The organism is Edaphocola aurantiacus (genome assembly GCF_019797745.1).
Taxonomy (GTDB): domain Bacteria; phylum Bacteroidota; class Bacteroidia; order Chitinophagales; family Chitinophagaceae; genus Edaphocola; species Edaphocola aurantiacus.
Map to the genome: position 1 here is coordinate 304599 of NZ_VOSI01000001.1, position 57671 is coordinate 362269.

Genomic DNA, 57671 nt, shown 5'->3' on the forward strand with positions numbered 1-57671 from the left:
TGCAGGTTATGCATAACATCTTCCAGATTGATGTGCTGTCCCTGCCCTTCCATCTCCATAAAGCGTCTCTTAACCCTTACGGCAATATCGGCAGTCATAAAGATTTTTAACTCTGCATGCGGGAATACTACGGTACCGATATCACGGCCATCCATTACGATTCCTTTCTTCTTACCCATCTGCTGCTGCTGCTTTACGGCAAATACCCGCACCGCTTTTATGGCAGCCACTTCGCTTACTTTCTGAGCAATAGTCATCTCACGGATATATTGTTCTACATGCTCATCATTCAGCACAATATCAGACTTCTCCGTAAGTGGATTGAACTCAAAATGCAGGTGAATATTTTCCAGAGCAGTGGCCACGCTGGTCTCATTATCGAGATGCACATTATTCCGGATAAAATATAGCGTAATTGCCCTGTACATGGCACCGGTATCAATGAAATTATAATTCAATTTCTTCGCCAAAGCCTTTGCCATAGTACTTTTCCCGCAGGAAGAAAAGCCATCGATCGCTATAATAATTTTCTTACTCATTTCTTTTAGGAATACTTTACAAAGATAGCAAGTAATAATGTATTACTTTTGAAAACCTAAAAAAATGCTGTTGTATGCGATTAAGCCTGGGCTTCAGCCCCTGTCCCAACGATACGTTTATATTTGATGATATGGTCAATAAAGACCATCCCGGATCTGATCTGCAATTTGATTTTGAGATGGAGGATGTCGAGACCCTGAATCAATGGGCGCTGGAAGGTAAATTAGATATTACCAAGATCAGTTACAGTGCATTCCTGCACCTGACCGATACATACCAGTTGCTGGATAGTGGTTCTGCACTGGGCAGAGGTGTTGGCCCCTTACTGATTACTACTAAAGAAAAATACGCATCTATTACCGATGTGCAGGCATTTATGCAGCAGGCAAAAATTGCCATTCCCGGTAAGTATACTACAGCCAATCTCTTACTGAGCCTGGCCTTTCCCGAAGCAAAGAACAAAACAGAAGTACTCTTCAGCAATATCGAAGCTGAAGTGCTGAACGGCACTTATGATGCAGGCCTCATTATTCATGAAAGTCGCTTTACCTATGCCGACCGCGGACTGGAGAAGCTGATGGATTGCGGCGAATGGTGGGAGCAGACAACAGGCGCTGCTATCCCTCTGGGCGGGATCATCATAAAAAAAGATCTGCCGGAAACCGTTAAGCAAGAAGTACAGCAAATGATTTCAGACAGCGTGGCCAAAAGCTGGGAGCGCTATCCCGAACTCTCTGCGTTTGTACAGGACAATGCACAGGAGATGGAAGAAGAGGTTATGCGCAAACATATCAACCTGTACGTAAACCAGTACACCACCTCTTTAGACACCGAAGGTGCTGCTGCAATAGAAACATTATTCAAAAGAGCATTTGAGGCCGGTATTATTCCCAGCCTGCCGCAACAATACATGATTTAAAACAATAAGCATCCGCTATGAGCGGATGCTTATTGTTTAGGCATATCTAACCAGAAATTACTTCGCGTTCTTCGTCACGATCTTAATCACTCCGTTACGGGCTTTGTCTCCGTATTGCTCCACAGATGCCGCATCTTTCAATACCTGAACAGATACGATTGTTGTAGGATCAATATCAGACAATGCTGCATTTTCTTTGATGACATCATCAATAATGATCAACGCCTTTACTTCCTTTTGCTGGTCATTGGTTACGGTAACCTGCACTTCTTTTCCGGATGTTCCCGGCATTACGGTGATCTGCTGTGCAGTTACCTTTGCCCCACCCTGCTCCATAGCTACATCTGACGCTTTGATCGCAATGTTTACCGTTTCCGGCTGGGCATGCTTCTGTGCGGCACCAGTTTCTAAAAGCATATGCTTGGTCACCTGTACTTTACCATCTGTACCGGCTTTTACGGTAACCGTATTTTCCGGTTTTATAATTTTACCGGAATGATCGGCTTGTTGTTCCGGTGCTGCTTGCTGCGTTTGTTTAATCACAATTTTCTGCTGTTGGGCAAAGCCTGCAGAACTGATCAGGGCTGTAGCCCCAAGCAAGGGCAAAGCCAGCAGATAAGAAAGTTTAAAACCGGATTGGGTTTGATTTTTATTCATCATATTGAGTCTGTTTTTCAGATTAGTAAAAAGAAAGGCATTGGTTAAATGTATATACCGGTTATGGGTAGCGGTATGTAACAGGCTATACTGGTATTGTGTTCTGTCCATTACGGTTGTAATCATTACCTCGTCTGTAAGGTACTCCAGGTTTTGTGTTACCGCTTGTCTCAATAATGGCATCCAGGGGTTATACCAGAAAATGATCTGCACCAGCTCTGTCAGCAGCATATCGATGGAATGCCCGCAACGGATATGTACCTGCTCATGCAGCAATACCGCGTCCAGCTGTTCTGTATTTAAAGTAGACGGATTGAGGTAGATATTGCCCATAAATGCAAATGGGGCAACAGGCAGCGACACCTCGCGGAATACAATACCCCTATGGCTGGTGGCTGTACTCAAAGCATGTATCCGGTAGATACCATACAGCCGGATCAGTAATCGAACGCAGCCCCAGGCCATACCTGTAAAAAGAAGTACAGACAAGCCTGCAGCAATCAAACTCAGGCTACTAAGGGGTTGTGTAGCAAATGCATCCGGTATAAGGGGTGTGCTATCTTGGTCTGTTACATATAGCACAATCGCCGGTCTTTCAAAAAAGGGCAGGCGCAAAAATGGTATGCTCACAGATAAGCACAGACCGATAAACAAGAGCCAGCGGTTAAACCGGTAAAAAGTATAGCGGCCGTATACGGTATGGTAAAGGATGACCAGTAATACCAGGCAGGTATTGGCGACCATAAGAGATATGAATAAAGGCTGACTCATATTATTTCGTTTTACCCTGTTCGATCAATGCAATAATCTCTTTCAGTTCCTCGGCAGATAGTTTGTTATCCTCCACAAAAAAGTTCACCAGTGCTTTGTAAGAGTTCTGAAAATAATCCTGGACGATATTGCCCATATGTACTTTCTTGTATTCCGGTTCAGGGATCAGCGGTTCATACCTCCAGGCATTGGCATACTTCACTGCCTGCACATACCCTTTACGCTCAAGGTTTTTAACGGTAGAGGCCAGGGTTGTATAAGGAATCTCATTTTGCGACATTGCCTGCTGAATGTCTTTTATAAAACCTCCATTCAATTTCCAGATGGCCAGCATGGCCTCCTCTTCTGGTATCGTCAGCTTTTCCATGTCTACATATTTTTCGTAAATCTACGAATATTTCGTAATTAAACAAAAATATGCACAAATAAAAAAGCAGCCATCTTTCGGTGGCTGCTTTTTTCACTTATAATAGTTTAGCACTCTGGCAGGGCAAGGCTGATATTCGTAGCCAGGCCGCCATCGGCAGTTTCTTTATATTTAGTATTCATATCTAGTGCGGTTTCCCACATGGTTTTCACCACCGCATCAAGAGAGACTCTTGCATTGTCCGGATTGCTCTGGAGGGCCAGTTGAGACGCTGTAATCGCCTTAATTGCCCCCATGGTATTGCGTTCGATACAAGGCACCTGCACCAGGCCACCTACAGGATCGCAGGTCAGTCCCAGGTGATGTTCCATTGCAATCTCCGCTGCCATCATACACTGTCGTGGACTACCACCCAGCATTTCGGTCAATGCCGCTGCGGCCATCGCAGAAGACACTCCGATCTCAGCCTGGCAGCCGCCCATTGCGGCAGAAATGGTCGCTCCTTTCTTGAAGATAGAGCCGATCTCACTGGCGCAAAGCAGGAAATGGTAAATTTTATCAGCATCATTGCCTCCACAAAATGCAATATAATACATCAGCACTGCGGGTATAACACCGGCAGCACCATTAGTCGGAGCGGTTACCACACGGCTGAACGAAGCATTCTCTTCATTTACCGCCAGGGCAAAACAGCTTACCCAATCCAGGATATACTGGAAGGAAGCCGGCTTCGCCTGAATCGCCTGCAACCATTCTTCATAATTATTATAAGTACTGCCCTGTAACAAGCGGGCATTCAGCTTAGCCGCTCTTCTGCTTACATTCAGCCCTCCGGGCAGTTTACCATCAATATGGCAACCACGGTATATACAGGACTTCATTGTTTCCCATATCTTCAGTACACCATCACGGGTCTCCCGTTCAGGTCTCCAGGCCAGTTCGTTCTCATGTACAATCTCGGAAATACTCAAACCGGTCTTAATACACCAGTGCAGCAGGTCCTGCGATTTTTCAATGATAAACGGCAACTCCACTTCAGAAGCCAGATTGCTATTTACACCTTCCTGCACTACGAAGCCGCCACCGATAGAATAATAGGTCTCGGCAACCTGCGTACCGTCATTCAGGGTACATAAAAAAGTAAGGGCATTAGGATGGAAAGGCAGGCTCTCATTCATCAGGAAGACAACATGCTCCTTAGGCTGGAAAGGAACTTCCTGTACACCACCCAGATTCATGATACCACGATCAGCAATCTGATCAATGGTAGGATAGATCTGGTTTACATCGAAGGTTACCGGATCGGCACCACATAAACCAAGTATTACAGCGACATCTGTTCCATGCCCCACCCCAGTTTTAGCAAGTGAACCATATAACATTACACTTACGGCACTTACTGACGAAAGCCCATAACGCTGCTGAAGAGTATCCAGAAATTGTAATGCGGCTCTCCAGGGTCCAAGGGTATGTGACGAACTCGGCCCTACGCCGATCTTAAACATGTCAAAAACAGATATATTCTCTCTAGTACTCAAGCAGATAATTTTAGCGATCCAAAATTAAAACAATGATCTCACAAAACAATTTTATTTATTTTATCTATGAACAGTGATCTTAATGGTCTGATATAGTTTAATTTATATAGTATATACAAGCTATACAGCACAGCGATTATATACCAAACGGTTAATGTAAAGAAGAAAATGCATTAATAAAATAATATTTTCTCATATAAATACTAAATACTACCTTTGCAGCCTGAATTTATCAAATAAATTTTTTTAATCTAAACTGTTATGGCAGATTTACGCTTACAGCGCAACTTTGGTATTGCCGCACACATTGATGCTGGTAAAACCACTACTACAGAACGTATCTTATATTACACTGGTGTAAACCACAAAATTGGTGAAGTACACGAAGGTGGTGCTACCATGGACTGGATGGCACAAGAACAAGAGCGTGGTATCACCATTACTTCAGCTGCAACTACTTGTTTCTGGAAATTCCCTACTGTACAGGGCCAACCTGTTCCTGATTCAAAACAATATAAATTCAATATCATTGATACTCCGGGTCACGTTGACTTTACTGTTGAGGTAGAGCGTTCTATGCGTGTACTGGATGGTCTGGTTGCTTTATTCTCTGCAGTTGATGGCGTTGAGCCTCAGTCTGAAACAGTATGGCGTCAGGCAAACCGTTACCGTGTACCACGTGTTGGTTTCGTAAACAAAATGGACCGTATCGGTGCTGACTTCCTGATGGTTGTACAGCAAATTAAAGATATGCTGGGTGCAAAAGCAGTTCCACTGCAATTGCCAATCGGTGCTGAAGATAACTTCAAAGGTGTGGTTGACCTGGTTACAATGAAATCTATCATCTGGGATGATAACACTCAAGGTATGACTTATACTGAAGGTGACGTTCCTGCTGATATGCAAGAAGAAGCAGAACTGTGGAGAGCTCAGCTGGTTGAAGCGGTTGCTGAATATGATGACCAACTGATGGAGAAATTCTTCGAAGATCCTAACTCAATTTCTGAGGCTGAGATCCACGAAGCGATCCGTAAAGCGACTATTGACCTGAGCATTATTCCAATGCTGTGTGGTTCTTCTTACAAAAACAAAGGTGTTCAGAAAATGCTGGATTGCGTAATCCGCTACCTGCCTTCACCAATGGATATCGAAGCGATCGAAGGTACTAACCCTGACAATCCTGAAGAAAAATTATACCGTAAACCAGATGCAAAAGAACCATTTGCTGCACTGGCGTTCAAGATCATGACCGATCCATTCGTAGGTCGTCTGGCGTTCTTCCGTGCATACTCTGGTCACCTGGATGCAGGTTCTTATGTACTGAACGTACGTTCCGGTAAAAACGAGCGTATTTCCCGTATCATGCAAATGCACGCTAACAAGCAAAACCCTATCGACTTCATCGAAGCTGGTGATATCGGAGCTGCTGTTGGTTTTAAAGATATCAAAACCGGAGATACTCTGTGTGATGAGAAACACCCTATCGTTCTGGAAAACATGTTTATTCCTGAGCCGGTAATCTCTATCGCTGTTGAGCCTAAAACTCAGGCTGACGTTGATAAAATGGGTATGGCGATCGCTAAACTGATCGAAGAAGATCCTACTTTACGCGTTAAATCTGACGAAGATACAGGTCAGACTGTATTAAGCGGCATGGGTGAGTTACACCTGGAAATCATCGTTGACCGTATGAAACGCGAGTTCAAAGTTGAAGTTAACCAAGGTGCTCCTCAGGTTGCTTATAAAGAAGCATTCACACTGCAAATCAGCCACCGTGAGGTGTTCAAAAAACAATCTGGTGGTCGTGGTAAATTCGCGGATATCCAGTTTGAAATCGGACCTGCTGAAGAAGCATTCCTGGCTGAAGGTAAAGGTACTTTCCAGTTCGTAAATGATATCTTCGGTGGATCTATCCCTAAAGAATTCATCCCTGCTATCCAGAAAGGTTTCGAATCTTGTATGGGTGCTGGTGTTCTGGCAGGTTTCCCTGTAGAGCATATGCGTGTAAGAATATTTGATGGTTCTTTCCACCAGGTCGATTCTGACTCTATGTCATTCGAATTATGTGCGAAACAAGGTTACCGTGAAGCTGGTCGTCAGGCTAAGCCAATCATCCTGGAACCAATCATGAAAGTAGAAGTTCTGACTCCAGACCAATACATGGGTGATGTTACAGGTGACTTAAACCGTCGTCGCGCTATGCTGGAAGGTATGGATAGCCGTAACAACTTACAAGTAATCAAAGCAAAAGTTCCATTGAGCGAAATGTTTGGTTATGTAACTCAATTACGTTCCCTGTCTTCTGGTCGTGCATCTTCTACAATGGAGTTCAGCCACTACGCTCAGGCTCCTAGAAACGTTGAGGAAGAAGTAATCGCAAAAGCAAAAGGACGTAAATCTGAAGATTAATATCCTTAATGTAATAATAAAAATAGCGATCCGCTTTCGGATCGCTATTTTTTTATGCACTCATTTTGAGTAGCCGGTAATTTTATTGTGCCAGTTCCAGTACAGAAGCGGCATTATGTACCAGCTCCCCATCTGTGATCACCCCCGTTCCCAAAGCAATAACCGATACATTTTTATCGTAGAACCATTCTGCATTATGCAAGGTAGCCAGCTTTACCGTACCTATGATATAGTTGCGGGCAGTGCTTTTAAACACCTGGTCAATAGCTACAAAATGTTCCTTCTCTATAGTATCCCAGGATTCAAAACTAACATATACCTGAAGGTATACCTCATTGCTCAGCTCATTCTTAATACCCAGAGCAGTCTTCTTATACTCATACTTATAATCGTAGCGCAGTGCTGCAATATCACTCAGTACAGCAGAAGAAGTCGGATAACGGCCGGCACCTTTCCCGTACAGGAATTGCTCATCGGCCAGCTTACTTCCTATGAGTACACCATTAAACTCATTGCGTACACTGAACAGTCGGTTCTCCTGGTCTACAAATGTGGGTAAGATAAATGCAGCGACTTTTCCGGCCTCAACCTGTATAGATTGTGCAATCAACTTGATATTAAAACCTTTTTCCTGCGCATACTGAATATCCCTTTCATGAATCTGGGTAATGCCACTGTAGAGGATATCTTCCGGAATCTCATTAATACCATAAGCATGTTTCAGTATAATCGTCAGCTTATTCACGGCATCTATACCTTCCACATCCAGGGTAGGATCACTCTCTGCAAAACCCAGTTCCTGTGCTTGTTTCAGAGCCGTTTCATAAGGCAGTTGCTCCTCCTTCATCTTCGTCAGGATGTAATTGGTAGAGCCATTTACAATACCCGAAACAGAAGATAAGAGGTCATTATCATAATACTCCTCAAGGTTACGAATCACAGGTACACTGCCGCAAACAGCCGCTTCGTACAGGAAGGATACACCAAACTCATCGCGAAGACCGATCAGTTCTTCATGGTGATTTGCAATCAGTTTTTTATTGGCCGATACTACAGATTTATGCTGGCGGAGCGCCTTGGTAACGATGCTATACGCCGCGTCTGCATCATCAATCAACTCTACAATTACATTAATCTCTTCATCATTCAGCAGTTCATCTGCATTGTCTGTAAATAAAGCTGCTGGCGCATTACGTCCTTTGTCGATATGCTTGATACAGATCTTTTTTATACTGGCATTTAAAGACTGCGTATCCTGCAGTACACGATATATACCCTCTCCTACTACACCGAATCCGAAAAGGCCTATGGTTAATTTTTTATTGCTCATTGTTGTATTAATATTAAAAAAAGTAAAGAAAAAGCGACCGTCAGGCATGTAAAATCCCTAAGGTAGTGTACTCACTACCCCGATAGCCGGTTAAGCTATACGGTCGCTGCTATATATAAGGAAGATTAAACGGCTTGTGCTGCAGTTGCTTTAGTACTCACCTGCGCTTTTACCAGGGCTTGCTCCAGGTCTTTGATCAGGTCTTCGGCTTCTTCAATGCCACAGCTGATGCGGATCAGGGAGTCTGCAACACCGGACTGCAAACGTTTTTCACGAGGAATAGATTTGTGCGTCATTTGCGGAGGAGAGCAGATCAGGCTTTTTACACCACCCAGGCTCTCTGCCAGTTTGAAATATTGTGTGTTAGTCACCAGCGCATTGGCAGCCTCTTCAGTATCCTCTTTCAGGGTGAAGGATATGACACCTCCGAATAAGCCGTTTTGTTGTCTGGCTGCAATTTCATGGTTTTTGTGACTGCTCAGACCCGGATAGTATACAGTAGCTACAGCATCATGCGATTCCAGGAAGGTAGCGACCTGCAGGGCTGTTTCACATTGACGGGTTACCCTCAGCGTCAGTGTTTCAATACCACGGATCAGCAGCCAACAATCATTCGGTCCTAAAATACCGCCTGATGCATTTTGAATAAATTTGATCTGATCCGCCAGTTCTGTATTGTTCACCACAACCAGTCCGGCTACCAGGTCAGAGTGCCCACCCAGGTATTTGGTGCCACTGTGAATGATGATGTCTGCTCCCAGCTGGAATGGTTGTTGTGCCACCGGAGAAGCGAAAGTATTGTCTACTACAACCAGTGCATTGAAGGATTTTGCAATTGCGGCAATGCGCTCAATATCGGAAACTTTTAAAGTAGGATTGGTAGGAGATTCCAGCCAGATCAGCTTTGTTTTTTCATTGATATACTGTAGTACATTATCTGCTTCGGTAGTATCTACATAATGCACTTTGATACCGAATTTGGCATATACATGCGTGAACAAGCGATAAGCCCCACCATAGATATCATCTACAGCAATGATCTCATCTCCGGCACTTAACAGCTTCAGTACCGCATCGATAGCAGCTAATCCGGTTGCGAATGCATAAGCATTTGTGCCTCCTTCGAGATGTGCTACGAGTTGCTCTAAAGCAGCGCGGGTAGGATTGTTAGAACGGGCATAGTCAAAGCCTTTGTGTACACCAGGCGCATCCTGCACGAATGTTGCTGTTTGGTAGATGGGTACAGAGATAGAGCCGGTTAATGGGTCTACTGGAAGAGAATGAATCAGTTGTGTTGTGTTGATACTCATTGTGATTTTATTTTTTTCAGGTTAAAAAATAAATCACTTATGCAGTGTACTCACAGAAGCGCATAAAATGAAAAAAGCGCTCCTGATAGTCAGAAGCGCTTTTCAATATCGTACGTTTATTGATTGCAAGAATTCTGAACTTATCTTTCCCGCATTGCTGCGAGCTGGAGTTGGCACCTTACTTCGCCCGAAGGCAAAAGCAGGTTGTCAAGGTGTCATCGGGCCATATCCCTCTACCTTTCTGAATAAGTAATTTTTTAAAGAACTGTTGCAAAGGTAATAGCAAAGATTTCAATCCACCAAATTTTTTTTCAGAAAAATATTTTCACATCAGGAAAGGAGATGGGTAGAAATGCCAAACAAAACACACATAACAATTAATAATCAATGTATTACAAGCAAATAAATAGAATATACATTTAGCAAAAAAATACTGCTGCAACTCCATTGATTGGCACCTGGGCGCAGTACACACACTTACTTTTCCTCAATAAGTATATCGAATTTCACCAGATTACGCTCAAAATGATGAATAGGCCCAAACAGAATGTGTATGAAAACAAGATCAGGCATTAATGGGCACAAAGGCATTTCCTTCAACTTATACACAGATAGCCTCATTAAGGGGCATTAAAAAAGCGCAAACCGTATGGTTTGCGCTTTACTATATCAATGTTAGATTGATTATTTTTTACCTTTTGCTGCTTCAGTTTCAGCTTGACGCAGTGCACGAGTCATCACAACAGAAGCTACCGGTTGACGGCCAGACATCATGATTTCTACATTACCTGCAGCGATATCTTCAACGCGTAAGTTACCGTTCAGTTCCAGGTTAGTCAGATCAACTTTAATACCTTCAGTCAGATCTTTAGGGAAAGCACGTACTTTTACTTTTTTCAGACGTAATTGCAGACGACCACCCGCTTTTACACCTTCAGGTTGACCTTCAAAGATGAAAGGCAGGTTTGCGATTACTTTCTTGTCTTCAACCAGCTCCAGGAAATCGATGTGGTTCAGACGGTCAGTTACTACATCAAACTGCAGATCTTTAACGATCGCTTTGTAGCTTTTACCATCAACTTTGATTTCAGCAATCTGGAATGCAGATGTGTAAATCAGAGAGCGGAAAGATAATACCGGAGCATAGAAGTGTACTTCTTCTTTACCACCGTAGATAACGCCTAATACATTACCTTGGCTACGCAGATCGCGAGCGGCTTTCTTGCCTGAGTCAGTTCTCAATTGTCCTTCGATAACAACTGTGTTCATAATTTGTTTTAACTTGTACTTTTCAGTGTTAAACGGTATTCTGGCAAACGTTTAAAGCTGAATCGTGATGAATATTAAATTTATTTTTTTGCCCCCAGGGCTTCACCAGATTTTGTTGTTAAACACGTAGTTTAGATACTTACTTAAACCAGTTTTGGTTTATGTGCAAACAAGCTTGTAATAGACTTGTTCTCAAAAGTATTTTTGATGGCTATGGCAAATAATTGCGCACTAGTCAGTACTTCAATTTTATCAGACTCTCCTTTCAGAGGCATTGTATCACATACAACCAATTTTTCCAATACAGAATTATTGATGTTTTCGTATGCTTTACCGCTTAATACAGGGTGTGTACAGAATGCACGAACACTCAAAGCACCTTTTTCCATCAGGATGGAGGCTGCTTTACACAGCGTACCTGCAGTATCACAGATATCATCGATCAGGATTACATTTTTACCTTTTACATCTCCGATTACCGTCATAGAACCAACTTCATTGGCTTTTTTACGGTATTTGTCACAGATTACCATTTCCGCACCAAAGTAGCTGGCTACTTCTCTTACACGGTTGGTACTGCCCACATCCGGAGCGGCGAAAATGAAATTGTCCAGTTTCAGGTTCTCGATATACGGGATAAAGATGGCTGAACTGTCCAGGTGATCCACCGGGATATCAAAGAAACCCTGGATCTGCGGAGCGTGTAAATCCATAGTCATTACACGGTCTGCACCTGCTTCGGTTAACAGATTAGCGATTAATTTAGAAGCGATAGATACACGCGGTCTGTCTTTACGATCCTGTCTGGCGAATCCGTAATAAGGAATTACCGCAGTGATGTAACCTGCAGAAGCACGGCGTGCAGCATCGATCATCATCAACAACTCCATTAAGTTGTCTGTAGGAGCACAGGTAGATTGTACTAAAAAAACATGATCTCCACGTACAGACTCCTTAAAAACCGGCTGAAACTCACCATCACTAAACTTCTGAATACTTACTTCACTTAGTTTCTTTCCTGCTGCTTTGGCGATAGCTTCCGCCAAATATTGGGACACGGTACCCGAAAAGATTTTTACTGATGGTTGCATTAAATCAACTTTTTAGAAAATTGAGTGCAAAGGTACATATATTTCTTAAATAAAAGCAAGAAAAATCAGGAGGGTCTGCGAAGGAACAATATGTGTATCAAATGCCCAAATAATTTCTGTTATTTTCCGGTAAAATAAATCTATTTTCAGCCTGTGATTGCGATCATCAGCGGTAAAATACTGAATGCCTGGAAAGTAAACCCCAACGTGTGGTTATTCAAACTGAAGCAGTACCTCAGCAGCTTTGGTCTGCCCCCGCTACACTGGGAGATTTTTGGTGGCAATGCCCTACTCTTAAAAGTAGCGGCACAGGATGCCCTGTGGACGGCAATTTGCATCAAAGCAATCTTCCGGCAGGTACCGGATCTGGACGTTGCCCTGTCCATCGGTCTGGGTACAGAAGAGCAAACCGGATCATCGTTGCGCAATGGCGCCGGAACAGCGTATGATTACTGCAACTGGCAGGCAGAGGAGCGTATTCCCAAACAGGCTACCTTTGCGCTGCAATCGGCCGATCCCTCCTTCGACCGCCAGTTCAATCTCCTACTGGACTTTGCACTGGTCAGTATGAACGAATGGTCGGTGCTGGAAGCTGAAATAGTTGAACTCAGCATCATCTTCCCCGAAAAAAGCCAGCAGGAAATCGCCGACTGGCTCCGCATCCGGCAATCGGCCGTGAGTCAGCGCAGGAAAAGAGCTCATTTTGACCTTTTAGTCCAGCTCAATCAATATTATAAAAACGAATTAACCACGATTACGGAAGTATATGGACCCTTATAAGCATCTGTTCGACGCTTTATTCCAAAGCAAATTTGCCATTAAGATTCAGGCACTGAAAGATCTGAAGATCATTGCAGAACGGGAACCGGAAGTCATTGTACCCTATTTCCCTCAACTCTTTACGGAAGCGAAAGAAGGTCCTGAGAAACTGAAATGGGGCGTGATGATGCTCATCAGTATGTGCGCGCATCTGGACAAAGAAGCCATCTTCGAACACCTGGGTCTTTTTGCTGCTATTGCAGACGGTCCTTCGGTAATTGCAAGAGATGCTTATGTACGTATGCTGGCGATGCTCTCTCAGGAGCAGCAATATACAGATACGACCACTGCCCTGCTGCTGGATGAGGTACTGAAAAGTCCGGTCAATCAATTGCCGAGCTATGCCGAAACCGCAACAAAACATATCCCCGCAACACACTACGCTCAACTGGCCGAGATCATCAGTATGCGCCTGCCCGATGTGGAAGATTACCCGCCTAAAGAGAAAAAGTTACAGCGTTACCTGAAACTCTTAAAGAAAGGCTAATTCAATATTACAGCAGTTTTTTGTACCTTTCCCTCAGCAAAAAAACGTATTTTTGTACACACACTAAAACAAGAAAATATATGTTATCGAAAACAATGCAAGATGCCCTGAACAGACAGGTTGCCATGGAAGCAGCATCTTCTCAAGCATATCTGGCCATGGCCAGCTGGGCCGAAATTCAACCCGGTCTGGATGGTGTTACCAACTTCTTCTATCAGCAAAGTGATGAAGAGCGTGTACACATGCTGAAACTGATTCGTTATATTAATGAACGTGGTGGATTTGCAATCGTTCCTACCCTGGAGCAGCCTAATATTACATTCCAATCCCTGCAACGTGTATTTGAAGAATTCCTGAAACATGAGATCGCTGTATCTGAAAGCATCAACGAACTGGTGGGCCTGGCCTTACAGGAAAGAGATTTTTCTACACATAACTTCCTGCAATGGTATGTAACCGAGCAACTGGAAGAAGAGGCTCTGGCACGTACCCTGAATGACAAACTGGAACTGGTGGGCGATGACAAAGGTGGTATCTACCTTTTCGACAAAGACATCCTGCTGTTCCGCAGTGCGATCAGTAAAGATAATAACGCAGCGGGCTAAGCATCGCTTCCGTAAAAAAGATCAAATCAATAAACAACAAGATGTCAGGGGTAATGCTACACTGACATCTTTTTTAGTATTTCCAACAGAGACAAAGACCGTAATGGAGCCGAATAGTATTTTTGAGAAAGCAGTAGCCTTTGTAAACCAGACCAACCAACCTATATTCCTGACCGGTAAAGCCGGAACGGGTAAGACCACCTTTTTAAGGCATATCAAGGAACACAGTCATAAACGTATGGCCGTGATCGCCCCTACAGGTGTGGCGGCTATTAATGCCGGTGGTACAACGATACACTCTTTCTTCAATCTACCCTTCGGCACTTATATCCCGACCAATAAAACGGTTTGGGGCGGTGCTTATGCCAATGTATACAACAAGAACCAACTCTTTGCAAAAGCCAAACTGACCAGTATTAAACGTGACATCATCAAGAGTCTCGATACCCTTATTATAGATGAGATCTCTATGGTACGGGCCGATACAATGGATGCTATTGATGCCCTGCTGCGCATGGTACGGTATAAGCCGGATACGCCTTTCGGCGGAGTGCAGATGATCTTTATCGGTGATATGTTTCAGTTGCCGCCTGTTGTGAAAGACGAGGAATGGGAGCAGTTGCAGGAGGTCTACAATTCGCCGTTTTTCTTCGATGCCCTGGTCATGAGGGAAGCTGAGCCGGTATATATTGAACTGAAAAAGATTTACCGCCAAAGCGATGAACTCTTTATTAAGATTCTGAACAATGTGCGCAATAATACCTGCAATGAAGAGGACCTGGAGATCCTGAATGAGCATTACGATCCTTACTTTATTCCGGATGCTCATTCGGCCTACATCACCCTGACCACGCACAATTACAAGGCAGATGAAATCAACCAGGGGGCCCTGGAGCAACTCCTCTCTGCACCTGTTGTTTTTGGCGCAAAGATCACAGGCGAATTTCCTCAGAACGCCTACCCAGTCGATGAGCAACTGGTGCTGAAAACCGGTGCCCAGATCATGTTTATCAAAAATGACAAGGGTGAAAACAGGCGCTTTTATAATGGTAAGATCGGCACCATTGAGCAGATCGATGCAGAAGCGAAGCATATAACCGTGCGCTTTCCCAATGAAGCAGATCTGCTGGTGCTGGAGGCGGAAACCTGGAAGAATATCAAATACGATTTCGACAAGGAAAACGATGAAATCAAGGAACTGGAACTGGGTACCTATACACAATACCCGATCCGGCTGGCATGGGCGGTAACCATCCATAAAAGTCAGGGGCTGACCTTTGAAAAGGCCATTATTGATGCCGGACAATCCTTCGCTCCCGGACAAGTATATGTGGCGCTCAGCCGGCTTACCCGGATCGATGGCATGGTACTGAAATCAAAAATCACTCCGGCCAGTATCAATACCGATCCCCGGATTATTGATTTTGCCCAAAACGAAAGCCCCGAAGATGCCCTGGACAACCAGTTGCGCATGAGCCAGAAAATATTTGCAGAACAGGCCATTGCACAGGCATTTGACCTGGCAGAGGCTTATGATCTCTGGCTGGATTTCACCAAGGATATGATCAGGCGTGCGATACCGGAAAAAGAAGAGGCCTCTGAATTTGCCCTAGAGATGCTGAACCTGGTTAAAGAAATGGAGCAGACCGGCAGAAGATTCGTACCCCAGATCCATCAGCTACTGAACCTGAATGATGCCAACCGTTATCAGCAATTAAATGATCGTGTACAGGCAGGTGCGACCTGGTATCTGGGCAAACTGACCATAGTACTGCAGGCCGTAAGGCAACATGCCGAAGCATACCGGGTAAAGCAGAAAACAAAAAAATACATCAGCGAGGTAAAAGCGCAGATACAGGCGCTGGAGCGCAAACAGATACAGATCGAACAGGCTGCGGCAGTGGCTATGGGGCTTTCTGTACAACTGAATATGGACACGGTAATGCAGGAAGTGCATAAAATGTTTGCCCCGGTACCGATCGATGCCGCATCTGTTACCACTGCTGATGCAGAGCCTAAACCAAAAGCAGAGAAAGGCCAGTCCAAAGCCATAAGCCTGGAACTCTTCAAAGAAGGCATGTCTATCGAAAAGATTGCCGAGACACGCAATATGAGCGTCAATACCATATTCGGGCACCTGGCCGACTGTGTTACCGATGGCACTATTGAAGCAGAACAGCTGCTAAGCAAAGACAAGCTTTCTGCTGTCCGTAAAGCCCTGGAAGACAATCCACATAAAACTTTAACAGAACTTAAAGAGATGCTGGGCGCTGATTACAGCTTTAATGATCTGAAGATCGGCAAAGCGTACGAAGCCCGTAATACGCATCAACATTGATTTCAAAAGTGCATTGTCACGGAATTGTCAGCAAAAACAAGCCTATAGAGAAAAGCTATTAAAAATGCCTCAAGACTCGCTGAAATTGAGTTAATTTTGCACAAATATTCAATTCAGGTTTAAACATGAAAAAGTCAAGTATCATTGTCTTAGTTTTGATTGCAGTTACGATTGGCGTTATTGTATCCTCATTCGGCAGTTTCAGCACTTATGAAACCTTTGCCTCTGCGGCAGAAAAGCCGGGCAACACATTTGTCGTAATGGGCACATTAGATAAAGGCCAGGCTATGGAGTATGATCCAAAGGTAGATGCCAACAAATTTGTATTCTACGCAAAAGATCAGAAAGGTAAGCCCCTGCGTGTCATCTTTAACGGCACCAAACCTCAGGACTTTGAGCGCTCAGAGCAGCTGGTCATGACCGGTTTCGTAAAAGACAACGAATTTCACTGCGAAAAAATCCAGATGAAATGTCCGTCTAAATACGAAAACGACCAGGTCGTTGTTGCCAGCAAGCCAGCCTAATTTCACTTTTTATCCCTTTAATCTTGGAACAAACATTTACAGGAGAACATTTATTGCCTGGACAGATCGGGCAGTTCTTGTTGGTATTTTCCTTTGTCGCATCTTTATTTTCTTTATTCAGTTACCTGCAGGTTACTAAATTTGAAACCTCGAAGCCGGACCTTAGTCTGAGCTGGCTGAAACTATCCCGTATGAGCTATGTGCTGCACGCCTTTGCTGTCATCGGGATTTTTATTACCCTCTTTTACATTATTCAAAACCACTTATTCGAATACCATTATGCCTGGAAGCACAGCTCTATAGGCCTTAAGGCTAAATACCTGCTGGCTTGTTTCTGGGAAGGTTCCGAAGGTAGTTTTCTGCTCTGGACCTTCTGGCATGCCGTACTCGGCTTCTTTGTACTCTGGCGCGGCAAACAGTGGGAAAGCCGTGTAATGGTCGTTGTACTGGTCGTACAGGCTATACTGTGTACCTTACAGCTGGGCATTTACTTTGGCGATACCAAGATCGGAGGCTCTGCCTTCACCCTGCTGCGCAATGAAATGCAGGATGCCCCTATCTTCCACCAGGCCAATTACATGGAGTTTATTACGGATGGTAAGGGACTGAATCCTTTACTGCAGAACTATTGGATGGTAATCCACCCTCCGGTACTGTTCCTTGGCTTTGCGCTCACTTTATTTCCATTTGCCTACGGCCTTGCTGCCTTATGGAAAGGAGAATACAAAACATGGATCAACCCAGCCTTACGCTGGACCCTGGCTACCGGTGCTATATTAGGCACAGGTATCATGATGGGTGGTGCATGGGCATATGAAAGCCTTACCTTCGGTGGCTACTGGGCATGGGATCCGGTAGAGAACGCCTCTCTGGTACCCTGGCTCATTGTGATCGCAGCATTACATACCCTGCTGATCTACAAGAGCACTGGCCGCTCTCTGAAAATAACCCTTATCTTCTTTATACTACAATATGTACTGATTTGGTATTCTACCTTCCTTACCCGTACGGGTATCTTGGGCGATACTTCTGTACACGCCTTTACCGGCGAAGGTGCTTCTATGAAATGGCACCTGCTGATCGCCATCTTTATCCTGCTGGTCTGGGGTATTGCACTGATGATCGGTCGCTGGCGCAAAATGCCGCATATCGCGGGTGAAGAAGAGACCAGCAGCCGTGAATTCTGGATGCTGATCGGTTCGATAGCATTCTTATTAAGTTCTATTCAGATTATTGCCGCTACCTCTCTCCCGGTTTGGGCGCCTTTATACAAACAGATATTCGGAACGGACATCGCTCCTCCGACTAACAGAGAAGCGTACTATAACAATATACAGGTATGGTTTGCCATCGTTATTGCCCTGCTTACCGGTGCTACTCAATTCCTGAAATTCAAGAAATCGGGTAACCTGAAAAAGTTCTGGACCGTAACCGGTATCCTGATGTTATTATCCTTGGCGATTAGCGTATGGGTGATTAACTGGCAGAAGATTGCTCATGTACAATACATGGTGTACCTGTGTGTATCTTTATACGCCCTGTTCGGCAATATTTACTACCTGTTTACTGCACAGAAAGGCAATCTGAAGAAAGCCGGTGGTTCGGTAACCCATATTGGTTTTGCGATGATGCTGCTGGGTATCTTGTTCTCTTCTTACAAGAAGGAAGTGATCTCTAAAGACATCAGCGGTAAGGTGATGAACTTCGGTAAGGAAACCTTTGAAGAAAATGCTCAGGAAAGCCGTAACAACGTTATGCTATACCGCAATACGGCATTGCCAATGGGCGATTATATGGTACGTTACCTGGGCGATAGTACGGATACTAAAAATGATCCGCCGATCACTTACTTCCGTTTACGTTTCGAAAAAACAGACCCTAAAACCGGAGCAACAACAGAGTCCTTTATGCTCTACCCGGATGCATTCATCAATGCTAAAGGTCAGGAAGGCCTGAGCTCTAACCCGGATGCACGCCATTACTGGAACAGAGATATCTTCGTATACATAACCTCTGCCCCGGATCCTAAAGGCAAAACCGATACCAGCTCTTACCATCCGCTGGAGATCAAAAAAGGAGACAGTATTTATGTAAGCAACGGATACTTTGTATTCGAAGACTTCGACCCGAATATCCGTAACAAGAATTACACCAAAACCGAAGGAGATGTACCCGTTGGCATCAACCTGCACGGCTATGATGTAAACGGCAGTGTGGGTACCATACAGCCGGTATTCTTTGTAAGAGGTAATGAGACCGGTACTGCATATGACTCTCTGAATGCACTGGGTACTTTTATTAAAGTAGATAAAATAGATCCTATCAAGGAAACCATTACCCTGGGTATCAGACAAAGAGCACAACAGGATGATTACATCGTGATGAAAGCCCTGATATTCCCGATGATATGGTTATTGTGGCTGGGTATCATTATTATGATTGTCGGCTTCTTTATCAGCCTCTGGGCTAGAAAAGGAATTAATGCCGCTTAATATATAATCGTTAACGTTTCATAAAATGGGCCGGAAGCTAAGCTTCCGGCCCATTTTATGCGTAAATTGCTGATAAATAATCATTGTATTATAATGAGCACATTTATATCAGGATTATTCAGTCTTCTGCTGTTGATGGCTCCGCCGGACAAACAGCTCCTAAATCGCTTTACAGAGCAGGCCAGTAAGGAGCATAAGTACATAGCAGTATACTTCTCTGGTTCGGACTGGTGCAGCCATTGTCACTACTTCAATAATCATGTTCTGCAAAAGGATAGTATACAGCAGTTAATAAACAACTATTATGTATACTACAATGCGGACTTTCCGCAGCGCAAAAAACTACCTCTTGAAGACAAGCAATTGAATGATGCCTGGGCCGAGGTGCTGAACCCGGAAGGAGTATTCCCCATGCTCATTATCTGCGATGAGCAATTGCAGGTAATGAGCTGCATCACCCGCGCTCATGTCATTGAAGCCGTTACGGACACATTAAAGAAATACAGCAACCGGTGATTCATATTCTTAAAATACAGAATATCAGCAGAATATTTATCAATTAATTAAGAAAGTTTAACCCTTTACTTGCAAAGTAGGGCTTCTATATTGGCACTCGTTGTCGTAGTTTTGCAGGTAACAAACATTATTTTTTATGAAAAAAATTGCATTATCCATAACTGCACTGGCATTGGTATTAGGCACAAGCGTATCTACCTATGCACAAAAAAGAGGCTTTTACAGCCAGCCTTACAAAACAAGAAACAGTGGTTCTTTCAGTAAAAGCACCGGCTTGCTTTCTATCGGCATTGGTGTACCTGATGCTTATAGCTATTACAATGTAGGCTTACCTCCGTTGTACGTAAAATACGAACACGGTGTAGCCAATGAAATCGGTATCGGTTTCTTAGGTGGCGTGGGTACCGGTTCCTACAAGTATGGTGGCGACCGTTACGGCTACGTAGAGACTACACTGGCAGCAATGGGTTACTATCACTTCAACAAACTGATTCCGGTGTCTAAACTGGACGTATATGCAGGTGTTGGTGTTGGTGTAAATATTGTAAGCGACAATTATGTTGATGCTACCGATGTAACTCCGGTGATCATAGGTAAAGCAGGTGCACGATATTACTTCAACCCTAAATTCGCTGTTTATGCGGAAGTTGGTTATGACAACCTGAGCCCGGCTAATGCGGGTATCACGTTAAGATTCTAATCCTTAAATGATAAAAAGGAAAGCGCGGAACTGAATCAGTTCCGCGCTTTCCTTTTTATTTGTTGCGTTACAAATTGCTAAAATCGGTTTTTTGTCTTTCGATAAAGTCTTTTTTCTCCAGGTATGTATCCAGTTTATCTTTAGGAATACGTAAGTGGAATTTTACTTTTTCTCCGGCATTAAAATCATCTACAAAGCTGTAGAAGTCATAGTTCCATTTGCCCAGTAACCTGCGGTCTACCTGCAGTACATTGGCCAGCACATCCATATCGATCGGTTTTTTGATTTCCACGATCGCCATTGTTTTCAATTCCTCTTCTGAGAAACGTAACAGCAATGGGTTTTTAGGTTTTGCAGGCATTGAATCTGCGGCGGCACCAGGTTTGTCAAGGCCTACATTCAACCACTTCCAGTTAAAGTTGCCAGGTAGGCTGCTTCCTACATAATTTTCCATGCGCTCCATCACCGTAGCAGTTGCAATAAAAGCCATAACGTGGTTTTGCGTTTCGGCAGGCAGGTATTTCTTAATGGCAAAGAAATCTGCTTTACCGGTCTTCTTAATTGCATCCATTACGGGTCTAGGGCCACTGTTATATGCCGCAACCACCAGTAACCAGTCCTGGAACTGATCATACAGATAGTTTACATATTTCGCAGCTGCGTTGGTCGATTTACCCCAGTCTTTACGCTCATCTACTTTCTCATTCACTACCAGACCCATAAACTGGCCGGTAGCCGGCATAAACTGCCAGGGACCTACTGCTCCTACAGGAGAGGTGGCACTGCTGTTAAAAGCAGATTCGATCACACAGAGATATTTCATCTCCAGTGGCACTTCCCTTCTGTCGAAAGTACGGTCAATGATTTTAAAGTAGCGGTTGCTTCTTTGCTTAATGGTACTGAAATGTCTTATATTATTCTGATAATAGTTCTTGACATAATTCAGTACATAATCATTATTCTTTCCAAAATAGGCGATCTCACCGGCTATAGGCACGTATTGATCTCCTTTTTCTTTACGGCTGCGCTCTGTAAGCTTATGCGGCGCATCCGCAGTTGTCGGCGTGTTTGTTTTGGTTAATGATGCGGGTGTCAGGTTGGTTGGTTGTGCTGTTTTCTCCAGGGGTTTCGGAGCAGCAGCTTTCATGGGAGATACATTTTCTGCTAGGGGTTTATTGTCTTCTTTTACCTTCTTTTGTGCAAAAGTTACACTTGGCACGTACATCATCACCGCACAAAAAATCTTTTTCCAAGGCATTTTTACTATTTTAATCGGTTAAAAAACAATTCCAGCAAGCTTATTTTTGATATAATAAACAAACCCGAATCCATACACTTCATTAGAACGAAATACATCGGCATTGTTTAATACCGATGCATTAATTCTAATACAATAATAACAATTTTTTTGTAAAAAAAATAATAAAAAATTAAAACCGGGCAAGGCTTATATTGATATAAGTCTTACCCGGTTTTACCTAAAATGTACGTACGTTATACGTTATTATTTGTTCTGATTAGCGTTAGGTGTTTCATTGATGCCGCTTTCGATCTCTTTTTTCACACCTTCTTTAGCATCGTTGAACTCTCTAATACCTCTTCCTATGCCTTTTGCCAGCTCAGGAATCTTACGGCCGCCAAATAAAATAACTACTACCAAAACGATCCACAACCATTCGCCGCCGCTTGGCATAGAAATTAATAAGGCCGGATTTAATGAAGATATTGCCATCTCGCTCGAATTTTAAAAGTATTTATAAAATAATAAAGCAAAATTAAGTGATAAATTCTGCAAATACACAAACTTTAACAAAAAATCTAACCCATTTTAGGCCTTCTGCTTCCACAAAAGACTACTGTCGCCATAACTCAGAAAACGGAAATCGTGCTCCAGTGCATAAGTATACACCTTTTCCCAATCCGGCCCGATCAGGGCAGAAACCAGCAGTAACAAAGTACTCTCCGGCTGATGAAAATTGGTTACCAGACCATCAATCATCCGGAACCGGTACCCAGGTGCGATAATGATCTGCGTCTTGGTCACCAGGCGATTACTGTTGCGCTCCTGCAGATAGTTGATGATCTGTTGCAAAGCGGCTACGGCAGTAAGATCGGTTTCGGTACTGTAAGGAATCCACTGGCTTACCGCAACCTCATCCAATGTATGCCCCTGGTGCAGCAATACGCCGATCCAGTACAGGCTTTCCAGTGTACGGCAGGAAGTTGTGCCTACAGCAATAAGCGGTTTAGCCGATTGAAGTTGTTGTAAAAGCAGTTCTATACAGCCCAGGGTTACTTCTATCCACTCTGCATGCATTTCATGCCCCTCCATCGTCTCGCTTTTTACCGGTTTAAAGGTTCCGGCGCCGACATGCAGGGTTACAAAATTTTCAACGGTTCCCTTTTGTCCCAGCCCTTCACGAATACGATCCGTAAAATGCAGGGCTGCTGTGGGTGCGGCGACACTACCCTCTTCCTTGGCAAATATGGTCTGATAGGTTTGTTCATCTTCCGGCTCTGCCTCACGGTTCAGGTAAGGCGGCAAGGGCACTTTGCCGGCCAGATGCAAAATCTCTGCAAAACTCAGCTCCGGCTGACTCCAGTATAATTTCAAGGTATAAGTTCCGGGATTCTTCTGTACCATTTCGGCAAATACCATCAGTTCCTCAGAAACCTTCAGTTCCAGCACCTGACCTTCTTTCCACTTTCCGGCGCCGCCGAGAAAACAAGTCCAGTAGACTTGCTCCCGCTCTGACATTGCAGTCTGTATATCCGGGTATCGGGCATCCGGTTCCAGGCAGAACACTTCTATCTTGCCCCCGGTTGGTTTCTGAAACAACAGGCGGGCATGTACCACTTTGGTCTGGTTAAAGACCATCATACTATCTGAAGGAATAAACTCTGGTAATTGCCCGAAACCCGTTTCGGTAATATCTCCATCCCGGTACACCAGCAGCTTAGACTGGTCTCTCTGCGCTAAGGGATATTTGGCAATTTTCTCATCCGGCAGTCCGTAACGGTATGCCACGATGTTAATATCTTTAGGGTGCATTAATTATTGATTGATAAAAAAGCAATAGACCTCTTTAGGACCGTGTACACCGGTAACCAGTGTCTTTTCAATATCTGCAGTACGGCTTGGCCCCGTATTCAGGTTGATCATAGAAGGCATATTATGTACACCATACTTATTCTGCATCAGCTTCAGGGCAATATCTACATCATCGACAATATTATGCGGATATACCACTATAATATGTACGGGAAAATAGATAGGTGCTGTGCGGCCAAAAGGTTGTTTACTGCTAAAGAGTAAACTTCCCGTACGAGCTACTGCAGCCTCACACTCTGTGATACAGGCATCGGCCTGGGTATTCCAGAGATTAAGGTCACGGACAAAATTCAATTGCTTATGTACAAGAAAGGTAAAGATATTGGCCGGGGCACATACGATCTCCTTCCATTGTTTTGCCAGTGCAAGCTCTCTTAACTGTACGCTGAAATCGTCTTCATCACTACAGTACACGAAATTTCCGCCTGATTTACTGAATTCATACGCAAAGTTCTCTTCCGGGCTGGCCTGCTCCATATGGGCATACACATTGGCCGGCGGAATATTATCTAATTCCGGGAATGGTTTACGCACACTTTCATCCTGTAGTGCAGCACGCACCCGCTTCAGGATATTTTCTTTCGCTTTTGAGGTTTTGAATACAGCCATAATCGGTGTTGAAAAGGATTATCAGTGATCAGGACCTGCAAAATTAGGGGAAATGCTGCATAAGACAGTGCATTAAAAACGGGGATGGTATTTCTGTAATGTTTGCTGTAAGAAATTACGGTCCAGGTGGGTGTATATTTCTGTTGTGGTAATGCTCTCATGCCCTAGCATTTCCTGTACGGCACGCAGATCTGCTCCGTTCTCTACCAGGTGTGTAGCAAAACTATGGCGCAAAGTATGGGGGTAGATATTTTTCTGAATACCGGCTGTGGCAGCAGCTTTTTTGATGATCAGGAAAATCATGACACGACTTAAGCCCTTTCCATGTTTGTTCAGGAACAGTATATCCTCAAATCCATTGACAATTCTGCCCTGCTTACGGATATGTTCTTTATACAGGTTAATGTACTTTACCGCCTCATCACCGATTGGCACCAGACGCTCTTTATTTCCCTTGCCAATTACGCGGATAAAGCCTGCATCAATATACAGGTTCGATATCTTCAGACCGATCAGTTCAGACACGCGCAGTCCGCAACTATACATGGTTTCGAGGATAGCACGGTTGCGCTGCCCGTCGAAGGTACTGTGATCGATATGTTCAAATAAAAGATTGATTTCCTCCAGACTCAATACATCAGGAAGCTTTCGCTGAATCTTGGGTGTCTCCAGGAAAGTAGTAGGGTCGGTACTGATCACCTGTTCTACCAACAGGAAATAAAAAAAAGATTTCAGCCCGGATACAATACGGGCCTGAGATGTAGCGGCCATGGCCACTTCATTAATAGATTCCAGGAAAGATAAAAGATGATGTAATTCTATGGCCTCAAACCTTATGTCTGGATATTTCCGATCCAGGAACTGCAATAAAAGCTGTACATCGTGTACATAAGCCTGAACGGAGTTTTGTGACAAAGACTTCTCCAGTTGCAGATAGGCTTTAAATCCGATAATGTAGTCTGCCGCCAGCATTAGTCATGCATTTTATCCATAAGGTCGGAAAGCAGCATGGCCTCCTCTTCGCTAAGGTTTCTAGACATTATAGCATGTTCCTGGTCCAGTACTTTAGGAGTGAGCATATCCAGGAATTCTTTTCCCTTTGCAGATATGGTTACCAGCGCGACGCGCTTGTCGACCTTACTCATCTCTTTTTTAATGTGTCCCTTGTCCAGCAGTTTATCTATAATACGCGTTACATTAGAGGCCTTATACAGCATACGTTGCTGTATAGAGGCTACTGTAAGCGGGGTGTTGCTACCATTGAGTATGCGTAGCACATTATACTGTGCACTGGTAATACCATGTGATTTAAACATAGGAGACATCTTCTGGTCTATCCAGATACCAGAGAAAATAACATTCAGGCAAACTTTATGGAAACTGTCCCGGATAGTCTGGGTCATCAACACTTCTTCTAACTTCATAACACTAGGCTGGCAACAATATTTTAATAAACATTAAGATATATACTAATGGCAAATGTATCACATTTTAACTTTAATAGTATAATTTTACTGTTAATGAGAAGAAAAGCTATTCCTATACTGAAGAAATACTGGCGCATACTCATTAATGCCGGCAATGGCTTTGCCAATGACCGTGCGACTAAGCTCAGTGCGGCACTGGCTTACAATACTATTTTTTCTCTGCCACCCATGCTGCTGCTGATCATTATTATCGGGGGCACATTCTACGGACAAAAGGCACTGGAAGGGCGTTTATTCTCCGAATTACAACAATACATCGGACCCAATACGGCATTCCAGATACAGGAGGTAATGTCTAAGATTAACTTTCAGAAAAACAGCGGACTGGCCACTGCCATCAGTATTGTAGTGCTGACTATTGGTGCAACCGGGATCTTTGCAGAAATACAGGATTCCCTCAATATGATCTGGGGTGTACGGGCCAAAGCCAAGAAAGGTTTTATCAAACTACTGATTACCCGTGCACTTTCCTTTACCATGATCATCGGGCTGGGATTCTTACTGCTCGTCTCTCTTGTGCTGAATGCACTACTGCTGGGTTTTGGTAAATTTATGATGAGCAAGCTTCCTTTTATACCGGTTGCCTTGCTGGACAGTGTCAATACCGGTTTTGTGTTTGTGATACTGACCTTCCTGTTTATGGTGATCTTTAAGATGCTGCCCGATGTAAAAATTCGCTGGACACAGGTGCTGCCTGGGGCCATCATTACTACCCTGCTTTTCTTCCTGGGTAAATACCTGATTGGTCTATATATCAGCAGCAGTACCATAGCGAGTTTGTACGGAGCAGCAGGTTCTGTAATTATCTTATTGCTCTGGATCTACTATTCCGCTTTAATTCTTTACTTTGGGGCCGAATTTACCCGGGCATATATGGAGGAACAGGGACTGAGGATACAGCCAACCACATATGCAGAATATAGTGACCGCCTGCTCCTCAAAGAGCACCTGGAACAACATTATAAAGATTCTTCGGGAACCAAATCATTAATCGATCAGCACAGCAGACATGAATAGTTTCAATACTATTTTCAATATACAGGTATTCGGCGCCTCGCACGGACCCTTGGTGGGGGTTACCCTTGATCATGTACCTGCAGGTATAGCCATACAGACTTCCGACTTCCTTCCTGATCTGGAGCGCAGAAAGGGAGGACAAAAAGGCGGTACACCAAGGGTTGAGGAAGATATTCCACAGATCGTGTCCGGTTATTTTAACGGGTATACGACCGGTGCCCCACTCACTATTTTATTTGAAAATAATAATACCCGATCTGAGGCGTACACCAAGCAGAGAGACGTTTACCGTCCGGGACATGCTGACTTTGTAGCACATGAGAAATTCGGCGGATTTGAAGATTACAGAGGGGGCGGCCATTTCAGTGCGCGGCTTACGACTGGTATTGTAGCCGCTGGTGTAATTGCAAAAAAAATCCTGGGCAATATTACTTTTGAAGCACTTGTTACCGAAGCTGGTGGCCTGCAGGATATTGATGCAGCACTGGAGAAAGCTATTGCGGCTAAAGACAGTATAGGCGGTATCGTATCCTGTACGATTAAGCATGTACCTGTTGGCTGGGGCGAACCCTTCTGGGATAGCATAGAGAGCCGTATGGCCCAGGCAATGTTCTCTATACCTGCTGTAAAGGGTATTGAGTTCGGTGCAGGCTTTGCTGCTGCCCGGATGATGGGCTCGGAGCATAATGATGCCTACCTGGACACAAACGGGCATACCCGCACCAATCATGCAGGGGGTATTATCGGAGGCATCTCTAATGGCAATGACCTTAGCTTCAGACTGGCTTTCAAACCGACAGCCTCTACACCAAAAGAACAACAGACTTTTAATCATGCGACTCAGCAAGTTGAACCCTTTTCTGTAAAAGGACGACATGATCTTTGTGTTGCCCTTCGTGCACCAGTGATCGTAGAAGCAATGGCAGCCCTGGTGCTGGTTGACCTGATGATGTTACATAAAGCAAGAATTTAAAAATGACTTTTCCTGAAATTGCCAAACTGGTGCGCCTGCCTAACCTGCTTATTGTATGGGGCACGCAGATGCTGACCTGGTTCTGCCTGCTGCTGCCACTATCGAGGATCACTGGCCAGCCCTTATTCCTCGATGCTGCAAATGCACTGCTGCTCAGCCTTTCCACAGTACTGATCGCTGCGGGAGGATATGTTATCAATGATTATTTCGATGTGAAGATCGATGCTATTAACCGTCCGGAGAAATCTCTGATCGGTAAGGATATAAATCCTAAAGTAGCTATACTGCTGCATAACTTTTGTAATGTAGCAGGGCTGATCATAGCTGCACTACTGGCCTACCAGTTAAAAAGTCCTGCTGCATTCGCCATTCCTTTTATCTCTACGATATTGCTCTGGTTTTACTCCACTCACTTTAAGCGGCAATATGTGATCGGTAATGTAGTCGTAGCCATACTCACTGCCATGTCTATCGCGATTTTCATTGCATATGAGCCTTTAGCACAGCGCTACTTTTCTGCTGTACTGCTAGAGACCTCCGAAGGTATTATGAAACTAAACCCGGTATGGATTTTACTGGTTTATAGTTTTTTTGCCTTTATGCTTACCTGGATCAGGGAGATCATTAAAGATATGGAGGATTTTAAGGGCGATGCGGAAGATGGTTGTGTAACCATGCCGATCAGGATAGGCTTGCAAAAAACAATCCTCTTCATCAGGATACTGACCACACTGACCCTTATCCCGGTGCTGATGGCTACTGCATACCTGTTTATGCATTCCTGGTGGATACTCGGAGCTTATGCCCTGCTGGCACTAACCTTCCCTATGATCTACCTGGGCATTAATATTGGCAAATCTCTGACTCAGAAACACTTTGCCTATTACAGTAAATACTTAAAGATTCTGATGCTTTTAGGTATCTTTACCCTCATTTTATATTACATTATTCAATAACAATTCTGCGTACATGAACCTGATTCTTGCCTCTGCCTCTCCCCGAAGAAAACAACTACTCAGCGATGCCGGTTATACTTTTGATATTGTCGTGGCACATACAGACGAGTCCTTTCCAGAAAGCTTACCTATAGATCAGGTTCCGGAATATATAGCCCGTGAAAAAGCCCTGGCCGTACAAGGTTTGTTATCAGAAAAAGCTACTGATGCCATTATTATCGCAGCAGATACAGTGGTTGTGCTGGAAGATGAAATCATAGGCAAACCTGATGATGCAGCACATGCAAAAAAGATATTGCAAAAACTGTCCGGCAAAACACACCGTGTTATTACCGGAGTATACCTGTTAAAAGGCGACGCAGCGCAGAGTTTTCATAGTATCACATCTGTAACCTTTAACCCGATTACGGATACACAGATCGATTATTATATTGAAAAGTTCAGACCATTTGACAAAGCCGGGGCCTATGCCATCCAGGAATGGATCGGTCTTATTGGGGTGTCTCATATAAACGGAGACATCTATAATGTCATCGGGCTGCCGGTCAACAAACTGGCGAGTGTGCTGAGCTCCTGGAATATTTTCGCCGTATAAATATTTGAATTGTTATTTTTGTGGCCATTGCAATTTATCATACCTGAATATCATGAATAAAAGTACCCCAGCATATATAACCGGGATAGGCATTATCAGCGCTATCGGAGACAATGTAGCCGAAAACTGTACCGCATTGACTGAAGAGCGGGCCGGCATTGCTCCGGCTACGTACCTGCAGACAATACATCCCTTTCCGGTGGGTGAAATCAGGTATTCAAATGAAGAGCTGGCGAAAATAGCGGGCGTACTCCCTACTTTTCCGCGTACAGCTTTACTGAGTATTATTGCGGCGAAAGAGGCTTTTGCACCATTCATCGGTAAAACGGAAGGCCTGAAGGCTGGAGTGATATCGGCCAATACTGTTGGCGGAATGGATCTTTCTGAAACCATGTTTGAATCGGTTGCAGAAAGAAAAGCAATGGATAAACGCAAGCTCTGGTATCATGAATGCGGCTCTATTACGGAGCTTACCGCATATGCGATCGGGTTGGAAGATGCCTGGTCTACTTCTATAAGCACCGCCTGTTCTTCTTCTGCCAATACAATTATGCTGGGAGCACAACTGATTGAGCAAGGCAAACTGGATATTGTCATTGCCGGTGGTGCCGACAGTCTTTCTAAATTTACCCTTAACGGCTTCAATTCACTGATGATACTGGACAAGGAACTGTGCCGTCCGTTTGACGAAAACCGCCAGGGACTTAATTTAGGAGAAGCTGCCGCTTATGTGGTATTGATGAGTGAACGTGCGGTGGCACAGACCGGCGCTGCAAAGAGAGCTATTCTTTCCGGTTATGCCAATGCTAATGATGCACACCATCAGACAGCATCATCCCCGGACGGTACCGGAAACCAGCTGGCTATGGCGGGTGCACTGGCACAGGCAGGATTGCAACCCGGTGATATTGATTATATCAACCTGCATGGTACAGGTACGGCAAATAATGATTCTTCAGAAGGCATTGCCATTGAAAAAGTATTTGAAGGCTATACCATTCCTGAAGCCAGCTCTACAAAGGCCTATACCGGACATACATTAGGTGCAGCCGGATCGGTTGAGGCCGTCTTTTCTGTATTAGCGATAGAAAAACAGGTAACCTGGCCGCATTTGCGCATGCAAACCCCTATCAGTAGCCTGAACTGGCAGCCCAGCACACATTGCGTAGCAAAGCCTATCCGTAATGTATTATCCAATTCATTCGGATTCGGAGGCAATTGCTCAGCCCTGGTTATTTCTAAAGCTTAGGACTTCCCTGCTGCTCTTCGGCTACGGCCTTTATTCTTTTTAATAGTTCGGTCAGACAAGCCGCGCTCGGCTCTATATTGACCTGGTGCAGGATATTCAGTTCCCTGGAATATTGGTTATATAAATCCAGATCTGCAATCATTTCGATTGCGGCACCATTGGCATCGGTATGATGTGATGAAGTATGATGTAAAAGTAGTCCCATTCGATATTATTTAGTGTGCTTTCCAATTATAACGGCAGCTCACATTATTATCGTATGAAAATGAGATTCTAAAGAAATTTTTAACAAATATGCTCTAAGCTTTTTGTGAAATGGCCGACTGGCGGCTATTTGACGATGACATAAACGTCTTCCCCGTCCTTTTTGTGGTGGTAGCTCTCACGGGCGTATTGCTCCAGGACTTCAGGATTGGTCTTCAGTTGCTGTAACTCCGTATCCATGCTGTCAGACTCCAGCGTCATGTACTCGATCTTGTTATTCAGTTCATCGAGCTCTTTCTGGCTTTCGCGGATGGTAAACAGATCATAAGGGCTAAAAAACAGCATCAACAAGGCAAACACAACGATGGCCAGCATATACTTGTTGGTAATGATTCTTAAAACCGTTTTCATCTGATATAAAATATTCGAAAAGCAAATTTCAGTAAAAAAACAATATAGCGCTACCTGTAGTTCTTTTTTGTGGATAATTAATTCCGGAAAATTGGTTTTTGAAAGATTGTCAAATAATAATACTTTTGCAAGCATATTATAACAATCTCAAAGTACTTCAATAAACATCCATTATGTTGCAGGATTATACCGCATCAAGCGAAAAAGAAACCCGCGCCGGTTTTGGCGACGGCATTTATGAGCTGGCAAAGCAAAACCCTGATGTGGTGGCGCTTACGGCTGACCTTGCCGGATCTTTAAAGCTCAACAACTTCATCAAAGACTTCCCGGAAAGATTTGTACAGTGCGGTATTGCAGAAGCGAATATGATTGGTGTTGCTGCTGGTCTGGCTACTGCAGGTAAGATTCCTTACACGACTACCTTTGCAAACTTTTCGACATCACGTGTGTACGATCAGATTCGCCAGTCTGTTGCGTACAGCCATAAAAATGTAAAAATTTGTGCTTCTCATGCCGGACTGACTTTAGGTGAAGACGGTGCTACACACCAGATCCTGGAAGATATCGGTATGATGAGAATGCTGCCAGGTATGACGGTAATCGTGCCTTGTGACTACAACCAGACTAAAGCGGCAACTATTGCCATCAGCAAAATAGAATCTCCGGTATACCTGAGATTCGGAAGAGTAAAATGGGCTAACTTCACTAAAGAAGACGGTTCTGACTTCGTAATCGGTAAAGCACAGGTACTGAATGAAGGTACTGATGTAACCATCATTGCTTGCGGACACCTGGTATGGACTGCCCTGGAAGCGGCAAGAACACTGGAAGCGAAAGGCCTGAGTGTAGAAGTAATCAATATGCACACGATCAAACCTCTGGATGAGGAAGCAGTAATCAAATCACTGACCAAAACCGGTTGTGTAGTTACTGCAGAAGAACACCAGATTAATGGTGGTCTGGGTGATGCTATTGCAAATGTAGCTTCCCGTAACTGTCCTGTACCGCACGAATATGTAGCTGTAAATGATACTTTCGGCGAAAGCGGTAAGCCAGTACAATTATTGGAAAAATATGGTTTAGGCCAAACCAATATTATTGCTGCAGTAGAAAAAGTAATCGCGCGTAAACAGAAATAATCTGTAACAGAAATATTATTTCGAAAACGCGCCTTCCGGCGCGTTTTCGCGTTATATACCTATAATAACTGTAACCTTTAAACTTATGCAACAAAACACTAAGGCCTGGATTGCACTCGTCTTCATCTGTATTGCCTGGGGCACTACCTATCTGGGTATAAAATACGGACTGGAGGCCCTCCCTCCCTTTCTGATGGCTGGTGTAAGGCAAACTATTGCCGGTCTGATCATAGGTCTGATGGCCTTAAGCAACCGCAAAGCCAATGACTGGTCTATGGCCAACATCGGCAGACAAGCGCTGATCGGTTTCCTGCTGATTACCCTTGGTAATGGCCTGGTGAGCTGGGCAGAAGCATATATACCCAGTGGTGTAGCCGCCCTGGTATGTGCCACCATGCCGGTAATGTCTGTACTCATCACCCTGATCAGGCACAAACAGGAGCGCGTTAATGCATTCATTATTATAGGTATGCTCCTTGGATTTGCCGGTGTAGCCATCAACTTCAAGGATAGTGTAAGCGATTTGTCTAATACCAAATACCTGATGGGTATTATTGCTACATTAGTAGCTACCACCAGCTGGGCATATGGTAGTATTATGGGCAAACGCAACAAGTCAGACGCTAATCCTGTCTTTAACAGTGCGATACAGGTATTCAGCGGGGGTATCTTCTTATTAATATTCAGTCCGCTGGTTGATGACTATAATAAAATCAATCTGCAGAATACCCATGCCTTGATGGCGATCGTATACCTGATCACTATTGGCTCGGTACTTGCATATACCGCATATATGTACGCCTTAAAACACCTGCCAGTAGGTGTCGTTATGATTTATGCCTACATCAATCCGCTGGTAGCTGTACTGCTGGGCTGGCAACTGGCTGGCGAGCCGCTGACTATGTATACGCTTTTGTCTTTCCTGTGTATTGCATTGGGTGTTTACCTGGTTAATTTAGGATATAAAAGATAGCACTCAGGAGCAGGAACAAAATTTGGCGTTTGCCTATAAATAGCTATTTTTGTTACATTTCATTCTTATACTTTAACGAGACGTATGGCACAGGATATTCCGATGGAAGATGACAAAGACTTACTGGCAGCTTTCAAGGTTGAAGCGACCAGAGAACGTGCCTATACCCGCATCGTCAAAAAATACCAGGAGCGCCTGTACTGGCACATCCGCCGCATGGTGATCAATCATGAGGATGCCAATGATGTGCTGCAGAATGTATTTATTAAAATATGGACCTACCTGGAGAACTTCCGTGAGGAATCCAATCTATATACCTGGATGTACCGGATCGCTACCAATGAAACACTGACTTTTCTTGAAAAAGAGAAAAAGCGCAGCTCCCTTTCTTTCAGCGATCACGAAAGCGGCTTGTCCAATAAACTACAGGCAGAAAAAGGTTTCGATGCAAATAAGCTGGAATGGCGTTTGCAACAGGCCATCCAATCCCTTCCCGATAAGCAAAAGCAGGTTTTCCTGCTCCGTTATTACGATGAAATGCCTTACGAAGAAATGTCAAAAGTCCTGGAGACTTCTACAGGTGCTTTAAAAGCATCTTATCATCATGCGGTGAAAAAAGTAGAAGAATTTTTAAAGAAGGATTAAACTTTTAACACGGGCCAATGTCTATAAAAGTGTTATGAAAAGGAATATTGACATACAAAAAGAGTGGGAAGCTATCGGAGCGAAATTCGACAGCCAAATTGCCTTGCCATCTTTCAAGATTCCAGACAATTATTTCGATACCTTCCCGGAAACCATGCTAAGCCTGGTTTCTGCCCCGGATACTAAAGCCGGATTTTCCGTTACAGAAGAAGCTTACTCGGTACCACCCGGGTATTTTGAAGCATTGCCGCTGCAATTACTGCAACAGGCACAGGCATTCGAATCAGTGACCCGTAATACTTCTATGGAAGGTCTGAGTAAACAGAATCCTTTCGAAGCCCCTGCCCCACAGTATTTTGACCAGCTGGCCGACCAGCTGATGCACAAGATTCATGCAGAAGTAGCACCGGAAGAAGAACTGAGTATCTCTCCCCTGCTGGCTTCACTGAAGCAATCAAATCCATTCAGCACACCGGAGATCAGTGTTAACCTGGAGCAGATTTTCAGCACCGCAAAACCGGAGCCTGAAGTCAAAACCAAAAAGGAGAGTCCGATGTTTGCAATAAGAAGACGTCTTTCTTTTGCTCAGTGGTCTGCGGCTGCTTCTATAGCCATCTTCTTTGTATTGGGTGCCCTGTGGTTACAAACCAATAAAATGAACAGCGTGCCTGGTCAATCTCTGGCTAATGAAAATGTGAATGTGAAGGCGAGTAAATTGCTGGCGAACATACCTGACCAGGCATTGGCAGAATATGTAGAGCAACATTCAGAGGAATTTGACGAGTTTATTTTAGAAGCAAACCTGGCCAGCGTACCGGCTACGGAACAGACAAAAAACCTGGAAGCTGCCATCGGAGATATTTCTGACGAAGACATACAGGCATACCTGAATACATACTAAGAAACTATTTTGGTGTACTATGATTAATCAGTATTATACCTTAAATTTGACCCATTATGAAACGTTACTTGATTCTTTTACTGCTCTCACTGAGTTTTAGTGTGGCCCCTATCTATGCTCAGAGTACGAGCGATGCCAAAATAAGGGCGATTAAAATCTCATTGCTGACAGACAAAATGAGATTGAGTTCAGAGCAGGCTACAAAGTTCTGGCCTGTATACAACCAGTACGAAAATGAAATGCGTGTAATCTGGAAAGCTTCCGGTGCGTTGAGAACCCAAAGGGGTATGACTGCCGAGGAAATTATAGATGAAAGACAAAAACTGGATGAAAGGAAATTAGCGATCAAAGCGAAATACAAAAATGAATTTCTGAATATTGTATCTGCAACACAGTTGAACAATATGTACCTGGCAGAGGCAGAATTCAAAGATCTCCTGCTCAAACAACTCAAGAAATAATTATTACAAATAAAATCGTAAAAAGGTCTGGCGGATATCCGCCAGACCTTTTTATATTAGTCTCAATTCCTATCGGTGCAGATTGCCTGTATCTAGACAGCATAATGCAGATACACAAAAAGCTACCTTCCGTCGGAAGGTAGCTTCAATATTGTAGGCAAAGATTGCTAAGATTATTTACGTAAACCTAATTTCGCGATTAATTCACGATAACCGTTCAGATTAGTACGGCTCATGTATTGTAATAAACGTTTACGTTGACCTACCATCTTGATCAGGCTCAGGTTGCTAGAGTGGTCTTTCTTGTTACCACCTTTGATATGAGCTGAAATGTGGTTGATACGCTCTGTCAACAAAGCAACTTGTGCTTCTACAGAACCAGTGTTTTTTTCAGAACCACCGTATGTTTTAAAAATGTTTGCTTTTTTAGCGTCGATTGTTGCGTTAGCCATTTTATTGTAATTATTTATACTTTGTCACAAAATTGGTTGGCAAAGGTAGGATATTTATTTTAAATAACCATAATATTTATTTTCTTTCGCTTTTTTTAGCCTTTAGACAGGGCATTCAGTACATCATATTGGGTAAGGATATGTACGTTTCCGCTTTCATCCTTAGCCAGTACTGCATTGTTATCTTTATTGATATAGCTGGTCAGGCGCTCCAGAGGTGTGTTCATGGCTACAAGCGGGATAGCTGCTTCCATAACGGTTTCTATTTCCTGTTCTTTTACCTGTACATCAGCCATTAATTTCTTGAACAGTCCGTTCTGCGACAAGGCTCCTACGATTTCGCCTGCCTTCATTACCGGTATCTGCTCAATATCATATTTCTGCATCAGTTCCATTGCCTGCGAAACTTTATCGCCTGCCTCTACGGTAACCAGTCTTCTTCTGCCCAGACCACCGATCAGATCCTGTACGGTATTTACATCCAGGAAACCACGATCCAGCATCCACTCATCATTATAGATCTTAGCTACATAACGGCTGCCGTGGTCATGGAAGATCACTACAACTACATCATCTTTAGTCAGCTGGTCTTTTAACTGTCTCAGACCCGCAACCGCAGAACCTGCAGAGTAACCTACAAAAATGCCCTCTTCTTTAGTAATACGACGAGCCATAACCGCACCGTCTTTATCAGTTACCTGCTCAAAGTGATCAATAGCATCTTTGGCATAGTTTTCAGGCAGAAAATCTTCCCCGATACCTTCTGTAATATAAGGGTGCACCTCATTCATATCCAGCTCACCGGTTTTAAACCATTTGGTCAGCAGAGAGCCATAGCTATCAATAGCCCAGACTTTAATGTTAGGATTCTTTTCTTTCAGGTATTTACCTGTACCGGTAATGGTACCACCTGTACCGGTAGCGACTACCAGGTGCGTAACTTTACCTTCGGTCTGTTCCCAGATTTCCGGACCAGTCTGCTCATAGTGCGCCAGTCGGTTGGCCAGGTTATCATATTGGTTTACATACCAGCTGTTCGGTACTTCTGTTGCCAGACGCTTAGATACAGAATAGTATGATTGCGGATCTTCCGGCTCTACATTGGTCGGGCAGATGATTACTTCTGCACCCAGAGCCTTCAGGATATCTGCTTTTTCTTTAGATTGTTTATCTGTAGTAGTAAAGATACAACGGTAGCCTTTTTGGATGGCTGCTAATGCCAGACCCATACCGGTATTTCCGCTGGTACCTTCGATAATAGTGCCACCTGGTTTAATTTTGCCTTCCTGTTCAGCCACTTCCAGCATTTTCAGGGCCATACGGTCCTTAATACTGTTTCCCGGATTAAAAAACTCCACTTTAGCATAAACAGGGCATGGTAAATCGGCCACTGTTTTATTTAATTTCACTAAAGGCGTGTCTCCTATAGTTTGTAAAATATTATCATATACTTTTTTGGATGCATCCATTATCAGTCTGATTTTTATAATGTTTAATGATGTTGTCAGAATCTGCAAAGGTAATGTTTAATTGCTTATCAGCATTAATACCAAATCATTTCTTAACTTGCAACATTATTGTCAATACAAGCATAATCAAAATGGAAAAACCCATTATCGGTATTACTACAGGTGATTTGAATGGTGTAGGTGTGGAAACGATTATTAAAACATTATCGGACAACCGGATGATAGAGTTCTGTACTCCGGTCATATTCGGTTCTAATAAAGTGATTAACTTTTACCGTAAACTGCTTCCTGAATTTGAACTTAAGTTTGCCAGCATCAAGAGTTTTGATGCGATCAATCCTAAGCAGGTCAATATATTCAATTGCTGGGAAGAAGAAGTAATGATACAACCGGGAGAACTGACGGAGATCGCCGGCAAATATGCCGTACGCTCTCTGCAGGTGGCAACACAAAGCCTGAAAGAGGGGCTTATTGATGCCATTGTAACTGCTCCTATACATAAAAAGAATACCCAGTCTGCCGAGTTCAACTTTACCGGTCATACTCCTTTTTTCAAAGCAGAGTTTGGCGCTAAAGATGTAGTGATGATGCTGTATGCCGATAATTTCCGTGTAGCATTGATCACAGAACACCTGCCGGTTGCTGAAGTGAGTAAACACATCACTAAGGAACTGATCATGAGCAGGATTGGTATCATAAAAGACTCTTTACAAAAAGATTTCGGCATCAATATACCTAAAATTGCGGTGCTGGGTCTGAACCCGCACGCAGGTGATAATGGCCTGATCGGGAAAGAAGAAGAACTGGTGATCAAACCGGCAATTGATGCACTGCAGCAAAAAGGCATGCAGGTATTCGGACCATACAGTGCCGACGGCTTCTTTGCCCATGCACAACACCATAAGTTTGATGTAGTAGTGGCCATGTATCATGACCAGGGCCTGATCCCGTTCAAATCGCTGGCAGCCAGTGAAGGCGTGAATTATACCTGCGGCTTACCTGCCGTGCGTACCTCTCCCGATCATGGCACGGCATTTGACATAGCCGGACAAGGTATTGCCAGCCCGGACAGCTTGCGTGAGGCCGTATTCCAGGCGGTGCAGATCCTGCAACAAAGAGCAGAGTATGCAGCCAATACGACCAACCCTTTAAAGAGAAACCATATTGCCAAAGAACGATAAATTAATATAACAGTTTTGGAAGTAAATAAAGCAAAATATCTCATCAGCAGCCCGAGCGTATCTAAGTGTCCGACACCAGATCGCCCGGAGTATGCATTTATCGGCCGTTCCAATGTAGGCAAATCATCATTGATCAACCTGCTGACTAACCAGAATGCGCTGGCCAAAGTATCGGCCAGTCCTGGTAAAACGGTAATGATCAATCACTTCCTGATCAATGCTAATGCAAAAGATGAAGGGGGCTGGTACCTGGTCGATCTTCCGGGATACGGCTATGCCAAGCGTTCTAAAACGCAGAGAGAGCAATGGAAAAAGACAATGACTGATTATTTCTCCAAAAGAGAAAACCTGGTTACGGTATTTGTACTGGTAGATAGTCGTTTATCTCCTCAGGCCATTGACCTGGAATTCCTGGGACACTTAGGTGAAATCGGAGTACCGTTCAACATTGTATTTACCAAGTCCGACAAAAACTCTCAGGCCGACACTTCAAAAAATACCAAAACATTCATCAATAAGATGAAAGAAGAGTGGGAATACATTCCCCGTACATTCATCACCTCTACCGTCAAGAAAAACGGGCGAAGGGAAATACTGGCCTACGTACAGGAATTGAATGATCAGTATAAAGAACAAGGCAACCAACTGCTGGAACAATAAATTTATTTTACCGGACCCGTTTCTCTTGTGTTGAATCATTCCTGAATTATGTTACGCGCACTCTATTTTTCTATTCTTGCGACTTGCCTGCCCTCTTTCGCTGTTCAAGCGCAAAGTGCTGCCGGCAGGATATATTATGACAAAAACTGGAACATCATTTCCGGGAGGGACTCCGCTGCCTTTTACCGTGAGTACACTCCGGGCAATGATAAGATACTGGTTAAGGATTATTATATCAGTGGCAAACTGCAGATGTCGGGTGCCATTGTGGGAAAGGATAGTCTAAAAACAGGTGTATACAATTATTACAATGAGAAGGGCTATCGGGAGGATGAGAACCATTACCTGAATGGCAGGAGAGAAGGTACTTCCAAATCCTTTTATCCCGACGGGCGACTGGCTTACGAAGCATTATACAAAGACAACTTCCGTAGCGGTTACTGCAAATCATATGACAGCACGGGCAAAGTGATCGCCAAAGAGTATTATATAGAAGATCCGGTACGGGTGCGGCATTTGCTCACAACAGATACAACCTGGACCAATGAAAAGCGAACAGCGGATGATTATCCGGGATTACAGGAAGGGAAAAGTTTTTATTATCACCCTAACGGGCAATTGGCTGCCGAGGAACTCTTCGAAAACGGAAAGCTTGTTTCGGCTAACTTTTTCGATCCCGCAGGAAGAATAGTGTACTATCCACATCTGCCCTATTCTACCCAGTCTGCTCCGAGATTTAAGTCGGGAGATTACAATGTATATCTTATACAACATGTGCAATACCCGAAAGAAGCCCGAAAAAGGGAGATCGAAGGAAAGGTTTATATTGACTTTATTATAGAAACAGATGGCTCCATCAAATATGTAAAAGTCACTCAATCTGTTCATCCGCTGCTGGATCAGGCTGCTGCCAATGCTGTCAAATCCTCCAGCGGAATGTGGGAACCCGGAAAAATGCATAATCTTCCTTTAAGGGCGCGTTATGTGGTACCGGTCAACTTTATGCTAGAATAATACATTAAACTATATATACATATTTCAACTAAGCATGCAACAATTAATTGAACAAGCATTTGCAGACCGCTCATTACTGCAACAACCAAACTATGAAGAAGCCGTAAGATCTGTAATTGAAGCGGTAGATAAGGGCACCCTGCGTGTAGCAGAACCAACTGCAGACGGATGGAAAGTGAATGAATGGGTTAAGCAGGCAATCCTGATGTATTTCGGTATCCAGAAAATGAAAACCTGGACACTGGAACCATTCGAATTCCATGACAAGATGGAACTGAAGAAAGATTATGCTGCATTGGGCGTACGTGCCGTACCTCATGCAGTGGCACGTTATGGTGCATATATTGCTAAGAATGTAGTGTTGATGCCCAGCTATGTAAATATCGGTGCGTTCGTAGACGAAGGTACTATGGTAGATACATGGGCTACTGTGGGTAGCTGTGCACAGATCGGTAAGAATGTACACCTTTCCGGTGGCGTTGGTATCGGTGGTGTACTGGAGCCATTACAGGCTTCTCCGGTAATTATCGAAGACGGTTGCTTTATCGGTTCCCGTTGTATCGTTGTAGAAGGAGTACATGTAGAAAAAGAAGCAGTACTGGGCGCCAATGTAGTATTGACCAAAAGTACCAAGATCATTGATGTAAGCGGTGCTGAACCGGTAGAATACAGAGGTCGCGTACCGGCCCGCAGCGTGGTGATTCCGGGTAGCTATACCAAATCATTCCCTGCAGGAGACTACCAGGTGAGCTGTGCACTGATTATTGGTCAGCGCAAAGAAAGCACCGATCTTAAAACATCACTTAACGATGCACTGAGAGATTTTAATGTAGCGGTATAAACCGTTTTTGTTACACTTATAAAACCCAAGCCTTAGGAAATACGTTGTGCAGACCGTTGGTCTGCCGGATTCCTAAGGCTTTGATTATATATGTTAAAATATATTAACAGTATTATAGGCCTGTTGTGCTGCAGCATAACAACGATATGGGCACAGGACTTTAAAGTAACCTGCCCCCGCAACTATGTGGTCGCTACAACCGAAAATATTATCCAGACACGGGTAGACAATATTTCCTGTAATAATATACTGGTTCGGACCGACAATGGTAAGCTGAAGAAGATCGGCGACTGTACCTACATCCTCATTCCACTGCGCGCCGGTGAGTGTAATATTGCCATCAGCAAAGTTGTGAATGGTAATGTCATTGACCTGGGCACCCGCGCTTTTAAAGTGGTTAATGAAAAAAATGCAGGGAACATGGCTTCTGAAAAGGGCAATAAAACTGCGAAACAGAAGGATGATGCACCTCCTATTGCCAAACCTAAACTTATGCTGGCCGGCCTTAAAGGAGGCGACATACGCAAGCTGATCCTGCAAAAACAGAAAGGCCTGAACCTGGAGGAAACCCCGGAGGTTAAAAGCGGCAAGCTGAAGCTCAGTTCCTATGAAGTGCTGATCCTGGAAAATGATGAGCGCATTTTCAGCAAAAAAATGACAGACCCCGAATTTGATGCAGACATCATTTCTGCATTCAAACAGTTAAAACCCGGGTATATGTTATTGTTTATCAATGTTAAATGTCAGTACGATAATAAGACCATAAAGCTTGATGATCTTATCTTTGATCTCAAAAACTAGACAAATACTATGACGCAAATACTGGAACAGACTTTCCTGGGACTTTCTTTATACGCTTACCTGCGCCTGGTTTTAATCATATTATTTGCCTGGCTGCTCAAGGGCGTGCTTTCTAAAATACTGGCACGGCTTGCTTATCGTTTATTCCGGAACACTTCGGGAGAACAGTATTATGAGCGTTTTTCCGCGCATATCAACAAACCCTTTGGCAACCTGCTGTTTACGATTTTTGCCTATATCGGCATCAATCAGATAGCCCCTTTGCTGGAGCGTGTGTGGCTGTTCAAACGAGGCAGTGCCACCCTGGCGGCAGATACCAAGAACGTGCTTGCGGTAAAGGCGTTCACCCTGATGGACCTTACTGATCGCATTTTTTTCTTTATCATCATCTTTACGGCAACCGGCTTGCTGGTTAAAGTGATCAGCTTTATCTTCAGGATGCTGACTGATAAGGCCGTCAAGAATGGTGATCGTGAACGGCAACAATTGCTGCCACTGCTGAGAGATGTACTGCGCGTAGTGATCTGGGCATTTATGTTCTTCGTCATACTCGGTGTCGTCTTCCAGGTCAATGTGGCGACGCTGATCGCGGGCCTGGGTATGGGTGGTATTGCAGTTGCCTTTGCACTGAAAGACAGCCTGGAGAACTTATTATCCTCTTTTATGATCCTGCTGGACAAGCCATTTGTGATCGGAGACCTGATCAAGATTGATGGTGTGGAGGGTAATGTAGAAAAGATCGGATTCAGGAGTACCCATATCCGCACCCCGGAGAAAACACTGGTTTCTCTACCCAACCGTAATCTTATCAGCAACAGCCTGGAAAACTTCTCTGAAAGAGGAGCACGCAGGGTAAGAATGGTAGTGGGTGCCACCTACGGCTTATCTAAAACGCAGCTGAATACAATTGTAGAGCAGATCTCCAGCCGGATACAGCAACACCCCGATATTGTCGAAAAGCCAAATGTATTTTTAGAAAGCTTCGGCGATTCTGCCATCAATATCAGTGTAGCTTATTTTGTAAAAACACAATCTGCTACACCTTTTGATAAGATAAAAGAACAGATCAATTACGAGATTTACGAGATCATGTATCGCTATGGTGCCGGATTCCCTTATCCGACACAGGCACAGGTCAACACGCAGGAAATCAACAATGTACTGACAGACCAGGCCACATAAAGAATCTCTATTTCATATTAAGAACAATCAAAACGCTTACCGCAGGTACCGTTTTGATTGTTTATTTTTGCACCATATTATCACATGAAAAGACCGCAAGTATTAACACCATACTTTGCGGATACCATTTTTATTTAGATTTCATATTATGTTACAGTTTTATCCGGAACAGGCTTTAGAGCGATTGGAATTCGAAAAAATAAGACAACTGCTTTTAGCAAAATGCAGAACTAATTATGCGAAGCAAGCAGCACTGAATATAAAGTTTCACACCAAGAAGGAGTACCTCGAAGAGGCCCTGCAACAGGTGTATGAATATAAACAAACGCTGGGCGGCAGCGATTATTTCCCTAATGATTTCACTAAGGATATTACCGGTGAACTCAAACTCCTGCGCGTACCCGGCGCGGTACTGAAAGGAGAAGATTTTCTGTCAATCAATAAACTGACGCTTACCGTAAGAGATATACTCCTGTGGCTAAAGCGCCAGAACAACCTCTACCCCAGCCTGGAAGAGATTGCCATTGCAGTTACCTATCAGAAAGAAATTCCGAAGATCATTAATGAAATGATCGACGATGCAGGTGTAGTAAGAGATTCCGCCTCTACAGAACTGATGCGCCTGCGTCATGATATTGAAAAGAAAAGACAGCAACTGCGTAAAGTATTTGAGGGCATCCTGCGTAAACTGAACAAACAGGGTTACCTGGCCGATATTTCAGAGAGCTTTATGAACGGTCGCAGAACCGTAGCCGTTGTGGCGGAGCAAAAGCGTATTGTAAAAGGGATCATGCATGGTGAAAGTGAATCGGGCAAGACCGTATTTATTGAACCGGAAGAGACCATCGAACTGAATAATGATATTTCCAGTCTGGAAAGAGAAGAAGGTCGTGAGGTCTACCGCATCCTTAAAGACCTGACTGCATCATTGCAGGTTTACCATCCTAACCTGGAGTCTTATCTTAAATTATGTGGTGTGTATGACTTTATCCGTGCCAAGGCTTTGCTGGCGCACGATATGAATGCCCATATGCCAAGGCTGAGTTCCAATCCCGGTACACACCTGATCAAAGCATACCACCCCCTGCTGCTCTTACACAATAAGACGCTGGGTAAACCTACATATCCGCTCACCATCTCTATGGATAAGGACAACCGCATCCTGGTGATCAGTGGTCCGAATGCAGGCGGTAAAACGGTATCGATGAAAACGATCGGCCTGTTGCAAACCATGTGTCAGGCGGGCTTACTGATTCCGGCAGATGACACTTCCGAGATCGGTATTTTCAAACAAATCATGATCCATATCGGGGATACCCAAAGTATCGAGAATGAACTGAGTACCTACAGTGCCCATCTGAGGGATATGAAATATTTCCTGGAACAGGCCAATGGCAAGACCCTGTTCTTCGTAGATGAGCTGGGTAGCGGTTCTGATCCTAATCTCGGTGGAGCATTTGCCGAAGCGATCGTGGAGCAGCTGGCCAATAAAAAAGCCATGGGTATCATTACCACCCACTACCTCAACCTGAAGGTAATGGCGGGTAAAGTACCTGGTATTTTTAATGGTGCCATGGCTTTTGATGAAGAAAAACTATTACCCTTGTACCAACTGGTACTGGGCAAACCGGGTAGTTCTTACACCTTCTCCATAGCACAACGCAGCGGCCTGCCGGAGCATGTGATCAACCGGGCCCGTCAGATCACAGACAAGGGCCACTTTAAGCTGGACAAGATGCTGCACCAGACGGAACAGCAATCGGTGCGCATGACCAGTAAGGAGCGACACCTGGACCAGCTGGTAAAGGAAAATGAGAAATTGAAATCTAAATACGAAGAGCTGATCGATAAGGAGCGCCTGGAGCAACACTATCAGACGCTGAAATTGCAGAACAAGATCAAGAAGGAAGAACTGGATTACCTGCGGGATATGGAACGTAAGTTCAAACAGATTGTGTTTGACTGGAAGCGTACCGACAACAAGCAGGAGGTCATTGAATCTGCCGAAAAAATACTCTTTAAGAAAAAGCATATAATCCAGAACCAGGCTGCAGCCACCAAAGCAGATAAGAACTATGTGATCACCGCGAAGCAACCGGAGGTAGGTGACCTGATGCGGAATAAAGATAATCACCAGATCGGACGCCTGGTAGAAGTGAAAGGTAAAAAGGCGATTGTCCGTATCGGTCATATGCCCTTTACCATAACAATGGATGAATGGATTACGGTAGAAGCTAAAAAGCCTCAACCCCGTAAAAAGAAGACAGAAGAATAAACCGGCACTGAATATCCGTCAAATAAGACGTACCTTTGCCTCGACTACAAATCCGCGCTATCGCTGGGGCTCAATGCCCGAGAGGAAAGTCCGGACAGCATAGTGCAATGCACCACCTAACGGGTGGGTATGCGGTAACGCATAACAGCAAGTGCCACAGAAAATAACCGCCCTGCAAAGGGTAAGGGTGAAAATGTGCGGTAAGAGCGCACGGTAAGAGCAGGCAACTGTCTTTACGGGTAAACCTTGCGTGCTGAAATGCCCAATAGGCAAGCGATTAAGGGCGGCACGTCCGATGCTTGCGGGTAGGCAGATACAGTTGTACAGTGATGTACCGCGTAGATAAATGATAGCGGCACTCCGGCAACGGAGGGTACAAAATCCGGCTTACAGGGTTTGTAGTTTAATATGATCAATACAGCGACTGACCAGCATGGTTAGTCGCTTTTTCTGTACTGGAACCCCATATGCAATGCTCCATTGGGATTAGCATTAGAGTATGTTCATAAAATAATAACAGAGTCTTAGGCTTCAATCTATTGACAAACAATGTTTATTGCCGTATTTTAGCTAGTAACATTACGGAAACATACATTAATGACCATATTGCGGAAACATAAAAGAGGACTGATCTTATTCCTGGCACTTGCGATCTACCTGATCACAGCGCTATGGCTGCAGTCTTCTTATGGCATGCCTTACTATGTACCTTATATATACCTGCCTTTACAAAATATACGCAGCCACATCCTGCAGTATCTGCCCTTTAGCTTAGGAGACCTTATCTATATCGGTTTATTGATCTGGCTGCTGATTTCTTTGTTCCGCTTTGTACGGAATATTATACTCAGCCATCGTTTAGGCAAGCATATTGTCGGCAACCAGCTATTACGTTTTGCGGCAACCCTTGTGTTTCTCTACGCCAGCTTTATCATACTATGGGGTGCCAATTATAAACGGGAGCCCCTGATACCGGAAAGCCGCAGCACCCTGGATACGGCTACCCTTATTGCCCTCAATGATACACTTGTGGCAGAGATTAATCGACTGCCCAATACGGACAATCCGCTTAACCTTGCGCAGCTCAACAAGCGTATCAATATCGACTATCAGAATATGTTTGGCCCTAAGGTGCCCCTCTTAAATGTAAAGCCTACGCTTTTTGGCAGCAGCCTGCATTATTTCGGCATACAGGGATATTATAATCCACTGACGGGAGAAGGCCAGTTTGCCACTTCCCTGCCCGCGTTTATGTGGGGCTTCGTGGTCGCGCACGAAATGGCCCACCAGGCGGGTATTGCTTCTGAAGGAGATGCCAATTTTATTGCCTACATGATCTGCGTGCAGGATAGTATGCCCGGGATGCAATACTCGGGGTACCTGAACCTGTTTCTGTATGCCAACAGGGAGCTGTTTGAAATCGACTCCACCATAGGTAAGGCAAAATACGAAGCCCTCAATGCCACGGTGCAGAATGATATCGAAAACCTGAAAAAGCTCAGAAAACAATACAAAAGCAGCTTCCGGGGATTATCTATAGATCTATACCACTGGTACCTTCAGAACCGCGGCCTGAAACAGGGCATTGGCAGCTACCGTCTTATCTCCAAAAAAGTATATGAATGGGAACGGGACGGAAAGCCTAAAATTCTTTTATACCCTTAAAGATATTTGCAATAAAAAACACCTGCCATCCGGCAGGTGTTTTTTATGTTATTTGCTTACTGTAATATGCCTTACTATAATGCCTTTATTCGTTTCTATTTTGATGAAGTAATTTCCTGCCGCTATATTATGAAGTTGCAGCTCCAGATATGACCGGGCCATTCCATCATACTCAGCTACCATTCTGCCAAAGGCATCGGTAAGCGATATTTTTTGCAGGAGCACTGTTTTTTCTACTGCTTTAATTGTCAGTTGATCCTTAGCCGGCACAGGATACACTGTAATAGCAGTCTCTTTCATATGCACCTGATGTATACCTGTAGGGTTCAGGTCAATACTGATGTTACGGACCTTTTCAATGGTATCACAGGCATTCCGGACACGCAGTGTAACCGTATAATTACCGCTCGCAGTATAAATATGGCTCGGATTCATTTCGGTTGACGTATTGCCGTCACCAAAATTCCAGAGATAGTGCTGCACAGCAGCAGGACTATTGGGTTCAAAATCTACCCTACCCGGAGTAAGCTCAAATACCTTAACATAATTGATCCCAGTCAGGGCTAGCGTACCATATTCTGTAACGGTGATGGCGCCATATCCGAAGCAGGCATGCTGGTCGGTAACCATTACAGTATAATTACCCGGCTGGTCTACCTGTATGGTCTGGGCGGTAGCACCGGTGTTCCATTGGTACGTACAACCCGTATTGGCCGCATCTAAGCTAATGCTGGCATCCTGGCATATGATTGTGTCTGCGCCCAGATTAACGACTACAGGTGCATAGTACAGTACATAAATACTGTCTTTACCAGTACAGGTGAGGCTATTGGTAACTGTTACCTTATATAAACCACCTGCTGTCACATTTAAGATTTGACTAGTGGCACCAGTATTCCAGAGGAAGGTTGCTCCGGCATTACCGGCATCCAGCACGGCAGTATGGCCGGCACATATCTTTACCGTATCCGCAAGATTAACTACCGGAGCGGGTGCAGTACTGACTACAATGGTATCTTTATTCTGGCAGATCCCGTCATTAACGGTCAGTATATATGAACCCGGTGTATTGACAGAAATGGACGGGGTTTGCGCGGCTGTACTCCACAGATAAGTAACATTGGGCGTGGTAGAGGTTCCGTTTAAGGGAGTATTGACGCCGGGACATATTTGTTTGTCCGGCCCTAAATTTACCTGAGGCAGCGGACGTACTGTCGCGGTCACCAGTGTACGGCCGCTTTCACAACCACTGGCATTAACAGTGCTCACATAGTAAGGAGTCGTTGCTGCTATAACAGATGTTGTAAAAGGACTGCCGGTAAACAAGGCGCTGCCCCCGGTCGCTGCCGCATACCATTTAACCGAAGTACCAGTTCCCGTTGCCTTCAGCACTACCGTACCGCTTCCGCAACGGAAACTATCTGTTGTCGTTGTAATAGTGGGCATAATGCACGATGTCGTAAAAGAGATGGTCTGCCAGGCAGAAAAGCTACTGCCGCAAGCAGCCCTTACGTGCATATAATATGTCGTAACCGGGTTCAGCCCGGAAGCATTGTAAAAGGTATCTGTTGTAGCGATACCCGCACCTGCCGGGGCTGCCAGGGTCTGATCCAGTACATACTGGTATCCGGCAACATTTGGTGTAGTAGACCATTTAAGGTTTGCAGTGGCACTGGTAATATTATTAGCCGACAGGTTATTTACCGTAGCCACGCCGATCGTCAGGTTAATGGTAATGATAGAATCACAACCATTGCTGCTGCTCAGCGTATCCTGATAGGTCCCGCTGGTGGTATAGACTTTATTACCGGGGCTGGTATAAGCTCCGCAAGCCACAGGGCTGATGGTCGCACCGGCGATAAATCCTGAATTACTGATGGCCACACCGGTTACCCAGTTGGAGCTTGCCCCGGTCAGTGCAAACCCGGTCAGCGTACCACTATAGGTAGCGTTTGCTGTGTTAATCGCATTGGTCAGGCCGGCATTGGCTCCGGAAGCGGTACCCTGATTGAACCGGTAGAAAGTGATCAGGGTAGCTGGAATAGTACAATAGCTGATACTTTTATCGGACAATATCTGAGCAGCAGTGCGCTCGGTGTTCCACACCCTAACCTCATCCATTGATCCTTCAAAGAAACTAAGCCCGTCTATACGGCTGCCCATACGGATATTACCCGTAGCAGTGTTTACCGAAGTCAGATCGCCCTGCGCATCCAGCACCCCGTCTACATATAATTTAGCTTTTGTGCCGGCAGCATTGGCATTATTAAAGGTAACGGCTACATGATGCCAGTTGTTATCCGTAACGTCTACCAGACCCGTGACCCCACTCCCAGCAACCTCAATCCGTAAATTTTGTCCGTTAATCACATTCAGGGTGAAGCGGGCACCGGTTGCCGTACTACCCATATCTACGATTACCTTCTGTGTGGTGGAGGTAGTGGAGGGAATTTTAATCCAGGCCTCTATACTCCGGGAAGCACTACCCGATATAGATGGCTGGTTAGTCTGGATGTAATCATTGGTGCCGTCAAAATGTAATGCATTCTGGGAAGAAACCATTCCCGTCTGTAGTAAAAGCCCCAGAAAGAACAGGGCGAATAAACGTGTAATCATGGCATTTTTTCAGCTAAAATAATATGCTGATCTCTAAATTCTAAACCCTCAGAACGCATATGGGTATTGATTTACATGCCCGCAAAACATCAAGAAACAAACCATACATATAAATCATTTAATATAAATAAGCTATGATAAAAAAATGGAATCGGTAAGCGAAAAAATATTTTTGTTTTTTTTTGAAAAAATTCCGGACTGAGGCAATTCCAGGGATATCCTCATCGTACATCGCTTAATTACCTGAAAACAATAAGCCCATGGTGCCTTGCTGCACCATGGGCTTATGTCCACTACTTGTTTTGTTTTAGAATACAGTTATTTTACAATTATAGTCAACTCCCAATACACTTCCGGAGCGATTACATTCTGCTTTTGCTTCTTTATACGTTTTATCACGGATAATAGAAGTACTGGTATTACCATTTACGGTACATTCACAGTTCCAGTCTTTAGGTTTATTACACGAGGTACCAAATGCTATGGCACCGCCAAAAATGGCTAAGGCAGCGGAGATCGATGCTATTCTTTTCATAAAATCGTTTTTGGTTACCCCAATATTAAAACAATAATCCAAGCTATTGAGATACAGAATGTTAATAAATTACCTGTATATACAAGCAAAATACCGTCCATTCCCCGCATATGCCCTTCAGGTAAAGGTTACAAATATGTTTTACAAAAGGAATATTTCAATTAACTTTGCGGCTCAAATCAGAAAGAACAACATGTTTGCATTACGTAGATTTTTAGTCAAGAACCGTCTGCTGCTGGCAGTGCTATTTATCGCATTAGGTATATTTTCAGGTATCAAAGTAACCTGGTGGCTGGGCTGGTTGCCTATCCTCATCGGTTTACTGACCGCTGCCGCACATTTCCTGATCGGCCCGATGACTATTCTCCCGCATTATATTGAAAGTGGCGATGTAGAAGAAGCTCAGAAATTAATTGATTCTGTAAAAAAACCAGAATGGCTGTTCAAACAGGTAAGATCAGGCTTTTATATGCTGAAGGCAAACTTATCTACCATGAACAATGACCTGGATGCTGCGGAAGAGCAGCTGAGAAAAGGACTGGCTTCAGGTGCTACAGATAAGGATGCTGAAGGTATGGCTTTACTGCAGTTAGGCTTTATCTCTGCTCAGAAAGGAAATCTGAAAGAATCTTATGAGCAATTGCGCAAAGCAGTGCAACTGGGCTTACCGGATGCAGATACTACAGCAAGAGCTTATATGCAGTTATCTTCTATCTGCGCACAGAGAAGAGATTACCGCGGTTGTAAATTTTACTTTGCAAAAGCAAAGGCCGCCAAGCCTAAAAATGCAGAGATTGTAGAGCAACTGAAAGAAATGAACAAACAAATTGCCCGCATACCGGGATAAAATAACACAATCAATAAAAAAGCAGCCTTTCGGGCTGCTTTTTTATTATGTATAACAGGCAATTCACAAGGATTCCCTTATTTTTGTTTCGTTTTTCAAAAAACCTGTATTTATTTATTCGCGCGCATCAAAACCGGCGAAGCATTGCTGCAAATTATATGAAGTATAAACATATTTTACTCCTCGTCTTCCTGATTATCCTCATAGACCAGTTCATCAAGATATACGTTAAGCTTAATTTCAATTACGGTGATAGTATCAACGTCATGGGCCTGAAATGGTTCCAGTTGTACTTTATTGAGAATTCCGGAATGGCCTTCGGGATGAAGATCATGGATTCTACCACCGGTAAAGTAATCCTGACCCTCTTCCGCCTGGTAGCAGTAGGCTTCGGTTTTTACTGGGTAAAGACCCTGGTGAAACGTGGTCTGAGCAATGGCGTAAAAATATGCGCGGCCATGATCCTCGCAGGTGCAGCGGGCAACCTGATCGACAGTATGTTCTACGGAATGATGTTTGATCGTGGCCTGGCATTCGATCCTGCTGTAAATGACTATGTAAGTTATCTTGGCGTGGCCAAATTCGGCAAGGGTTATTCCGGGCTGCTGCATGGCAGCGTAGTAGATATGTTCTACTTCCCGGTAATCGATACCCATTGGCCGAAATGGATGCCAATGGTAGGCGGACAACGCTTTACCTTCTTTGATCCGATCTTCAACTTTGCAGATGCTTCTATCTCACTGGGCGTAATTATCCTGTTACTGTTCCAGCAAAAAGCCTTGAAGACAGACATGAATAAAGCCGCTACCGAAAAGGCCAATGCTGCAGAGAACGCATCTTAAATTTTATTTCACTTCATTCATTATATAATATTACTCATTCGACATGACTACGTACACGTTCGAAAACAATCTTGAATATGCATTATCACTTGATGATGTAGATATATTACATTCTTTCCGTGAGCGCTTCCATTTTCCTCAGCATGATGGAAATGATGTGCTTTATTTCTGCGGTAACTCACTGGGTCTGCAACCAAGAAGTGCTTCCTGGCTGTTTCAGAAAGAGCTGGCCGACTGGGCCAAATATGGTGTAGAAGGTCATTTCCAGGCAGAGAACCCATGGATGCATTACCACAATCAGTTCAGCACTTCCCTGGCCAGAATCGTAGGAGCCAATACTTCAGAAGTAGTGGCTATGAATACGCTGACGGTAAACCTGCATTTACTAATGATCTCTTTTTACCGCCCTACCCAGCAGCGCTATAAGATCATTATGGAGGCAGGCGCATTCCCTTCTGATCAGTATGCAATGGAAACGCAGGTAAAAATGCACGGCTTTGATCCTAATGAAGCCATTATCGAACTGACTCCGAGAGATGGAGAGCATTGCCTGAGAGATGAAGATATTTTACAGGCCATCAAAGACACCGGCGATCAGCTGGCTTGTGTGATGATGGGTGGTGTAAACTATTATACCGGTCAATTCTTTGACATGCCGGCGATTACCAAAGCAGCGCATGAAGTTGGCGCCCTGTGCGGTTTTGACCTTGCACATGCTATGGGTAATGTGCCGATGCAATTGCATGACTGGGATGTAGACTTCGCCTGCTGGTGTTCTTACAAATACCTAAACTCTGGTCCTGGTGGTGTAGCGGGTATTTTTGTTCATGAGAAACATGGCAACAACCCGGATACCCTGCGTCTTGCCGGTTGGTGGGGCAATGATGAGTCTACCCGTTTCAAAATGAAAAAAGGCTTTATCCCTGCTAAAGGTGCAGCCAGCTGGCAGATGAGTAATGCGCCGGTTTTCAATATGATCGCGCACAAATCTTCCCTGGATATTTTTGACAAAACATCTGTAGCACAACTCAGAGAAAAGAGCCTGAAGCTGACTGCTTATGCAGAATTCCTGTTGCAACCATTGGAAGCAGCCGGTATTTTTGAAATTATTACACCAAAAGAACCGCATCGCCGTGGAGCGCAGCTGTCCCTGTTGTTCAAAGACAAAGGCAGAGCTGCATTTGATCACCTGACCGCTCATGGTGTAGTTGCAGACTGGCGTGAGCCAAATGTAATCCGCATCGCACCAGTACCGATGTACAACAGCTTTGAAGATGTATATCGCTTTGCAGACCTGTTACAGCAATTCCTGAAAGGTCATTAATTTGAACCTGGATTATATAAAGAAAGGAGCATCTCACGATGCTCCTTTTACATTGAACAGAAATTCCACTAACTGTTCAATACTTTGCTGATATTGTGTTGTGCAAAGCCGGCAGAGGTTGTCATGCCCTTACCGCCAATACCCGTAACAATATGAATGCGCTTGTCTATGGTATGACAGAAAATCTCATCGTCATGCTGGGCATAAAAACCGGCCCAGTTCTGGGCTATATTCCAGTTGTCCAGTTGCATGATCTTCTTTGCTTCCCTCAGCATGATCTCATTAATGTGCATATCATTATAGAATATGCTCAGGTCATCCTGGTCCTCTATTGGTGCATAGAGATGAGAATCTCCGATGATCACACTACCGTCTACCCTTTGTTTAAACAGGATATGAATGCCGTAATCCACACAATCCTGTGGCACGTCTGCGGTATCCAGCTGCTGATAACTGTCACAGGCCGTAAAGCTCTCATAGCGTCTGATCGTAAGCCCGGTAAGGATATTGCCCGGCAACACCGTATGCTGCTGCGGGTAAGTAGCCATCATATTCAGCTTAGATACGATCAGCCCGCTTGTAGCAAACACTTCCGGGAATAGTAATTTAAACTCTCTGCCAGAGCAGATAAAACAATGAACTGCAGTATACTCCTGCTTGTCAGCAGTGCTTACCCTTACGGTATCTCCGGCAGTTTCTGTGGCCACTACAGGGCAATTATTCCGGTGGCTGAACTGCTGCGGAAATTTAACGGACAGGTATTCCAGTACACGATGCACCAGGATTTCCGGCTCGGCCGATACTTCCTGCGGAAAGAACAGTGCTCCCTTAGCATAACCGGTCTGCACCATCGGGTAGCGCTCCAGCAACTGTGCAGCGGTCCATAATTCAGCTGTATAATCTACCGCCTGAAACTTTGTCTGCAGCTCTTCCAGTACCGTCATTTCAGACGCTGTATTGGCTATATAACAGGAACCATTATTGCGGATACCAATATGGAATTCACTTTGTATTTCTTTGTATAATTCTGTAGCCATGCGACCGTATTCATGCCATTCACTGCCGGGTATCAGACCAGAAGGCACGACCTGCCCGAAATTGCGTACAGTGGCTTCCTGGGCACGCTTATCCTTCTCCAGTAACATTACCGTCTTGCCTGCCTTCAGGGCATGATAAGCATGAAATACGCCAAGGACTCCGGCTCCGATAATGATTACGTCAAACTGTTTTGTCATGTGTATGTATTGTGTCTCTAAATGCAAAATATATTGTCTCCGGCTAGCCGGAGACAATATGGGTATTATATTTAAATTAATGTTGGATTACTACTTTCTGTGTTCCTGATGCTTTACCATTATTTACGGTAATGAAATATACGCCTGCTGGTAAGGTCTGTACATCCAGACTTGTCAATCTGTTGCTGATTACCTGTTGCAGTACTACTGTACCGATCTGGTTATGCATCACCAGTTTTGCCTGTGCAGTACCATTCAGGATTACCTGCAGCTGATCAGCAGCCGGGTTAGGATACAGTCTGAAATCATCTGCACCCAACTCCTTAATACTGTTCGGATCTGCTGTAGTAAAGGTAAATGGTCCCTGCCATGGATTCAGCCCTAAAGTACAGCTATCCTGTATGTAGAACTCATAATCCGTATTGTTGGTCAGTCCGGAGAAAGTATACTGTGCAGCACTCAGGTTCGCAACGATGGTACCATTAGCCGGAACGAAACCGGTTGTACCATAACTCAGGTTCCATAAACCCGCAGTACTGGTCCAGGTAGCTTTTGCCCCGCTTGCATTGATGTTGCTCACCACAACATTATGCGCCGGCTCACATGGCAGTGTAGTGTAGGAGAATGGCCCTACCCATCCGCTGTTCGTCACACTGGAATTACAGTTAGCTCTTACATAAAAATCATAAGTAGTATTCGGTGTTGCCGCAGTCAGCTCAAAACGTTTATCACCAACAGTGGTCTGGATACCGAATGCCGGATTACCAAATCCTTGTGTGCCCCAGCTTACAATATAATCCTGGGTAACGATACCGTTATCTTCCCACTTCAGGACCATAGCCGCAGCTGTAATACTGTCTGCATGTACGTTGAACGGTTGCGGACAAGGGTTCAGCGTAGTGAAGTAGAATGGTCCAACCCATGTACTGGCGCTTGTTGCACTACAGGAGTCTTTCATATAAAACTTGTACGTCTGAGAAGCATTCAGGTTCGTTAAGGTCAGCGAAGCAGTTGTGCTCGTTACGGCAGTACCAGTACCTGGTAAGAAAGCGATATTACCGTATTCGATCAGGTGTTTACCCGCAGCGGAAGTCCAGCTGATGGTAGCATTACCAGTGTCTATATTGGCAATAGTAATGTTCTGTGGTGTAGCACAGGCCGGAGCAGAGAAGTCTGCCAGGACAAATTGCTTCACACCCAAAGCCTGCATTAAGCTCAGTTGCTGTGCAGTTGTATTGTTAGCCGCTACACTCTGTGTCCACAAAGTATCATCATTTGCTTTACGGTTATACAGGTGCAGGTTAGCATTATTACTTACTGCATTAGGATAACTGCTGTAATGGTACACTGTTTTATACTGAGCTGTTTTATTGCCCGGGGTATACACACCGAAGTATTGATTGGTCGTACCTAATTGCACAATACCATTCACCATATTCGGCACAGTATTGATGCGGTATAATTGTAGCCCTTTAGTATTGGCTTCTACAGAATCGATCGTGATCTGTCCCATAGCATTACTGCCTAATGAAAGGCTTACACCATTCCATCCGTTAGGGTACACTTGTATACTCGTATCTCCGATAGCAGCACCACTGATCACGCGTTGCGGGTTGTTCAGCAATGTACCGTTAAACACCGTACCGGTTGCAGCAAGGTTGGTCAGTACCGTACCGCTGGCCTCATCCATACGATAATAGGCCAATAAATTAGTATCAGTAGCATTGATTTTATGACACATATTTGCCCTGATCTCTTCAACCGTCATTGCTTTCTTCCAGACGCGCAGTTCATCCATTCCTCCTTTAAATTTAGGACCGTACACACCGGTACCATCCTGACCGATACGCATAGGTAATGTACCATCAAGGCTCAGTAAAGAGTCTGCAGCGATATTGATCGGGCTGCCGGCCTGTACCCCATTCAGGTATGCCGTAAGGCTTCCTTTACGGTCTACAACCATAGCGATATGATTCCACTCTGCCGGGTCCGGTACATTGATATCATAATCTCTGCGGGTACCGCCAGCTGGCTTGAAATTGAAACGCAGGTTACCGCCACCGTTCCAGCACCAGAGAATACCTGTATTGGCACCACTGTTCCAGTCTTTGTTTCCGATAAAGGAAGGATCGCTGGAAGGGTTATTGAACTTAATCCATGTCTCTAAAGTATAACTGCCTTTTGCCATAGCACCGGATAAAGAATCACCCAGGTTTACATGTTCATTAGCGCCCGTACCCTGGAAGTTCATTGCATAACCACTGCCATAAGTGCTGTAGTCCATAGCCGTTGTAAACGTATACGGTCCGGCCCATGCACTGGCGCTATTGATAGAAGCACAGGTATCACGCACATAGAATCTGTAGGTAGTATTGCTTTGCAGGTTATTTACCGTATAGTTTGCAGCAGAAAGATTGTTCACCACAGTACCGCCATTACCCGGAATAAAGGTTCCTTGACCGTATACCAGGTTCCAGGCATTGGAACCGCCGGTGATCCAGCTCAGCTGTGCAGCGCTGGTGCTAATATTCTGTGCATTTAATGCAGTAGGTGTATTACAGGTCACAGAGGTAACGAAGCTACCGATGATTAATTCCTGTCTGCCCGAAATACCCGTTTTGCTCAGGGTATTATTGGTTATATTTTTAGTCGCCGCCCATAAGCTCCACACAGAATCCATACTGTAGCGCTTAAACAGGTCTATACCACCTTCAAATGTATTGGCCGCCGGATAGTTGGTATAATTATACACCAGGTTATAGCTGCTGGTATCTGATACCGGGAATACACCGTAGTACACATTATTTGTGCCCGGATTGGCAATACCGGAAGTCGTATTCGGTACGGCATTCACTTTGAACAGGTGTATGCCGGTAGTATTATTGCTGATATTATCCAGCTGTACGGTTCCGTTCGCAGGAGAGGTCAGGCTTAATGTCTGTCCGGTGTACGTTGCAGCATACAGTTGTACCGATTCATCTCCGACAGATGCACCGCTGGCTATTCTTGCCGGTGTATTAACGAAAGTACCGTTGAAAAATCCGGTGCTTGTTGCAGCGGAGTTTGCTACCGTAGTGCCGGTAGCTTCATCCATACGGTAGTAAGCCATCAGCCCGGTTTCTGCCCCGGTCAGTTTGTGACACATATCATTGCGGATATCGGCCACTGTGCGTACATTATTCCAGATGCGCACCTCATCCATATCACCATCGATACCGAAAGCGGCATTACCATCTGCACCAAGGCGTAAAGGCAAACCTGCATCAATAGCGAAACCGGAATCTGCGGCAATGCTTACAGCTGTACCATTCTGTACAC

At 44.3% G+C, this 57671-nt stretch carries 52 protein-coding genes, 1 other RNA gene, 2 pseudogenes and 1 riboswitch (2 of these 56 cut by a window edge); of the genes and pseudogenes, 33 read left to right on the plus strand and 22 right to left on the minus strand.

Annotated elements, in window-relative coordinates; genetic code table 11:
* On the minus strand, nt 1-539 hold the 5' portion of the coding sequence (cmk, locus tag FTD44_RS01245) for a (d)CMP kinase (protein WP_222164804.1). Its footprint begins 163 nt before the window's first position; the window shows 539 of its 702 coding nt (coding positions 1-539); it begins with the start codon at nt 537-539; its stop codon lies beyond the left edge, outside the window.
* A gap of 74 nt (nt 540-613) precedes the next feature.
* Between cmk and FTD44_RS01250 the strand changes: the two genes are divergently transcribed.
* Entirely contained in the window at nt 614-1459 is an 846-nt protein-coding gene (locus FTD44_RS01250; protein ID WP_129021047.1) for a 1,4-dihydroxy-6-naphthoate synthase, read from the plus strand.
* A 57-nt stretch (nt 1460-1516) separates the two neighbouring features.
* Here FTD44_RS01250 and FTD44_RS01255 read toward each other — a convergent pair whose 3' ends face one another.
* The 3 genes from FTD44_RS01255 to FTD44_RS01265 all read right to left on the minus strand — a co-directional run bounded on the left by FTD44_RS01255 (nt 1517) and on the right by FTD44_RS01265 (nt 4792).
* Nucleotides 1517-2887 carry a M56 family metallopeptidase gene (locus FTD44_RS01255; protein WP_222164805.1) on the minus strand — a complete coding sequence of 457 codons (1371 nt, stop codon included), beginning with the start codon at nt 2885-2887 and terminating at the stop codon, nt 1517-1519.
* Between the two features lies 1 nt (nt 2888).
* Nucleotides 2889-3254, minus strand: a complete 366-nt coding sequence (locus FTD44_RS01260) for a BlaI/MecI/CopY family transcriptional regulator (protein WP_222164806.1) — start codon at nt 3252-3254, stop codon at nt 2889-2891.
* Nucleotides 3255-3361: 107 nt separating this feature from the next.
* Entirely contained in the window at nt 3362-4792 is a 1431-nt protein-coding gene (locus tag FTD44_RS01265; protein ID WP_262901654.1) for an L-serine ammonia-lyase, read from the minus strand.
* A 261-nt stretch (nt 4793-5053) separates the two neighbouring features.
* On the opposite strand from FTD44_RS01265, the gene fusA reads away from it, so the two are divergent.
* Complete coding sequence (gene fusA / locus FTD44_RS01270; RefSeq protein WP_222164808.1) at nt 5054-7201, plus strand: elongation factor G; 2148 nt, start codon at nt 5054-5056, stop codon at nt 7199-7201.
* An 82-nt stretch (nt 7202-7283) separates the two neighbouring features.
* Here the strand turns inward: fusA and FTD44_RS01275 are convergent, their stop codons facing one another.
* From FTD44_RS01275 to FTD44_RS01290, 4 genes are all read right to left on the minus strand, one after another.
* On the minus strand, nt 7284-8531 hold the full coding sequence (locus FTD44_RS01275; protein WP_222164809.1) for a homoserine dehydrogenase: 1248 nt from the start codon (nt 8529-8531) through the stop codon (nt 7284-7286).
* 125 nt (nt 8532-8656) lie between these two features.
* Nucleotides 8657-9841: a trans-sulfuration enzyme family protein gene (locus tag FTD44_RS01280; protein WP_222164810.1), complete on the minus strand. Its 1185-nt coding sequence runs from the start codon at nt 9839-9841 to the stop codon at nt 8657-8659.
* 137 nt (nt 9842-9978) lie between these two features.
* A riboswitch (SAM riboswitch) is annotated at nt 9979-10093 on the minus strand.
* Between the two features lie 432 nt (nt 10094-10525).
* Nucleotides 10526-11110 (minus strand): 50S ribosomal protein L25, encoded by a 585-nt coding sequence (locus FTD44_RS01285; RefSeq protein ID WP_222164811.1) that lies wholly within the window; start codon nt 11108-11110, stop codon nt 10526-10528.
* Between the two features lie 143 nt (nt 11111-11253).
* On the minus strand, nt 11254-12201 hold the full coding sequence (locus FTD44_RS01290; RefSeq protein WP_222164812.1) for a ribose-phosphate pyrophosphokinase: 948 nt from the start codon (nt 12199-12201) through the stop codon (nt 11254-11256).
* 153 nt (nt 12202-12354) lie between these two features.
* Here FTD44_RS01290 and FTD44_RS01295 point away from each other — a divergent pair, with 153 nt between their 5' ends.
* From FTD44_RS01295 to FTD44_RS01330, 9 genes and pseudogenes are all read left to right on the plus strand, one after another.
* Nucleotides 12355-12981: an RNA polymerase sigma factor sigma-70 region 4 domain-containing protein gene (locus tag FTD44_RS01295; protein WP_222164813.1), complete on the plus strand. Its 627-nt coding sequence runs from the start codon at nt 12355-12357 to the stop codon at nt 12979-12981.
* On the plus strand, nt 12968-13507 hold the full coding sequence (locus tag FTD44_RS01300; protein WP_222164814.1) for a hypothetical protein: 540 nt from the start codon (nt 12968-12970) through the stop codon (nt 13505-13507). The genes FTD44_RS01295 and FTD44_RS01300 overlap by 14 nt, the downstream gene beginning before the upstream one ends.
* Nucleotides 13508-13587: 80 nt before the next feature.
* Nucleotides 13588-14112 (plus strand): ferritin, encoded by a 525-nt coding sequence (locus tag FTD44_RS01305; RefSeq protein ID WP_222164815.1) that lies wholly within the window; start codon nt 13588-13590, stop codon nt 14110-14112.
* Between the two features lie 103 nt (nt 14113-14215).
* A complete protein-coding gene (locus FTD44_RS01310) occupies nt 14216-16450 on the plus strand; it encodes a helix-turn-helix domain-containing protein (protein WP_222164816.1) in 2235 nt (744 codons plus the stop codon).
* A 125-nt stretch (nt 16451-16575) separates the two neighbouring features.
* A complete protein-coding gene (locus FTD44_RS01315; RefSeq protein ID WP_222164817.1) occupies nt 16576-16974 on the plus strand; it encodes a cytochrome c maturation protein CcmE domain-containing protein in 399 nt (132 codons plus the stop codon).
* A gap of 191 nt (nt 16975-17165) precedes the next feature.
* Nucleotides 17166-17972 (plus strand): annotated as a pseudogene (gene ccsA, locus FTD44_RS16255) (cytochrome c biogenesis protein CcsA); the annotation flags it as partial.
* A 12-nt stretch (nt 17973-17984) separates the two neighbouring features.
* Nucleotides 17985-19466: pseudogene (locus FTD44_RS16260) on the plus strand (cytochrome c-type biogenesis CcmF C-terminal domain-containing protein); the annotation flags it as partial.
* 93 nt (nt 19467-19559) lie between these two features.
* On the plus strand, nt 19560-19982 hold the full coding sequence (locus FTD44_RS01325) for a thioredoxin family protein (protein ID WP_222164819.1): 423 nt from the start codon (nt 19560-19562) through the stop codon (nt 19980-19982).
* A 136-nt stretch (nt 19983-20118) separates the two neighbouring features.
* Nucleotides 20119-20682, plus strand: coding sequence for a hypothetical protein (locus tag FTD44_RS01330; RefSeq protein ID WP_222164820.1), 564 nt, complete (start codon nt 20119-20121; stop codon nt 20680-20682).
* A 67-nt stretch (nt 20683-20749) separates the two neighbouring features.
* On the opposite strand, the gene FTD44_RS01335 is transcribed toward FTD44_RS01330, so the two are convergent.
* The 6 genes from FTD44_RS01335 to FTD44_RS01360 form a co-directional block, all read right to left on the minus strand.
* Nucleotides 20750-21940: a lytic transglycosylase domain-containing protein gene (locus FTD44_RS01335; RefSeq protein WP_129021030.1), complete on the minus strand. Its 1191-nt coding sequence runs from the start codon at nt 21938-21940 to the stop codon at nt 20750-20752.
* A gap of 246 nt (nt 21941-22186) precedes the next feature.
* Nucleotides 22187-22414 (minus strand): Sec-independent protein translocase subunit TatA/TatB, encoded by a 228-nt coding sequence (locus FTD44_RS01340; RefSeq protein WP_237559503.1) that lies wholly within the window; start codon nt 22412-22414, stop codon nt 22187-22189.
* A gap of 96 nt (nt 22415-22510) precedes the next feature.
* The gene (locus FTD44_RS01345; protein WP_222164821.1) at nt 22511-23734 is read right to left on the minus strand and encodes an S-adenosylmethionine:tRNA ribosyltransferase-isomerase; all 1224 of its coding nucleotides are present in this window, start codon (nt 23732-23734) and stop codon (nt 22511-22513) included.
* A gap of 3 nt (nt 23735-23737) precedes the next feature.
* Nucleotides 23738-24403, minus strand: a complete 666-nt coding sequence (locus FTD44_RS01350; RefSeq protein ID WP_222164822.1) for a LutC/YkgG family protein — start codon at nt 24401-24403, stop codon at nt 23738-23740.
* A 72-nt stretch (nt 24404-24475) separates the two neighbouring features.
* Nucleotides 24476-25375, minus strand: a complete 900-nt coding sequence (gene xerD / locus FTD44_RS01355) for a site-specific tyrosine recombinase XerD (protein ID WP_222164823.1) — start codon at nt 25373-25375, stop codon at nt 24476-24478.
* Nucleotides 25375-25827, minus strand: a complete 453-nt coding sequence (locus FTD44_RS01360; protein WP_222164824.1) for a MarR family winged helix-turn-helix transcriptional regulator — start codon at nt 25825-25827, stop codon at nt 25375-25377. The genes xerD and FTD44_RS01360 overlap by 1 nt, the downstream gene beginning before the upstream one ends.
* A gap of 96 nt (nt 25828-25923) precedes the next feature.
* On the opposite strand from FTD44_RS01360, the gene FTD44_RS01365 reads away from it, so the two are divergent.
* Genes FTD44_RS01365 through FTD44_RS01385 form a run of 5 tightly spaced genes read left to right on the plus strand, consistent with a single transcriptional unit; the run spans nt 25924 to nt 30680 of the window.
* A complete protein-coding gene (locus FTD44_RS01365; protein ID WP_222164825.1) occupies nt 25924-26907 on the plus strand; it encodes a YihY/virulence factor BrkB family protein in 984 nt (327 codons plus the stop codon).
* Nucleotides 26900-27880 (plus strand): chorismate synthase, encoded by a 981-nt coding sequence (locus tag FTD44_RS01370; RefSeq protein ID WP_222164826.1) that lies wholly within the window; start codon nt 26900-26902, stop codon nt 27878-27880. Before FTD44_RS01365 ends, FTD44_RS01370 begins: the two co-directional genes overlap by 8 nt.
* A gap of 2 nt (nt 27881-27882) precedes the next feature.
* Entirely contained in the window at nt 27883-28836 is a 954-nt protein-coding gene (locus FTD44_RS01375) for a geranylgeranylglycerol-phosphate geranylgeranyltransferase (protein ID WP_222164827.1), read from the plus strand.
* A gap of 13 nt (nt 28837-28849) precedes the next feature.
* A complete protein-coding gene (locus FTD44_RS01380) occupies nt 28850-29431 on the plus strand; it encodes a Maf family protein (protein WP_222164828.1) in 582 nt (193 codons plus the stop codon).
* Nucleotides 29432-29483: 52 nt separating this feature from the next.
* Entirely contained in the window at nt 29484-30680 is a 1197-nt protein-coding gene (locus tag FTD44_RS01385; protein WP_222164829.1) for a beta-ketoacyl-[acyl-carrier-protein] synthase family protein, read from the plus strand.
* Here the strand turns inward: FTD44_RS01385 and FTD44_RS01390 are convergent.
* Entirely contained in the window at nt 30670-30885 is a 216-nt protein-coding gene (locus FTD44_RS01390) for a hypothetical protein (RefSeq protein WP_129021020.1), read from the minus strand. The two genes, FTD44_RS01385 and FTD44_RS01390, sit on opposite strands and share 11 nt — an antisense overlap.
* 125 nt (nt 30886-31010) lie before the next feature.
* Nucleotides 31011-31295 (minus strand): FtsB family cell division protein, encoded by a 285-nt coding sequence (locus FTD44_RS01395; protein WP_161971268.1) that lies wholly within the window; start codon nt 31293-31295, stop codon nt 31011-31013.
* Between the two features lie 173 nt (nt 31296-31468).
* Here FTD44_RS01395 and FTD44_RS01400 point away from each other — a divergent pair, with 173 nt between their 5' ends.
* From FTD44_RS01400 to FTD44_RS01420, 5 genes are all read left to right on the plus strand, one after another.
* On the plus strand, nt 31469-32434 hold the full coding sequence (locus tag FTD44_RS01400; protein ID WP_129021018.1) for a transketolase family protein: 966 nt from the start codon (nt 31469-31471) through the stop codon (nt 32432-32434).
* Between the two features lie 85 nt (nt 32435-32519).
* Nucleotides 32520-33407 (plus strand): EamA family transporter, encoded by an 888-nt coding sequence (locus FTD44_RS01405; protein WP_222164830.1) that lies wholly within the window; start codon nt 32520-32522, stop codon nt 33405-33407.
* Between the two features lie 84 nt (nt 33408-33491).
* Entirely contained in the window at nt 33492-34052 is a 561-nt protein-coding gene (locus FTD44_RS01410; RefSeq protein WP_237559502.1) for an RNA polymerase sigma factor, read from the plus strand.
* A 34-nt stretch (nt 34053-34086) separates the two neighbouring features.
* Nucleotides 34087-34953, plus strand: a complete 867-nt coding sequence (locus FTD44_RS01415; RefSeq protein ID WP_222164831.1) for a hypothetical protein — start codon at nt 34087-34089, stop codon at nt 34951-34953.
* A 56-nt stretch (nt 34954-35009) separates the two neighbouring features.
* Nucleotides 35010-35414 carry a hypothetical protein gene (locus FTD44_RS01420; protein WP_129021015.1) on the plus strand — a complete coding sequence of 135 codons (405 nt, stop codon included), beginning with the start codon at nt 35010-35012 and terminating at the stop codon, nt 35412-35414.
* Between the two features lie 173 nt (nt 35415-35587).
* Here the strand turns inward: FTD44_RS01420 and rpsO are convergent, their stop codons facing one another.
* Nucleotides 35588-35866 carry a 30S ribosomal protein S15 gene (gene rpsO, locus FTD44_RS01425; RefSeq protein ID WP_129021014.1) on the minus strand — a complete coding sequence of 93 codons (279 nt, stop codon included), beginning with the start codon at nt 35864-35866 and terminating at the stop codon, nt 35588-35590.
* Nucleotides 35867-35961: 95 nt separating this feature from the next.
* The gene (locus FTD44_RS01430) at nt 35962-37335 is read right to left on the minus strand and encodes a pyridoxal-phosphate dependent enzyme (RefSeq protein ID WP_222164832.1); all 1374 of its coding nucleotides are present in this window, start codon (nt 37333-37335) and stop codon (nt 35962-35964) included.
* Between the two features lie 131 nt (nt 37336-37466).
* On the opposite strand from FTD44_RS01430, the gene pdxA reads away from it, so the two are divergent.
* The 9 genes from pdxA (at nt 37467) to FTD44_RS01475 (ending at nt 46954) form a co-directional block, all read left to right on the plus strand.
* Entirely contained in the window at nt 37467-38516 is a 1050-nt protein-coding gene (pdxA, locus tag FTD44_RS01435) for a 4-hydroxythreonine-4-phosphate dehydrogenase PdxA (protein WP_129021012.1), read from the plus strand.
* 15 nt (nt 38517-38531) lie between these two features.
* Entirely contained in the window at nt 38532-39176 is a 645-nt protein-coding gene (yihA, locus tag FTD44_RS01440) for a ribosome biogenesis GTP-binding protein YihA/YsxC (RefSeq protein ID WP_222164833.1), read from the plus strand.
* Between the two features lie 48 nt (nt 39177-39224).
* The gene (locus tag FTD44_RS01445; protein WP_222164834.1) at nt 39225-40190 is read left to right on the plus strand and encodes an energy transducer TonB; all 966 of its coding nucleotides are present in this window, start codon (nt 39225-39227) and stop codon (nt 40188-40190) included.
* A 34-nt stretch (nt 40191-40224) separates the two neighbouring features.
* A complete protein-coding gene (locus tag FTD44_RS01450; protein ID WP_222164835.1) occupies nt 40225-41031 on the plus strand; it encodes a 2,3,4,5-tetrahydropyridine-2,6-dicarboxylate N-succinyltransferase in 807 nt (268 codons plus the stop codon).
* A 90-nt stretch (nt 41032-41121) separates the two neighbouring features.
* A complete protein-coding gene (locus tag FTD44_RS01455; protein ID WP_222164836.1) occupies nt 41122-41832 on the plus strand; it encodes a hypothetical protein in 711 nt (236 codons plus the stop codon).
* A 9-nt stretch (nt 41833-41841) separates the two neighbouring features.
* Nucleotides 41842-43014 carry a mechanosensitive ion channel family protein gene (locus FTD44_RS01460; RefSeq protein WP_222164837.1) on the plus strand — a complete coding sequence of 391 codons (1173 nt, stop codon included), beginning with the start codon at nt 41842-41844 and terminating at the stop codon, nt 43012-43014.
* Between the two features lie 148 nt (nt 43015-43162).
* The gene (locus tag FTD44_RS01465) at nt 43163-45289 is read left to right on the plus strand and encodes an endonuclease MutS2 (protein WP_222164838.1); all 2127 of its coding nucleotides are present in this window, start codon (nt 43163-43165) and stop codon (nt 45287-45289) included.
* Nucleotides 45290-45333: 44 nt separating this feature from the next.
* Nucleotides 45334-45695: RNase P RNA component class A (gene rnpB, locus FTD44_RS01470), an RNA gene on the plus strand.
* A 191-nt stretch (nt 45696-45886) separates the two neighbouring features.
* Nucleotides 45887-46954 (plus strand): DUF3810 domain-containing protein, encoded by a 1068-nt coding sequence (locus FTD44_RS01475; RefSeq protein ID WP_222164839.1) that lies wholly within the window; start codon nt 45887-45889, stop codon nt 46952-46954.
* 48 nt (nt 46955-47002) lie between these two features.
* Here the strand turns inward: FTD44_RS01475 and FTD44_RS01480 are convergent, their stop codons facing one another.
* Both FTD44_RS01480 and FTD44_RS01485 read right to left on the minus strand, forming a co-directional pair.
* On the minus strand, nt 47003-49570 hold the full coding sequence (locus tag FTD44_RS01480) for a LamG-like jellyroll fold domain-containing protein (RefSeq protein WP_222164840.1): 2568 nt from the start codon (nt 49568-49570) through the stop codon (nt 47003-47005).
* A 307-nt stretch (nt 49571-49877) separates the two neighbouring features.
* Entirely contained in the window at nt 49878-50105 is a 228-nt protein-coding gene (locus FTD44_RS01485) for a hypothetical protein (RefSeq protein WP_222164841.1), read from the minus strand.
* Between the two features lie 193 nt (nt 50106-50298).
* Here FTD44_RS01485 and FTD44_RS01490 point away from each other — a divergent pair, with 193 nt between their 5' ends.
* From FTD44_RS01490 to kynU, 3 genes are all read left to right on the plus strand, one after another.
* The gene (locus FTD44_RS01490; RefSeq protein ID WP_222164842.1) at nt 50299-50952 is read left to right on the plus strand and encodes a tetratricopeptide repeat protein; all 654 of its coding nucleotides are present in this window, start codon (nt 50299-50301) and stop codon (nt 50950-50952) included.
* Between the two features lie 158 nt (nt 50953-51110).
* Nucleotides 51111-51794: a lipoprotein signal peptidase gene (locus FTD44_RS01495; RefSeq protein ID WP_222164843.1), complete on the plus strand. Its 684-nt coding sequence runs from the start codon at nt 51111-51113 to the stop codon at nt 51792-51794.
* 43 nt (nt 51795-51837) lie between these two features.
* Nucleotides 51838-53118, plus strand: a complete 1281-nt coding sequence (gene kynU, locus FTD44_RS01500; protein ID WP_222164844.1) for a kynureninase — start codon at nt 51838-51840, stop codon at nt 53116-53118.
* A 68-nt stretch (nt 53119-53186) separates the two neighbouring features.
* On the opposite strand, the gene FTD44_RS01505 is transcribed toward kynU, so the two are convergent.
* Together FTD44_RS01505 and FTD44_RS01510 are read right to left on the minus strand one after the other, a co-directional pair.
* Nucleotides 53187-54353, minus strand: a complete 1167-nt coding sequence (locus FTD44_RS01505) for a TIGR03364 family FAD-dependent oxidoreductase (RefSeq protein WP_222164845.1) — start codon at nt 54351-54353, stop codon at nt 53187-53189.
* Between the two features lie 76 nt (nt 54354-54429).
* Nucleotides 54430-57671, minus strand: the 3' portion of a protein-coding gene (locus FTD44_RS01510) for a LamG-like jellyroll fold domain-containing protein (protein ID WP_222164846.1). Its footprint extends 418 nt past the window's final position; 3242 of the gene's 3660 nt are visible here — the last part of the coding sequence; its start codon lies off the right edge, out of view — the gene reads right to left on this strand; the stop codon is at nt 54430-54432.

Coding starts and splice junctions, on each gene's coding strand:
- FTD44_RS01475 (WP_222164839.1), top strand. CDS start 45,887: ATGACCATATTGCGGAAACATAAAAGAGGACTGATCTTATTCCTGGCA.
- FTD44_RS01350 (WP_222164822.1), bottom strand. CDS start 24,403: ATGGCTGTATTCAAAACCTCAAAAGCGAAAGAAAATATCCTGAAGCGG.
- kynU (WP_222164844.1), top strand. CDS start 51,838: ATGACTACGTACACGTTCGAAAACAATCTTGAATATGCATTATCACTT.
- FTD44_RS01300 (WP_222164814.1), top strand. CDS start 12,968: ATGGACCCTTATAAGCATCTGTTCGACGCTTTATTCCAAAGCAAATTT.
- FTD44_RS01315 (WP_222164817.1), top strand. CDS start 16,576: ATGAAAAAGTCAAGTATCATTGTCTTAGTTTTGATTGCAGTTACGATT.
- FTD44_RS01360 (WP_222164824.1), bottom strand. CDS start 25,827: ATGAAGTTAGAAGAAGTGTTGATGACCCAGACTATCCGGGACAGTTTC.
- FTD44_RS01290 (WP_222164812.1), bottom strand. CDS start 12,201: ATGCAACCATCAGTAAAAATCTTTTCGGGTACCGTGTCCCAATATTTG.
- FTD44_RS01275 (WP_222164809.1), bottom strand. CDS start 8,531: ATGAGCAATAAAAAATTAACCATAGGCCTTTTCGGATTCGGTGTAGTA.
- rpsO (WP_129021014.1), bottom strand. CDS start 35,866: ATGGCTAACGCAACAATCGACGCTAAAAAAGCAAACATTTTTAAAACA.
- FTD44_RS01325 (WP_222164819.1), top strand. CDS start 19,560: ATGAGCACATTTATATCAGGATTATTCAGTCTTCTGCTGTTGATGGCT.
- FTD44_RS01305 (WP_222164815.1), top strand. CDS start 13,588: ATGTTATCGAAAACAATGCAAGATGCCCTGAACAGACAGGTTGCCATG.
- FTD44_RS01390 (WP_129021020.1), bottom strand. CDS start 30,885: ATGGGACTACTTTTACATCATACTTCATCACATCATACCGATGCCAAT.
- FTD44_RS01480 (WP_222164840.1), bottom strand. CDS start 49,570: ATGATTACACGTTTATTCGCCCTGTTCTTTCTGGGGCTTTTACTACAG.
- FTD44_RS01485 (WP_222164841.1), bottom strand. CDS start 50,105: ATGAAAAGAATAGCATCGATCTCCGCTGCCTTAGCCATTTTTGGCGGT.
- FTD44_RS01455 (WP_222164836.1), top strand. CDS start 41,122: ATGTTAAAATATATTAACAGTATTATAGGCCTGTTGTGCTGCAGCATA.
- pdxA (WP_129021012.1), top strand. CDS start 37,467: ATGGAAAAACCCATTATCGGTATTACTACAGGTGATTTGAATGGTGTA.
- FTD44_RS01415 (WP_222164831.1), top strand. CDS start 34,087: ATGAAAAGGAATATTGACATACAAAAAGAGTGGGAAGCTATCGGAGCG.
- FTD44_RS01400 (WP_129021018.1), top strand. CDS start 31,469: ATGTTGCAGGATTATACCGCATCAAGCGAAAAAGAAACCCGCGCCGGT.
- FTD44_RS01280 (WP_222164810.1), bottom strand. CDS start 9,841: ATGAGTATCAACACAACACAACTGATTCATTCTCTTCCAGTAGACCCA.
- FTD44_RS01250 (WP_129021047.1), top strand. CDS start 614: ATGCGATTAAGCCTGGGCTTCAGCCCCTGTCCCAACGATACGTTTATA.
- fusA (WP_222164808.1), top strand. CDS start 5,054: ATGGCAGATTTACGCTTACAGCGCAACTTTGGTATTGCCGCACACATT.
- FTD44_RS01450 (WP_222164835.1), top strand. CDS start 40,225: ATGCAACAATTAATTGAACAAGCATTTGCAGACCGCTCATTACTGCAA.
- FTD44_RS01490 (WP_222164842.1), top strand. CDS start 50,299: ATGTTTGCATTACGTAGATTTTTAGTCAAGAACCGTCTGCTGCTGGCA.
- FTD44_RS01380 (WP_222164828.1), top strand. CDS start 28,850: ATGAACCTGATTCTTGCCTCTGCCTCTCCCCGAAGAAAACAACTACTC.
- FTD44_RS01405 (WP_222164830.1), top strand. CDS start 32,520: ATGCAACAAAACACTAAGGCCTGGATTGCACTCGTCTTCATCTGTATT.
- xerD (WP_222164823.1), bottom strand. CDS start 25,375: ATGCTGGCGGCAGACTACATTATCGGATTTAAAGCCTATCTGCAACTG.
- FTD44_RS01495 (WP_222164843.1), top strand. CDS start 51,111: ATGAAGTATAAACATATTTTACTCCTCGTCTTCCTGATTATCCTCATA.
- FTD44_RS01335 (WP_129021030.1), bottom strand. CDS start 21,940: ATGCCTTGGAAAAAGATTTTTTGTGCGGTGATGATGTACGTGCCAAGT.
- FTD44_RS01430 (WP_222164832.1), bottom strand. CDS start 37,335: ATGGATGCATCCAAAAAAGTATATGATAATATTTTACAAACTATAGGA.
- FTD44_RS01260 (WP_222164806.1), bottom strand. CDS start 3,254: ATGGAAAAGCTGACGATACCAGAAGAGGAGGCCATGCTGGCCATCTGG.
- FTD44_RS01255 (WP_222164805.1), bottom strand. CDS start 2,887: ATGAGTCAGCCTTTATTCATATCTCTTATGGTCGCCAATACCTGCCTG.
- FTD44_RS01365 (WP_222164825.1), top strand. CDS start 25,924: ATGAGAAGAAAAGCTATTCCTATACTGAAGAAATACTGGCGCATACTC.
- FTD44_RS01345 (WP_222164821.1), bottom strand. CDS start 23,734: ATGCACCCTAAAGATATTAACATCGTGGCATACCGTTACGGACTGCCG.
- FTD44_RS01370 (WP_222164826.1), top strand. CDS start 26,900: ATGAATAGTTTCAATACTATTTTCAATATACAGGTATTCGGCGCCTCG.
- FTD44_RS01340 (WP_237559503.1), bottom strand. CDS start 22,414: ATGGCAATATCTTCATTAAATCCGGCCTTATTAATTTCTATGCCAAGC.
- FTD44_RS01460 (WP_222164837.1), top strand. CDS start 41,842: ATGACGCAAATACTGGAACAGACTTTCCTGGGACTTTCTTTATACGCT.
- FTD44_RS01310 (WP_222164816.1), top strand. CDS start 14,216: ATGGAGCCGAATAGTATTTTTGAGAAAGCAGTAGCCTTTGTAAACCAG.
- FTD44_RS01420 (WP_129021015.1), top strand. CDS start 35,010: ATGAAACGTTACTTGATTCTTTTACTGCTCTCACTGAGTTTTAGTGTG.
- FTD44_RS01375 (WP_222164827.1), top strand. CDS start 27,883: ATGACTTTTCCTGAAATTGCCAAACTGGTGCGCCTGCCTAACCTGCTT.
- FTD44_RS01395 (WP_161971268.1), bottom strand. CDS start 31,295: ATGAAAACGGTTTTAAGAATCATTACCAACAAGTATATGCTGGCCATC.
- FTD44_RS01465 (WP_222164838.1), top strand. CDS start 43,163: ATGTTACAGTTTTATCCGGAACAGGCTTTAGAGCGATTGGAATTCGAA.
- FTD44_RS01410 (WP_237559502.1), top strand. CDS start 33,492: ATGGCACAGGATATTCCGATGGAAGATGACAAAGACTTACTGGCAGCT.
- FTD44_RS01330 (WP_222164820.1), top strand. CDS start 20,119: ATGAAAAAAATTGCATTATCCATAACTGCACTGGCATTGGTATTAGGC.
- FTD44_RS01385 (WP_222164829.1), top strand. CDS start 29,484: ATGAATAAAAGTACCCCAGCATATATAACCGGGATAGGCATTATCAGC.
- FTD44_RS01445 (WP_222164834.1), top strand. CDS start 39,225: ATGTTACGCGCACTCTATTTTTCTATTCTTGCGACTTGCCTGCCCTCT.
- FTD44_RS01285 (WP_222164811.1), bottom strand. CDS start 11,110: ATGAACACAGTTGTTATCGAAGGACAATTGAGAACTGACTCAGGCAAG.
- FTD44_RS01505 (WP_222164845.1), bottom strand. CDS start 54,353: ATGACAAAACAGTTTGACGTAATCATTATCGGAGCCGGAGTCCTTGGC.